The sequence below is a fragment of the Pseudomonas sp. genome, from assembly GCF_051660785.1.
Taxonomy (GTDB): Bacteria; Pseudomonadota; Gammaproteobacteria; order Pseudomonadales; family Pseudomonadaceae; genus Aquipseudomonas.
On record NZ_JBOFQE010000090.1, the window covers coordinates 1 to 53,080 of the forward strand.

57 protein-coding genes and 2 tRNA genes are annotated in these 53,080 nt (G+C 58.7%); 42 read left to right on the plus strand and 17 right to left on the minus strand.

What is annotated here, in order from left to right:
- Positions 1–129 precede the first annotated feature (129 nt).
- Complete coding sequence (locus ACRC4F_RS26075) at positions 130–1,026, minus strand: LysR substrate-binding domain-containing protein (protein ID WP_438661940.1); 897 nt, start codon at positions 1,024–1,026, stop codon at positions 130–132.
- A 107-nt stretch (positions 1,027–1,133) separates the two neighbouring features.
- On the opposite strand from ACRC4F_RS26075, the gene ACRC4F_RS26080 reads away from it, so the two are divergent.
- The 8 genes from ACRC4F_RS26080 (at position 1,134) to rpoS (ending at position 8,275) form a co-directional block, all read left to right on the plus strand.
- Positions 1,134–2,246 (plus strand): S-(hydroxymethyl)glutathione dehydrogenase/class III alcohol dehydrogenase, encoded by a 1,113-nt coding sequence (locus ACRC4F_RS26080; RefSeq protein WP_150630797.1) that lies wholly within the window; start codon positions 1,134–1,136, stop codon positions 2,244–2,246.
- An 8-nt stretch (positions 2,247–2,254) separates the two neighbouring features.
- On the plus strand, positions 2,255–3,100 hold the full coding sequence (gene fghA, locus ACRC4F_RS26085; RefSeq protein WP_438661941.1) for an S-formylglutathione hydrolase: 846 nt from the start codon (positions 2,255–2,257) through the stop codon (positions 3,098–3,100).
- Between the two features lie 53 nt (positions 3,101–3,153).
- Complete coding sequence (gene ispF / locus ACRC4F_RS26090) at positions 3,154–3,627, plus strand: 2-C-methyl-D-erythritol 2,4-cyclodiphosphate synthase (protein WP_438661942.1); 474 nt, start codon at positions 3,154–3,156, stop codon at positions 3,625–3,627.
- Complete coding sequence (truD, locus tag ACRC4F_RS26095) at positions 3,624–4,682, plus strand: tRNA pseudouridine(13) synthase TruD (protein ID WP_438661943.1); 1,059 nt, start codon at positions 3,624–3,626, stop codon at positions 4,680–4,682. The genes ispF and truD overlap by 4 nt, the downstream gene beginning before the upstream one ends.
- Positions 4,670–5,419 (plus strand): 5'/3'-nucleotidase SurE, encoded by a 750-nt coding sequence (surE, locus tag ACRC4F_RS26100; protein ID WP_438661944.1) that lies wholly within the window; start codon positions 4,670–4,672, stop codon positions 5,417–5,419. The genes truD and surE overlap by 13 nt, the downstream gene beginning before the upstream one ends.
- A gap of 38 nt (positions 5,420–5,457) precedes the next feature.
- A complete protein-coding gene (locus tag ACRC4F_RS26105; protein ID WP_438661986.1) occupies positions 5,458–6,093 on the plus strand; it encodes a protein-L-isoaspartate(D-aspartate) O-methyltransferase in 636 nt (211 codons plus the stop codon).
- A gap of 211 nt (positions 6,094–6,304) precedes the next feature.
- The gene (locus ACRC4F_RS26110) at positions 6,305–7,162 is read left to right on the plus strand and encodes a peptidoglycan DD-metalloendopeptidase family protein (RefSeq protein WP_438661945.1); all 858 of its coding nucleotides are present in this window, start codon (positions 6,305–6,307) and stop codon (positions 7,160–7,162) included.
- 105 nt (positions 7,163–7,267) lie between these two features.
- On the plus strand, positions 7,268–8,275 hold the full coding sequence (gene rpoS / locus ACRC4F_RS26115) for an RNA polymerase sigma factor RpoS (RefSeq protein WP_056856224.1): 1,008 nt from the start codon (positions 7,268–7,270) through the stop codon (positions 8,273–8,275).
- A gap of 473 nt (positions 8,276–8,748) precedes the next feature.
- Here the strand turns inward: rpoS and fdxA are convergent, their stop codons facing one another.
- Together fdxA and mutS are read right to left on the minus strand one after the other, a co-directional pair.
- A complete protein-coding gene (fdxA, locus tag ACRC4F_RS26120) occupies positions 8,749–9,072 on the minus strand; it encodes a ferredoxin FdxA (protein WP_438661946.1) in 324 nt (107 codons plus the stop codon).
- A gap of 142 nt (positions 9,073–9,214) precedes the next feature.
- Complete coding sequence (gene mutS / locus ACRC4F_RS26125) at positions 9,215–11,782, minus strand: DNA mismatch repair protein MutS (protein ID WP_438661987.1); 2,568 nt, start codon at positions 11,780–11,782, stop codon at positions 9,215–9,217.
- Between the two features lie 211 nt (positions 11,783–11,993).
- Between mutS and ACRC4F_RS26130 the strand changes: the two genes are divergently transcribed.
- The 24 genes from ACRC4F_RS26130 (at position 11,994) to recX (ending at position 29,852) form a co-directional block, all read left to right on the plus strand.
- Positions 11,994–12,728 carry an XRE family transcriptional regulator gene (locus tag ACRC4F_RS26130; protein WP_438661947.1) on the plus strand — a complete coding sequence of 245 codons (735 nt, stop codon included), beginning with the start codon at positions 11,994–11,996 and terminating at the stop codon, positions 12,726–12,728.
- A 536-nt stretch (positions 12,729–13,264) separates the two neighbouring features.
- Positions 13,265–13,675, plus strand: coding sequence for a tail fiber assembly protein (locus ACRC4F_RS26135; protein ID WP_438661948.1), 411 nt, complete (start codon positions 13,265–13,267; stop codon positions 13,673–13,675).
- Positions 13,676–13,829: 154 nt separating this feature from the next.
- Positions 13,830–14,177, plus strand: a complete 348-nt coding sequence (locus tag ACRC4F_RS26140; RefSeq protein ID WP_438661949.1) for a phage holin family protein — start codon at positions 13,830–13,832, stop codon at positions 14,175–14,177.
- 132 nt (positions 14,178–14,309) lie between these two features.
- On the plus strand, positions 14,310–14,894 hold the full coding sequence (locus ACRC4F_RS26145) for a phage tail terminator protein (RefSeq protein WP_438661950.1): 585 nt from the start codon (positions 14,310–14,312) through the stop codon (positions 14,892–14,894).
- The gene (locus ACRC4F_RS26150) at positions 14,891–15,073 is read left to right on the plus strand and encodes a DUF2635 domain-containing protein (protein WP_438661951.1); all 183 of its coding nucleotides are present in this window, start codon (positions 14,891–14,893) and stop codon (positions 15,071–15,073) included. The genes ACRC4F_RS26145 and ACRC4F_RS26150 overlap by 4 nt, the downstream gene beginning before the upstream one ends.
- Positions 15,073–16,569, plus strand: coding sequence for a phage tail sheath subtilisin-like domain-containing protein (locus tag ACRC4F_RS26155; protein ID WP_438661952.1), 1,497 nt, complete (start codon positions 15,073–15,075; stop codon positions 16,567–16,569). The genes ACRC4F_RS26150 and ACRC4F_RS26155 overlap by 1 nt, the downstream gene beginning before the upstream one ends.
- A gap of 80 nt (positions 16,570–16,649) precedes the next feature.
- Positions 16,650–16,997 (plus strand): phage tail tube protein, encoded by a 348-nt coding sequence (locus tag ACRC4F_RS26160; RefSeq protein ID WP_109628232.1) that lies wholly within the window; start codon positions 16,650–16,652, stop codon positions 16,995–16,997.
- Positions 16,994–17,290 carry a phage tail assembly protein gene (locus ACRC4F_RS26165; protein WP_054047093.1) on the plus strand — a complete coding sequence of 99 codons (297 nt, stop codon included), beginning with the start codon at positions 16,994–16,996 and terminating at the stop codon, positions 17,288–17,290. Before ACRC4F_RS26160 ends, ACRC4F_RS26165 begins: the two co-directional genes overlap by 4 nt.
- A gap of 130 nt (positions 17,291–17,420) precedes the next feature.
- Positions 17,421–19,106, plus strand: coding sequence for a phage tail protein (locus ACRC4F_RS26170; protein ID WP_438661953.1), 1,686 nt, complete (start codon positions 17,421–17,423; stop codon positions 19,104–19,106).
- Complete coding sequence (locus ACRC4F_RS26175) at positions 19,093–20,328, plus strand: DNA circularization protein (protein WP_438661954.1); 1,236 nt, start codon at positions 19,093–19,095, stop codon at positions 20,326–20,328. Before ACRC4F_RS26170 ends, ACRC4F_RS26175 begins: the two co-directional genes overlap by 14 nt.
- Before the next feature lie 2 nt (positions 20,329–20,330).
- Positions 20,331–21,374 (plus strand): phage baseplate assembly protein, encoded by a 1,044-nt coding sequence (locus ACRC4F_RS26180; RefSeq protein ID WP_438661955.1) that lies wholly within the window; start codon positions 20,331–20,333, stop codon positions 21,372–21,374.
- A gap of 181 nt (positions 21,375–21,555) precedes the next feature.
- On the plus strand, positions 21,556–22,065 hold the full coding sequence (locus ACRC4F_RS26185; RefSeq protein WP_010462745.1) for a phage baseplate assembly protein V: 510 nt from the start codon (positions 21,556–21,558) through the stop codon (positions 22,063–22,065).
- A complete protein-coding gene (locus ACRC4F_RS26190; RefSeq protein WP_438661956.1) occupies positions 22,065–22,463 on the plus strand; it encodes a phage GP46 family protein in 399 nt (132 codons plus the stop codon). Before ACRC4F_RS26185 ends, ACRC4F_RS26190 begins: the two co-directional genes overlap by 1 nt.
- Positions 22,453–23,493 (plus strand): baseplate J/gp47 family protein, encoded by a 1,041-nt coding sequence (locus ACRC4F_RS26195; RefSeq protein ID WP_438661957.1) that lies wholly within the window; start codon positions 22,453–22,455, stop codon positions 23,491–23,493. Before ACRC4F_RS26190 ends, ACRC4F_RS26195 begins: the two co-directional genes overlap by 11 nt.
- Positions 23,484–24,083: a YmfQ family protein gene (locus ACRC4F_RS26200; protein ID WP_438661958.1), complete on the plus strand. Its 600-nt coding sequence runs from the start codon at positions 23,484–23,486 to the stop codon at positions 24,081–24,083. The genes ACRC4F_RS26195 and ACRC4F_RS26200 overlap by 10 nt, the downstream gene beginning before the upstream one ends.
- Positions 24,084–24,094: 11 nt before the next feature.
- Positions 24,095–25,060 (plus strand): hypothetical protein, encoded by a 966-nt coding sequence (locus ACRC4F_RS26205; RefSeq protein WP_438661959.1) that lies wholly within the window; start codon positions 24,095–24,097, stop codon positions 25,058–25,060.
- Between the two features lie 13 nt (positions 25,061–25,073).
- Positions 25,074–25,286, plus strand: a complete 213-nt coding sequence (locus ACRC4F_RS26210; RefSeq protein WP_438661960.1) for a hypothetical protein — start codon at positions 25,074–25,076, stop codon at positions 25,284–25,286.
- Positions 25,287–25,333: 47 nt separating this feature from the next.
- A complete protein-coding gene (locus tag ACRC4F_RS26215; RefSeq protein ID WP_438661961.1) occupies positions 25,334–25,960 on the plus strand; it encodes a gp53-like domain-containing protein in 627 nt (208 codons plus the stop codon).
- Between the two features lie 6 nt (positions 25,961–25,966).
- Positions 25,967–26,449, plus strand: a complete 483-nt coding sequence (locus ACRC4F_RS26220; RefSeq protein ID WP_438661962.1) for a phage tail assembly chaperone — start codon at positions 25,967–25,969, stop codon at positions 26,447–26,449.
- 128 nt (positions 26,450–26,577) lie between these two features.
- Positions 26,578–27,141, plus strand: coding sequence for a glycoside hydrolase family 19 protein (locus ACRC4F_RS26225; protein WP_438661963.1), 564 nt, complete (start codon positions 26,578–26,580; stop codon positions 27,139–27,141).
- Positions 27,123–27,659 (plus strand): lysis protein, encoded by a 537-nt coding sequence (locus ACRC4F_RS26230; RefSeq protein WP_438661964.1) that lies wholly within the window; start codon positions 27,123–27,125, stop codon positions 27,657–27,659. Before ACRC4F_RS26225 ends, ACRC4F_RS26230 begins: the two co-directional genes overlap by 19 nt.
- An 80-nt stretch (positions 27,660–27,739) precedes the next feature.
- Positions 27,740–28,240 carry a CinA family protein gene (locus ACRC4F_RS26235; protein ID WP_438661965.1) on the plus strand — a complete coding sequence of 167 codons (501 nt, stop codon included), beginning with the start codon at positions 27,740–27,742 and terminating at the stop codon, positions 28,238–28,240.
- Between the two features lie 83 nt (positions 28,241–28,323).
- Complete coding sequence (gene recA / locus ACRC4F_RS26240) at positions 28,324–29,376, plus strand: recombinase RecA (RefSeq protein ID WP_007907270.1); 1,053 nt, start codon at positions 28,324–28,326, stop codon at positions 29,374–29,376.
- Between the two features lie 8 nt (positions 29,377–29,384).
- The gene (gene recX / locus ACRC4F_RS26245) at positions 29,385–29,852 is read left to right on the plus strand and encodes a recombination regulator RecX (protein WP_438661966.1); all 468 of its coding nucleotides are present in this window, start codon (positions 29,385–29,387) and stop codon (positions 29,850–29,852) included.
- Positions 29,853–29,908: 56 nt separating this feature from the next.
- Here the strand turns inward: recX and ACRC4F_RS26250 are convergent, their stop codons facing one another.
- The gene (locus tag ACRC4F_RS26250; protein ID WP_438661967.1) at positions 29,909–31,027 is read right to left on the minus strand and encodes a TIGR00730 family Rossman fold protein; all 1,119 of its coding nucleotides are present in this window, start codon (positions 31,025–31,027) and stop codon (positions 29,909–29,911) included.
- Positions 31,028–31,508: 481 nt separating this feature from the next.
- On the opposite strand from ACRC4F_RS26250, the gene ACRC4F_RS26255 reads away from it, so the two are divergent.
- Positions 31,509–31,703: a hypothetical protein gene (locus ACRC4F_RS26255; protein WP_438661968.1), complete on the plus strand. Its 195-nt coding sequence runs from the start codon at positions 31,509–31,511 to the stop codon at positions 31,701–31,703.
- Here ACRC4F_RS26255 and ACRC4F_RS26260 read toward each other — a convergent pair whose 3' ends face one another.
- Complete coding sequence (locus ACRC4F_RS26260) at positions 31,704–32,129, minus strand: PA3611 family quorum-sensing-regulated virulence factor (protein ID WP_347803989.1); 426 nt, start codon at positions 32,127–32,129, stop codon at positions 31,704–31,706.
- Between the two features lie 189 nt (positions 32,130–32,318).
- Between ACRC4F_RS26260 and ACRC4F_RS26265 the strand changes: the two genes are divergently transcribed.
- The 3 genes from ACRC4F_RS26265 to ACRC4F_RS26275 all read left to right on the plus strand — a co-directional run bounded on the left by ACRC4F_RS26265 (position 32,319) and on the right by ACRC4F_RS26275 (position 34,376).
- Positions 32,319–33,077: a tRNA-uridine aminocarboxypropyltransferase gene (locus ACRC4F_RS26265; RefSeq protein ID WP_438661969.1), complete on the plus strand. Its 759-nt coding sequence runs from the start codon at positions 32,319–32,321 to the stop codon at positions 33,075–33,077.
- A 210-nt stretch (positions 33,078–33,287) separates the two neighbouring features.
- Positions 33,288–33,938, plus strand: coding sequence for a response regulator transcription factor ErdR (erdR, locus tag ACRC4F_RS26270; RefSeq protein ID WP_438661970.1), 651 nt, complete (start codon positions 33,288–33,290; stop codon positions 33,936–33,938).
- 75 nt (positions 33,939–34,013) lie between these two features.
- Entirely contained in the window at positions 34,014–34,376 is a 363-nt protein-coding gene (locus ACRC4F_RS26275; protein ID WP_438661971.1) for a diacylglycerol kinase, read from the plus strand.
- Here ACRC4F_RS26275 and ACRC4F_RS26280 read toward each other — a convergent pair.
- Positions 34,373–35,299 carry a LysR family transcriptional regulator gene (locus ACRC4F_RS26280; protein ID WP_438661972.1) on the minus strand — a complete coding sequence of 309 codons (927 nt, stop codon included), beginning with the start codon at positions 35,297–35,299 and terminating at the stop codon, positions 34,373–34,375. The genes ACRC4F_RS26275 and ACRC4F_RS26280 overlap by 4 nt on opposite strands.
- A gap of 123 nt (positions 35,300–35,422) precedes the next feature.
- Here ACRC4F_RS26280 and fpr point away from each other — a divergent pair, with 123 nt between their 5' ends.
- Positions 35,423–36,202, plus strand: a complete 780-nt coding sequence (fpr, locus tag ACRC4F_RS26285) for a ferredoxin-NADP reductase (protein ID WP_003443014.1) — start codon at positions 35,423–35,425, stop codon at positions 36,200–36,202.
- A 132-nt stretch (positions 36,203–36,334) separates the two neighbouring features.
- Here fpr and tsaA read toward each other — a convergent pair whose 3' ends face one another.
- The 6 genes from tsaA to rimO form a co-directional block, all read right to left on the minus strand.
- Positions 36,335–37,033 (minus strand): tRNA (N6-threonylcarbamoyladenosine(37)-N6)-methyltransferase TrmO, encoded by a 699-nt coding sequence (gene tsaA / locus ACRC4F_RS26290; RefSeq protein ID WP_438661973.1) that lies wholly within the window; start codon positions 37,031–37,033, stop codon positions 36,335–36,337.
- A 160-nt stretch (positions 37,034–37,193) separates the two neighbouring features.
- Positions 37,194–37,964, minus strand: a complete 771-nt coding sequence (locus ACRC4F_RS26295) for an SDR family oxidoreductase (RefSeq protein ID WP_438661974.1) — start codon at positions 37,962–37,964, stop codon at positions 37,194–37,196.
- Positions 37,965–38,155: 191 nt separating this feature from the next.
- Complete coding sequence (locus tag ACRC4F_RS26300) at positions 38,156–38,626, minus strand: DUF1456 family protein (RefSeq protein WP_438661975.1); 471 nt, start codon at positions 38,624–38,626, stop codon at positions 38,156–38,158.
- A gap of 75 nt (positions 38,627–38,701) precedes the next feature.
- Positions 38,702–39,412 carry an rRNA pseudouridine synthase gene (locus tag ACRC4F_RS26305; RefSeq protein ID WP_010462687.1) on the minus strand — a complete coding sequence of 237 codons (711 nt, stop codon included), beginning with the start codon at positions 39,410–39,412 and terminating at the stop codon, positions 38,702–38,704.
- Between the two features lie 187 nt (positions 39,413–39,599).
- Entirely contained in the window at positions 39,600–40,073 is a 474-nt protein-coding gene (locus ACRC4F_RS26310; protein ID WP_438661976.1) for an acetyltransferase, read from the minus strand.
- 113 nt (positions 40,074–40,186) lie between these two features.
- A complete protein-coding gene (gene rimO, locus ACRC4F_RS26315; RefSeq protein WP_438661977.1) occupies positions 40,187–41,524 on the minus strand; it encodes a 30S ribosomal protein S12 methylthiotransferase RimO in 1,338 nt (445 codons plus the stop codon).
- Between the two features lie 288 nt (positions 41,525–41,812).
- Between rimO and ACRC4F_RS26320 the strand changes: the two genes are divergently transcribed.
- Complete coding sequence (locus tag ACRC4F_RS26320; RefSeq protein WP_438661978.1) at positions 41,813–43,714, plus strand: potassium transporter Kup; 1,902 nt, start codon at positions 41,813–41,815, stop codon at positions 43,712–43,714.
- 188 nt (positions 43,715–43,902) lie between these two features.
- On the opposite strand, the gene ACRC4F_RS26325 is transcribed toward ACRC4F_RS26320, so the two are convergent.
- Positions 43,903–44,226 (minus strand): DUF3077 domain-containing protein, encoded by a 324-nt coding sequence (locus tag ACRC4F_RS26325; RefSeq protein ID WP_438661979.1) that lies wholly within the window; start codon positions 44,224–44,226, stop codon positions 43,903–43,905.
- A gap of 490 nt (positions 44,227–44,716) precedes the next feature.
- Here ACRC4F_RS26325 and ACRC4F_RS26330 point away from each other — a divergent pair, with 490 nt between their 5' ends.
- The 3 genes from ACRC4F_RS26330 to ACRC4F_RS26340 are packed head-to-tail and all read left to right on the plus strand — an operon-like array spanning position 44,717 to position 46,852.
- On the plus strand, positions 44,717–45,484 hold the full coding sequence (locus ACRC4F_RS26330; RefSeq protein WP_438661980.1) for a MarR family transcriptional regulator: 768 nt from the start codon (positions 44,717–44,719) through the stop codon (positions 45,482–45,484).
- A gap of 1 nt (position 45,485) precedes the next feature.
- A complete protein-coding gene (locus tag ACRC4F_RS26335) occupies positions 45,486–46,184 on the plus strand; it encodes a hypothetical protein (RefSeq protein ID WP_438661981.1) in 699 nt (232 codons plus the stop codon).
- The gene (locus ACRC4F_RS26340; protein ID WP_438661982.1) at positions 46,181–46,852 is read left to right on the plus strand and encodes a PP2C family protein-serine/threonine phosphatase; all 672 of its coding nucleotides are present in this window, start codon (positions 46,181–46,183) and stop codon (positions 46,850–46,852) included. The genes ACRC4F_RS26335 and ACRC4F_RS26340 overlap by 4 nt, the downstream gene beginning before the upstream one ends.
- Before the next feature lie 118 nt (positions 46,853–46,970).
- Here the strand turns inward: ACRC4F_RS26340 and ACRC4F_RS26345 are convergent, their stop codons facing one another.
- The 4 genes from ACRC4F_RS26345 to ACRC4F_RS26360 form a co-directional block, all read right to left on the minus strand.
- A complete protein-coding gene (locus ACRC4F_RS26345) occupies positions 46,971–48,266 on the minus strand; it encodes an AcvB/VirJ family lysyl-phosphatidylglycerol hydrolase (protein WP_438661983.1) in 1,296 nt (431 codons plus the stop codon).
- Positions 48,266–50,908 (minus strand): bifunctional lysylphosphatidylglycerol flippase/synthetase MprF, encoded by a 2,643-nt coding sequence (gene mprF / locus ACRC4F_RS26350; RefSeq protein ID WP_438661984.1) that lies wholly within the window; start codon positions 50,906–50,908, stop codon positions 48,266–48,268. Before mprF ends, ACRC4F_RS26345 begins: the two co-directional genes overlap by 1 nt.
- A gap of 278 nt (positions 50,909–51,186) precedes the next feature.
- Positions 51,187–51,263 (minus strand) — tRNA-Met (locus ACRC4F_RS26355).
- Positions 51,264–51,468: 205 nt separating this feature from the next.
- Positions 51,469–51,545: transfer RNA gene (locus ACRC4F_RS26360), tRNA-Met, on the minus strand.
- Positions 51,546–51,846: 301 nt separating this feature from the next.
- Here ACRC4F_RS26360 and dinB point away from each other — a divergent pair.
- On the plus strand, positions 51,847–52,908 hold the full coding sequence (gene dinB, locus ACRC4F_RS26365; RefSeq protein WP_438661985.1) for a DNA polymerase IV: 1,062 nt from the start codon (positions 51,847–51,849) through the stop codon (positions 52,906–52,908).
- Positions 52,909–53,080 lie beyond the last annotated feature (172 nt).

Sequence of the window (53,080 nt, forward strand, 5' to 3'; positions counted from 1 at the left end):
AGCAGGCTCGCTCCCACAGTTGACTGCGTTTTTTCTGAAGGAACTCGATTAACTGTGGGAGCGAGCCTGCTCCGGGCGGCGTTCCGACGATAGCGGTGGTTGAGACAACAAATCCGCCACTGATACGCATCAGCTCCGATACTCCGGCCGTTCGGCCAATCCTTCCTTCAAATAATCCACCAACTTGCGCACCTTCGGCGACAAATGCCGTTGCTGCGGATAAAGCGCCCATACGGCGGTGTTCGGCGGTTGGTGGGCTTCAAGAAGTGAAATCAATTCACCGCTTTTCAGATGCTCCAACACGTAATAGTCCGGCAACTGACACAGCCCAACCCCTTGTAGCGCCGCATCCAGCACCGCTTGCCCACTGTTGCAACGCCAGTTTCCCTGCACTCGCTGGGAAAATTCCCGCCCGTTCTGTTCCAGTTGCCACATGTCCGAACTGCCGATCAGGCAATTGTGGCGGCTGAGTTCCGACAGGCTGTGTGGGCGACCATACCGTTCCAGATAGGACGGTGATGCGCACAAGTACATGCGCCGTGGTGCCAGGCGTGTGGCAACCAGCCGTGAATCCTGAAGACGACCGAGGCGGATGGCCAGGTCCAGCCCTTCGTGGACCAGATCGAGCGGGCGGTTGCTCAGCTCAATGTCGACGCGCAGTTGCGGATAGAGCGCTATGAAGCGCGTGACCAATGGCACGATGAACCGTTCGCCGTACGCCACGGCGCAGGTCATGCGCAGCATGCCCTTGGGTTCGCTGGTCAAGTCGCCGACGGCGCGCAAGGCTTCTTCGCGACCGTCCTGCAAGCGCTGGCAATGCTGCAAAAAGGTTTGCCCGGCTTCAGTCAGCGTGACCCGTCGGGTGCTGCGGTAAAGCAGCCGCGTCTGAAGGCGCTCTTCGAGGCGTACGATTTGTCGACTGATGTGAGATGAAGAAACCCCAAGGCGTTCCGCCGCCGCGGTGAATTGACTGCACTCGGCCACGGCGACGAATTCGTCGATCCCTTCCCAGCGATTCTCGGACATCAATGATTATCCCTGTATGGCAATAATGTTTTGCTTTTGTCCGGATTATTCCTCGTCAGGCGCTGTATTACACTACTTGTCTCTTTTTTATTCACTGGAGAATCCACATGATCAAGTCGCGCGCTGCCGTTGCCTTCGAGGCCAAGAAACCCCTCGAGATCGTCGAAGTCGATGTCGCCATGCCCAAGGCCGGCGAAGTCCTGTTGCGAGTGGTTGCCTCCGGTGTTTGCCATACCGATGCCTACACCCTGTCGGGCGCTGACCCGGAAGGCATTTTCCCATCGATCCTCGGTCACGAAGGTGGTGCGGTGGTTGAGGCGATCGGCGAGGGCGTGACCTCCGTCGCTGTCGGCGACCATGTGATCCCGCTGTACACCCCGGAATGCCGTCAGTGCAAATTCTGCCTGTCGGGCAAAACCAACCTGTGCCAGGCGATTCGCGCCACTCAGGGCAAAGGCCTGATGCCGGATGGCACTACGCGTTTTTCCTACAAGGGCCAGCCGATTTTCCACTACATGGGCACCTCGACGTTCTCCGAGTACACCGTGTTGCCGGAAATCTCCGTCGCCAAAATTCCGAAAGAAGCGCCACTGGAAAAAGTCTGCCTGCTGGGCTGCGGTGTCACCACCGGCATCGGCGCGGTGCTCAATACCGCCAAGGTAAAACCAGGTGACACCGTGGCCATTTTTGGTCTCGGCGGCATCGGTCTGTCGGCGGTGATCGGTGCCGTCAAAGCCAAGGCTGCGCGGATCATCGCCATTGACATCAACCCGGCCAAATTCGAGATCGCCAAGCAGCTCGGTGCAACCGATTGCGTGAACCCGAAAGATTTCGACCGTCCGATCCAGGAAGTCATCGTCGACATGACTGACGGCGGCGTCGACTTTTCCTTCGAGTGCATCGGCAATGTCCAACTCATGCGCGCCGCACTGGAGTGCTGCCACAAGGGTTGGGGCGAGTCGGTGATCATCGGCGTGGCCGGTGCTGGCCAGGAAATCTCCACCCGTCCATTCCAGTTGGTGACCGGTCGCGTCTGGCGCGGTTCTGCGTTCGGCGGTGTGCGCGGTCGTACCGAGTTGCCAAGCTACGTCGAAATGGCCGAGACCGGCGAAATCCCGCTTGATACCTTCATCACCCACACCATGGGCCTGGAAGATATCAACAAGGCGTTTGACCTGATGCATGAAGGAAAAAGCATCCGTTCCGTCATCCATTTCTGAGGTCGGTCATGAGCCTGGAAAATATCTCCTGCCAGAAAAGCTTCGGCGGCTGGCACAAACGCTACAGGCACCGTTCCGATGTGCTCGGCTGCGACATGGTGTTCGCCGTGTACCTGCCGCCGCAAGCGGAGCAGGGCGGCAAGTTGCCGGTGCTGTATTGGTTGTCCGGCCTGACCTGCACCGACGAGAATTTCATGCACAAGGCTGGCGCGATGCGCATGGCTGCCGAGCTTGGACTGATCATCGTTGCGCCGGACACCAGCCCGCGCGGCCCTGATGTGCCGGGCGATCCGGACGGCGCCTGGGACTTCGGTCTCGGCGCCGGGTTTTATCTGAATGCAACTCAGGAACCGTGGTCGCGGCACTATCGGATGCATGACTATGTCGTGCAGGAATTGCCGGCATTGGTCGAAGCCCATTTCCCCGCTTCGGACAAGCGCGGCATCAGTGGCCACTCCATGGGTGGCCATGGTGCGCTGGTCTGTGCCTTGCGCAATCCGGGACGATATCAATCGGTGTCGGCATTCTCGCCGATCAACAATCCGATGGATTGCCCGTGGGGCCAGAAAGCCTTTTCCCGTTACCTGGGTGAAGACCGCTCGAAGTGGCGCGAATGGGATGCCTGTGCGTTGATCGCCGAGGCGGACGAGAAGTTGCCGTTGCTGGTCGACCAAGGTGATCGCGATGATTTTCTCGCTACCCAGCTCAAGCCTGAAGCCTTGCAACAGGCGGCCAAACTGGCCGGTCATCCGCTGACGCTGCGCTTGCAGCCGGGCTACGACCACAGCTATTTCTTCATCGCCAGCTTCATCGACGACCACTTGCAACATCACGCGCGTGCTCTAAGCGCCTAATGTCCGACAAAGCAGGTAGAATCACGCCCTGACAAAAATCGGGGCGTTTTTTTATGCGTATTGGCCACGGCTATGATGTGCACCGTTTCGCTGAAGGCGATTTCATTACTCTGGGCGGCGTGCGCATTGCACACGGCTTCGGGCTGCTCGCTCACTCCGACGGTGACGTCCTGCTGCACGCCTTGAGCGATGCCTTGCTCGGCGCCGCTGCGCTGGGTGATATCGGCAAGCACTTCCCGGACACCGACCCGACATTCAAGGGCGCCGACAGCCGCGTTCTGTTGCATCACGTCGTCGCACTGATCCACGCCAAGGGCTGGAAAGTCGGCAACGTCGATAACACCATCGTCGCCCAGGCGCCGAAAATGGCCCCGCATATCGAATCGATGCGCGCGCTGATTGCCGCGGATCTTCAAGTTGAGTTGGATCAAGTGAACGTGAAAGCTACCACCACCGAAAAGCTCGGCTTTGTCGGTCGCGAAGAAGGCATTGCCGTGCATTCCGTTGCCTTGTTGCTGCGCGCATGAACGAAGCGCAATTGCTTGGCCCGCGGGCCTATGGTGAAGCCCTGGGCACCGCGGTGTTGAAAGCCACAGCGGAAGATTTCCAGGTCGATGAAGTGCTCAATATCCCCCTCAGTGGCGATGGCGAACACTTGTGGATCTGGGTAGAAAAACGCGGTCTGAATACTGAAGAAGCGGCACGGCGGATCGCCAAGGCAGCAGGCGTGCCATTGCGCACCGTGAGTTATGCGGGGCTGAAGGATCGTCAGGCGCTGACTCGCCAGTGGTTCAGCGTGCAACTGCCGGGCAAGGCGGATCCTGATTTGTCGGCGGCGGAAAACGACACGCTGAAAATCCTCAAGACCGGTCGGCACAAGCGCAAGCTGCAACGCGGTGCCCACTCGGCCAATGGCTTCACGTTGCGACTGACGCAATTCGCTGGCGACAAAGCCGCGATCGAAGAACGTCTGCAACTGATCGCCAGGCAAGGTATTCCCAATTATTTTGGCGCCCAGCGCTTCGGCTTTGACGGCGGCAACGTGGTCGACGCCCGAGGTTGGGCTGCGCGCAAGGCATTGCCGGAGCAGCGCAACGTGCGTTCGCGCCTGCTTTCCACGGCCCGCAGTTTTCTGTTTAACCAAGTGTTGGCGGCGCGTGTCGCTGATGGCACCTGGCAGCAGGCGCAGGTCGGTGATCTGCTGGCGTTCACCGACAGCCGCAGCTTTTTCCCGGCAGGAGAAGCCGAGTGCAGCGACCCGCGCCTGGCGATTCTCGACCTGCACCCGACCGGTCCTCAGTGGGGCGAGGGTGACTCGCCGGCGACCGGCGCTGTCCATGTACTGGAGCAGGCAATCGCCGCGCGCGAAGCGGATCTGCGCGATTGGTTGATTAACGCCGGAATGAGCCACGAACGTCGCATCCTGCGGCTGCCCATTGGTGGGTTGACGTGGCATTATCCCGAGCCTGACATTCTGCAACTGGAATTCGTCCTCCCGGCCGGATGCTTTGCCACCGTATTGGTGCGCGAGCTTGTTAATCTGGTGCCGGTGGGGCAGACGGACAGCCCATGCGTATTCTGATTTCTAACGACGATGGGGTAACCGCACCCGGTCTCGCCGCGCTTTATGCTGCGCTGGCGGATTACACCGAGTGCGTGGTTATCGCCCCGGACCAGGACAAAAGCGGCGCCAGCAGCTCGCTGACGCTCGACCGTCCGTTGCACCCGCAAACCCTGGCAAACGGCTTTATCAGCCTGAACGGCACACCCACCGATTGCGTGCACCTGGGCCTTAACGGCTTGCTTGAGCGCGAACCGGACATGGTGGTTTCCGGCATCAACCTGGGTGCCAACCTGGGCGACGATGTGTTGTATTCCGGCACCGTGGCCGCGGCTCTTGAAGGGCGTTTCCTGGAGCGTCCTTCGTTTGCCTTTTCGTTGGTCTCACGGCAAGTCGAGAACCTTCCCACAGCCGCTTACTACGCGCGCAAATTGGTGGAAGCTCACGCTGACCTCGACCTGCCACCGCGCACGGTACTGAACGTGAACATTCCCAATTTGCCGCTGGACCACATTCGCGGAATTCAGCTGACTCGCCTCGGTCATCGCGCCCGCGCGGCGGCACCGATGAAAGTGGTCGACCCGCGTGGCAAATCTGGTTACTGGATCGCTGCGGCGGGCGATGCCGAAGACGGCGGTCCGGGCACTGATTTCCATGCGGTGATGCAAGGCTATGTGTCCATCACGCCACTGCAACTGGATCGCACCTTCAATGATGCCTTCCGAAGCCTAGATGGCTGGCTGGAGGGATTGCGCTAATGGCTCGTGAACAAGACCCGATGCATCGTGGCATCGGGATGACCTCGCAACGTACCCGCGAGCGGCTGATCCAGCGGTTGTATGAGGAGGGTATTTCCAACGCCAAGGTGCTGGAAGTGATCCGCCGTACGCCGCGTCACCTGTTCGTCGACGAGGCGCTGGCGCACCGTGCCTATGAAGACACGGCGTTGCCGATCGGCAATAACCAGACGATCTCCCAGCCGTACATGGTAGCCCGCATGAGCGAGCTGCTGCTGGAAGCTGGCCCGCTGGACAAGGTGATGGAAATCGGCACAGGGTCGGGTTATCAGACCGCGATCCTGTCCCAACTGGTCGAGCGGGTTTTTTCCGTCGAGCGTATCAAGGTGTTGCAGGATCGGGCCAAGGAACGCCTGGTCGACCTCAACTTGCGCAACGTGGTCTTCCGATGGGGCGATGGTTGGGAAGGCTGGCCGGCACTGGCGCCGTACAACGGCATTATCGTGACGGCGGTGGCCACCGATGTCCCTCAGGCATTGCTCGATCAGTTGGCTCCGGGCGGTCGACTGGTGATCCCTGTCGGCTCCGGTGAGGTGCAGCAATTGATGCTGATCATCCGCGAAGAGCACGGCTTTTCCCGGCGGGTTCTGGGGTCGGTGCGCTTCGTGCCACTGCTCAACGGGCCACTCGCCTGAGCATTTGTTCAGGCGCGCTGAATTCTCTTCGATCGCTCTGGTCTTACAGCGGCATCGATGGGTTAAACGGTATTCATCGGCGGGCAGCAAACGTGTGCGCGAAGCGATTTCGCTTCATTAAAGGTAAAGCCTGTCCGGCCCGTTATACTTGCGACATTTCGTGCCGGAACACGGCAATCCACAATTTCAGCCACCACAAAGGGAGCGGCGGGTGAGTCTCACAGTCATTGCGCAGCGTATGGGTACAAAGAGCTTTCAGCGCCTGGTGACTGGCCTCGTCTTGAGCACCTTGCTGGTCGGTTGCTCCAGTTCCAAGACGAGTGACGTGCGTGTCGTCGACCGCAACAAAACCGTCGCCCAACGTCCGGCGGTGACCACGGGTCAATACGTCGTTCGACCAAAAGATACGTTGTTCTCGATCGCTTTTCGCTACGGCTGGGACTACAAAGCCCTCGCTGCACGGAACAACATTCCTACGCCGTACACGATCCATCCGGGTCAGACAATTCGCTTCGATGGTCGCTCTGGTTCAACCCCGGCACCGGTGGCGAGTACAACCGATTCAACACCTTCTTCGTCGCTGAAAACCACGGTAATCCGACGCCAGCCGAATGGCGCAACTACGAGCACCGCGGTGGTTGTACCGTCCGTCGCCAGCAAGCCGACCCCCGCTCCGATGCCTCCTGCCGGCCCGGCCCCGACCGGCTGGGGATGGCCATCTAATGGCATTCTTATTGGAAAGTTCTCCTCAAACGGTAGTTTGAATAAAGGAATTGATATCGCCGGGGATTTGGGACAGCCTGTTTTAGCTGCGTCTGATGGGACGGTGGTATACGCCGGGAGTGGCTTAAGGGGCTACGGCGAATTAGTCATCATCAAACACAGCGACACCTACGTCAGTGCCTACGGACATAACCGCAGGCTGTTGGTTCGGGAGGGGCAGCAGGTCAAGGTCGGACAGACAATTGCCGAAATGGGGTCAACGGGTACAGACCGGGTGAAGCTGCATTTTGAGATTCGCCGACAAGGTAAACCTGTAGATCCGCTGCAGTTCCTGCCACGTCGTTGATTTGTTACCAGCCTGTTCCGTCGCGTAGAGGGGACAGGCTCCAGCGTTGCCAGGGATAAAGGCGCCGCTTGAGCTTGAGGTCGAACTCACCAAAGGACTATAACAATGGCTCTCAGTAAAGAAGTGCCGGAGTTTGACATCGACGATGAGGTTCTCCTGATGGAGACCGGCATCGGTACGGATTCGATGTCGAATGATGAAGGGGCTGCTCCACCTTCCGTTCGTGCCAAATCCAAACACTCCGCTTCGTTAAAGCAGCACAAGTACATCGATTACACGCGGGCACTCGATGCCACGCAGTTGTACCTCAATGAAATCGGCTTTTCCCCATTGCTCTCCCCGGAAGAAGAAGTTCATTTTGCGCGCTTGTCGCAAAGTGGCGATCCGGCCGGGCGCAAGCGCATGATTGAAAGCAACCTGCGGCTGGTGGTGAAAATCGCCCGACGTTACGTCAATCGTGGCCTGTCGCTGCTCGACCTGATCGAAGAGGGCAACCTCGGACTGATCCGGGCAGTGGAGAAGTTCGACCCTGAACGCGGCTTCCGCTTTTCAACCTACGCTACCTGGTGGATTCGTCAGACCATCGAGCGCGCGATCATGAATCAGACCCGGACCATCCGGTTACCGATCCATGTGGTCAAAGAGCTTAACGTGTACCTGCGGGCTGCACGGGAGCTGACTCAAAAACTCGATCACGAACCCTCACCCGAAGAAATCGCCAACCTGCTGGAAAAACCGGTAGCAGAGGTCAAGCGCATGCTCGGCTTGAACGAGCGGGTTTCTTCGGTCGACGTCTCGCTGGGTCCGGATTCGGATAAAACCCTGCTGGACACCCTTACGGATGACCGCCCAACCGATCCATGTGAACTGTTGCAGGACGACGACCTGTCCCAGAGCATTGATCAATGGCTTTCGGAGCTGACCGACAAGCAACGCGAAGTGGTGGTACGCCGCTTCGGGCTACGCGGCCACGAGAGCAGCACGCTTGAAGATGTGGGCCTTGAAATCGGCCTGACCCGGGAACGGGTCAGACAGATTCAGGTTGAAGGCCTGAAGCGTCTTCGGGAAATTCTCGAGAAGAACGGCCTGTCGAGCGAGTCGCTGTTTCAATAGGCGATGAGCTTGTGCGTCATTAAAAACCCCCGACTGGTTCGGGGTTTTTTAATGCCTGGAATATGGGTTGGCCACCGACTCGGGTTTGTAGTCTTGCGTTGTAAGTCTTGGCTTACTCTTTCGTAAGTGTTCGTTATTTTTACAGTGTGGCAGTCATCCATATTCTTGCCATGGCTAAGGCAACTATATGATTTATAAGAATATTATTTAACATTAAAAGCATATGACAAACAGCTTCGATGATTTTGGTCGATTGCTCTCGGTGGGGAATTCTCTAGTATTTGAACTGTGTCGACGGACAGACACGCCCTTCAAGGATGAGGGGAATGGACATCGCAGGAAGCGATTCATCAGGACGATGAAAAGGAACACAGGGAATAGGGAAAAAATGTGGGCGGGTCAAACCGCCCCTTTTTTTTGCCTGCAGAAAAGCAAAAAGGCCCGCTAGGGGCCTTTTCGAGAGCGCGAGATAATCAGCGTTCGAGGTGTTCGATCTTGCCTGGTTTGCCATCCCACTCTTCAGCGTCCGGCAGCGATTCTTTCTTCTCGGTGATGTTTGGCCAGATTTCGGCCAGCTCAACGTTCAGCTGAATGAAGTTCTCCATGCCAGCCGGTATTTCATCTTCGGAGAAGATGGCCACGGCAGGGCATTCTGGTTCGCACAGTGCGCAGTCGATGCACTCATCCGGGTGAATCACCAGGAAGTTGGGGCCTTCGTAAAAGCAGTCCACCGGACAGACTTCTACGCAGTCGGTGTACTTGCACTTGATGCAGTTGTCGGTGACGACGAAGGTCATTTCTAATTTTCTCCTCAGGCGGCGGCAGCGGAGCCCCTTCACGTTGGGGTCGCCAGGTTCGGGAGCGATAGTCTGCAGGCCAGGCTATTAGCCTGCAGCATCCCAAACCGCGCGAGATTCTAACAGCTTGCAGGCAAGTGCGTTAGATCCGTGTCTTTAGTGTATAGAGCATTTCTAGCGCACGACGCGGTGTCATGTCATCCAGATCAAGTTTGGCCAGTTCGTCCAGCACCGGATGCGGCAGGCTGGCGAACATATCGCTCTGCTGCGGCGCGGCCGGTTTGCCTTTGGCTGGCTTCGGGACTTCATGAGGCAGTGCCGTCGCTTCCAGTCGGCCCAGGTGCTCGCGAGCACGCACAATCACTTCGCTTGGCACACCGGCCAGTTGCGCAACCGCCAGGCCGTAGCTCTGGCTGGCAGGCCCGGGCAGCACGTGGTGCAGGAACACGATGCGCTCGTTGTGCTCGGTGGCATTCAGGTGAACGTTGGCCACCAGCGGTTGCGCCTCCGGTAGCACCGTCAGCTCGAAATAGTGGGTGGCGAACAGCGTGTAAGCCCGCAGGTGAGCCAGGCGTTCGGCGGCGGCCCAGGCCAGAGACAGACCGTCGAAGGTGCTGGTGCCGCGACCGACTTCGTCCATCAGCACCAGACTGCGTTCAGTTGCGTTGTGCAGAATGTTCGCGGTTTCGCTCATTTCGACCATAAAGGTCGAACGCCCGCCCGCCAGGTCATCGCTGGAGCCGATCCGGGTGAAGATCCGGTCCACCAGCGACAATTCGCAACGGGCTGCCGGCACGAAGCTGCCTATATGCGCCAGCAGCACGATCAACGCGGTCTGACGCATGTAGGTGGATTTACCGCCCATGTTCGGGCCGGTGATCACCAGCATGCGCGTGTTGTCGTCGAGGCTCAGGTCGTTGGCCACGAACGGCGTGGTCAGCACTTGCTCGACCACCGGGTGGCGACCCTGGGTGATGCGCATGCACGGCTCATCGACGAAGCGCGGGCAGTTCAGGTCGAGGTTCAGTGCGCGCTCGGCCAGGTTGCTCAGCACGTCCAGTTCGGCCAGTGCGGCGGCGGTGTCTTGCAGCGGCGGCAACTGGGCGATCAAGTCTTCGAGCAGCGCTTCGTACAGCATTTTCTCGCGGGCGAGGGCACGGCTCTTGGCCGACAGTGCCTTGTCCTCGAACGCTTTGAGTTCCGGCGTGATGAAACGCTCGGCACCTTTGAGCGTCTGGCGGCGGATGTAGTCGGCCGGCGCCGACTCGGCCTGCTTGCTCGGCAACTCGATGAAGTAACCATGAATGCGGTTGTAGCCGACCTTCAGGTGCGAGAGTCCGGTACGGGCCTTTTCGCGTGCTTCCAGATCGATCAGGAATTGTCCGGCGTTTTCGCTGAGCGATTGCAGATCGTCGAGTTCGCTGTCGTAACCGGTCTTCAACACGCCGCCGTCACGGATCACCGCCGGCGGGTTGTCGATGATGGCTTTTTCCAGCAGTGCCGCGAGTTCCGGGTAAGTGCTGGTGGTCTTCGCCAATTGAATGATGTGCGGCGCTTCAAGCTCAGTCATCGCCACTTGCAGCTCAGGCAGCGCACCGAGCGCATCGCGCAGACGAGCCAGGTCACGAGGACGGGCATTGCGCAGGCCGATCCGCGCGAGAATCCGCTCGATATCGCCGATTTCCTTGAGCTGCGGTTGCAGTTTTTCGAAACGGTAGCCGTCGAGCAGGCAGGTGATCGAGCTCTGGCGCGCCAGCAATACGGTGAGATCGCGCAGCGGACGGTTCAGCCAGCGCGTAAGCAGACGGCTGCCCATGGCCGTCTGACAACGATCGACCACCGATTGCAGCGTGTTGTCGCGACCGCCCGCCAGGTTGGTGTCCAGTTCCAGGTTGCGACGGCTTGCACCATCCAGCACCACAGTGTCGTCCAGGCGTTCATGACGCAAGCTGCGCAAATGCGGCAGGGCGGTGCGCTGGGTTTCCTTGGCATAGCTGAGCAGGCAACCGGCAGCGCCAATAGCCAGGGTCAGGTTTTCACAGCCGAAGCCTTTCAGGTCCTGGGTGGAAAACTGCTGGCAGAGACTTTTCAGCGCCGAGTCACGCTCGAAATCCCACGGCGCACGGCGACGAACCCCACGACGTTTTTCTGCCGGCAGGTCCTTTGGCCAGTCATCCGGGATCATCAGCTCCACCGGATTGACCCGCTCCAGTTCCGCCAGCAGGTTTTCCCAGCCTTTGATTTCCAGAACCGTGAAGTTGCCACTGGTGATGTCCAGCACGGCCAGGCCGAACAGACGCTCGTCACCCAGCACTGCCGCGATCAGGTTGTCCCGACGCTCATCCAGCAGCGCCTCATCGCTGACCGTGCCCGGCGTGATGATCCGCACCACCTGACGATCCACCGGCCCTTTGCTGGTAGCCGGATCGCCGACCTGCTCACAAATCACCACCGATTCGCCGAGCTTGACCAGTTTCGCCAGATAACCTTCGGCGGCGTGGTAAGGAATCCCGCACATCGGAATCGCCTGACCGGCAGACTGCCCACGGGCCGTCAGGGTGATGTCCAGCAACTTGGCGGCCTTCTTCGCGTCTTCATAGAAGATCTCGTAGAAGTCGCCCATGCGATAGAACATCAGCTGGTCGGGGTGCTGGTTCTTCAATCGCCAGTACTGCTGCATCATTGGCGTGTGGGAGGACAGATCGGACAGTGCTTTATTCATCGGATATCAGGCAAATTCGTTGAAAGGTGTAGGGCAAAGGAGGGACATCGGCCCGGCTTTTCCGCGATGGGCGCAAGGTTAACATGAGCGGTCTGCCGGACGCAGGCATGAAAGCCCTGCTGCACATTTCTGCCGTTTATGCGTGTTTTATGCAAATCAGCATTTGTCTTCCGAAAAAAGATCAAGCACTATCCCCGTTATGCAAAAACGCAATGTTTCTACCGTCTTAAGAGCGCTGCTCGATCAGCACGGGATCTCCCCCACGGAGCTTCACCGTCGCACCGGCGTGCCTCAATCCACTCTCTCGCGGATCCTCAGCGGGAAGATCGTCGATCCTTCGGATAAACACATTTCGAAGATTGCCGAGTACTTCGCCGTGAGCACCGACCAGTTGCGCGGGCGCGCGGATGTCGCTGCCACCGCCACTACCGGGCGCGATGAATTGCATTCCGAACTCAAGGACATAAGTCTGTGGGACGACGATACGCCGGTCGATGATGACGAGGTGTCGGTCCCCTTTCTTCGCGAGGTTGAATTGGCTGCTGGATCAGGAAGATTCGTCATCGAAGAGAGCGAACGCTCTAGCCTGCGCTTCGGCAAGCGCAGCTTGCGCCACAACGGTGTGCAGTTCGATCAGGCCAAATGCGTGACGGTGCGCGGCAACAGCATGTTGCCGGTGCTGCGCGATGGCGCCACCGTTGGGGTGAATGCGGGCAAATGCGGGATTGGCGACATCATTGATGGCGACCTGTATGCCATCAACCACAACGGCCAGTTGCGAGTGAAACAGCTTTATCGCTTGCCCACCGGCATTCGCTTGCGCAGCTTCAATCGCGATGAACACCCGGACGAGGACTACACCTTCCAGGAAGTCCAGGAGGAGCAAATCGTGATCCTTGGTCACGTTTTCTGGTGGGGCATGTACGCCCGTTAACCTCGTCGCTGTCCGCTAAAACCCGCCCGAGAGCGGGTTTTTTTTCGCCTGCCAATAACCTCAACGCCTTTGTTTTCGGGGCTTTAATGCGTCAATGCATTTCTAGTGCATAAATAAATGCATTTATGCATTGACTGTATATGCATCCATGCATATTCTTTGTCTCAAGCCGCTCAACAAAGCAGCTCGAAACGAAGCTCTTTAGTTCCACCACAAAGGCAGCGATGAACCGGCCTCAACGGTTCAGAGGGTTGGCAACTGACCCGGGTGTGCAGCGTAAAGCACCAGAAGCAGTTATCCGGCGGGCAGGGACCGCGGTCGGAAAAACAATTTGAATAGATCCGTACCGCGCCAGTAGCGCCGAAAGATCAACGCGAAGGGCCGCATTACTGAAAAGCCCGGCAAGCGCCGGGCTTTTTGGAATGCCTGCCTGACATCGCCACACTGGGCGAGCGCGTGAAGCGGCTGTCTTTACGCAACCAGGGATGCAGGAGCGAATCAGCGCTTGCTGAACATGAAAATCAAGGAGTTTGAATATGTCCCTATACGCAAAAATCGAAATCCCAGCAGTTGTTACCCAACTACTGGAGACCGATCAAGGTAAGCCTGCCGACTCTCAGCCATGGTTTCAATGGGTGGACGTCACAGGTGTCGCTGACATCGGGTTGGGGTATCGCGCTACGTATATGTACCCGGGTTGGACTTTTACCAAGCCAACAGAACAAGACCTGCGCAACGATGCAGATGGTAAAAAAATCCAGCTGCTGAACGCAGCGGTCACTTGGCTGCAGAACAACCCAGTGCATTACAAGGTTGATATCGGCCTCGCCACTCCCGCTGAAGAAGCATTGGCCCTGGCATACAAACAGTACTTCGTTGCAGTGAGTGAAGTGGCAAAGCAATCCAACTTTCCGTTCACCATCAATTGGCCCGTAGCGCCTTTCTGATGCAAGTCCACGGTCAAGTCTGAATCCTTGGGCCGCATTACTGAAAAGCTCGGCCAACGCCGGGCTTTTTGGAATGCCTACCTACCGTCAGGCCATTCAAGAGATACCGTTTGAAGGACACACATCACTCATCAATCACCCCAGGAGGCGTGACATGACAAACGAGCAACAAGCGTTGCTGGACATGCCGATCTGGCTGGTCATCGTGCTCGCCCTGGTGGGCGGGGTGTCCGGCGAAATGTGGCGCGCCGACAAGGACGGAGCCCGCGGCTGGTCACTGCTGCGGCGTCTGGCCCTGCGCTCCGGTGCCTGCGTGATCTGCGGGGTCTCGGCCATCATGCTGCTGTATGCCGCCGGCGTGTCCATATGGGCCGCTTGCGCATTTGGCTGCTTGACGGCGATGGCCGGGGCGGACGTCGCGATCGGTCTTTACGAGCGCTGGGCGGCCAAGCGGATTGGCGTTTGCGAAGTGCCGCCGCGCGATACCCGCCAGGATCACTGAAACCCAAGACCAATGGATTGGCGAACAGCGGTGCCGACCGGCATCCGACCCGCAAGGATGCGGGTTTTCCATGGCCAGTACCTTTGAATCAAACCCGCCCTCAGAGGGTTTTTTAATGCCCGGTGAAAATCCATGAAGATCACTCCACTGATTTCGCAACTGCGTGATCACTGCCCAACCCTCGCCAATCGCGTGGCCGCCGGCATCGACCTCGCCACGCTGCAAGCCAGCAATCCGCTGCAAACACCTTGCGCCTACGTTGTTCCGATCGCCGATCTGGCGAACAAAAGCGTGGCGCAAAACCTGAACCTGCAACCGATCCGCGACCGCTTCGAAGTGACCTTGGTGCTCGACACCACGGACGCTACAAAAGCGCTGGATCTCATGCACGACCTGCGGGCCGAACTGTGGCGCGCGCTGGTGGGTTTCAAGCCCGGCAGCGACTACGACGCCATCGCCTACGACGGCGGCGAACTGGTTTCTATCAACAGCAGCCGTGCGCTGTATCGCCTGCGTTTTTTTACCGAGTTCCAGCTCGGCCGCAATCTGCCTGGTCAGCCTGCGGAGAGCTGGCACGAACGTGAACTGGACGGTTTGTCGTCCTTTACCGGGGTCACAGTGCGGGTCGATGCGATCGACCCGGCGGACCCCAATCTGAAACGCCCGGGGCCCGACGGGCGCCTGGAACTGACTTTCTCTGGAGACGTAACCCCATGAGCAAACGCATCACCGTGCTGCCGGCCCCAGGCCGTGCCGTGCCCGACCCGGAAGCGGGCGATCTGTTGCCCCTCGAGGGCCGAGAAGTGCCGGACAACGCCTGGTGGCGTCGACGTCTGGCCGATGGCGATATCACTACCAAAGCCGTGAATGCGGCAAAACCACAGGGAGCCAAATAATGGCGATCGGATTCAGCAACATCCCCGCGGACATTCGTGTTCCGCTGTTCTACGCAGAGATGGATAACTCGGCGGCCAATAGCGCATCGTCGGCCATGCGCCGTTTGATCGTCGCTCAGGTCAACGACGACATAGCGCCTGCCGACGTCGGGAAGCTGGTGCTGGTGTCCAGCGTGGCGCTGGCCAAAAGCATCGGTGGCCAAGGCTCGATGCTGGCCTCGATGTACGAGACGTTTCGCAAGACCGATCCGGTCGGCGAGATCTGGTGCCTGCCGCTGCACAACACTGAAGGCAGCATTGCCAAAGGCGTGCTGACCCTGACTGGCGCTGCCACCCAAAGCGGTGTGCTCAACCTTTATGTGGGCGGCGTGCGCGTTCAAGCGGCCATCGTCAACGGCGCGACGGCGACTCAAGCGGCAACGGCGCTGGCGCTGAAAATCAATGCCGCCACCGATCTTCCGGTCACCGCCGCTGCGGTCGAGGGTGTCGTAACCCTGAGTGCCAAATGGACCGGCGACAGCGGCAACGACATCAGCCTGCAATTCAATCGCCTGGGCAAGAGCAATGGCGAAGAAACGCCTGCCGGCCTGACCTCGGCAATCACCGCCATGACCGGCGGCGCCGGTGTCCCGGATCAGGTTGGCGCCGTGGCGGCGCTGGGCGATGAGCCGTTCGAGTTCATCTGCATGCCGTGGTCGGATCTGTCGACCCTCAACACCTGGCAAGCTGTCATGGATGACAGCACCGGTCGTTGGTCCTGGGCCAAGCAATTGTTCGGTCACGTCTACAGCGCCAAGCGCGGTACCATCGGAACACTGGTTGCCGCTGGCCAGGCGCGTAACGATCAGCACATGACCCTTCAGGCGCTGGAACCGGGCGTTCCGCAACCGTTCTGGGTTCAGGCTGCTGCACTGGCTGCACGCACGTCGGTCTTCATCTCCGCCGATGCCAGTCGTCCGACTCAAAGCGGTAGCCTGCCAGGTGTCGACCCGGCCCCGGCGAGCGAACGTTTTACCCTGACTGAACGTCAGTCGCTGCTCAATTACGGCATTGCCACCGCCTACTACGAAGGCGGCTACGTGCGCATCCAGCGCTCGATCACTACCTACCAGAAGAATGCCTACGGCCAGGCCGACAACTCCTACCTGGACAGCGAAACCATGCACCAGTCGGCGTTCATCGTGCGTCGCCTGCAAAGCGTGATCACCAGCAAGTACGGTCGTCACAAACTGGCCTCCGACGGCACCCGTTTCGGCGCCGGCCAGCCGATCGTGACCCCGAGCACTATTCGCGGAGAGCTGATCGCCCAGTACGCCAAGCTCGAACTGGAAGGCCACGTCGAAAACGCCGAGCTGTTCGCCCAGCACCTGATTGTCGAGCGCGACGTGCAGGACCCGAGCCGGGTCAACGTGCTGTTCCCGCCGGACTACATCAACGGCCTGCGCGTGTTCGCGCTGCTCAACCAATTCCGTCTGCAGTACGACGACGCGGCGTGATCGTTGCCGTTCTCTGACTGCAATGACTGTGTGAATTCAGCCCACCGCGCGTGGGCTTTTTATTTGAAGGGAGAAACACCATGGGTCAACTGATTGCGGGCACCTGCTACGTCAAAGTGGACGGCGCTCAACTGACCATCAACGGCGGCTGCGAAGCGCCACTGATGGCGGTGAAACGGGAAACCGTCGTACCCGGCTTCTACAAGGAAACCGACATCGCACCGTCGTTCAAAGTCACCGCTTTGCACACCGCGGACTTCCCGCTAAAGCAGCTGGTGGCCGGTTCCGACATGACGGTCACCTGCGAATTCAGCAACGGCAAAGTCTACGTGCTGGCCGGTGCCTATCTGGTTGAAGAGCCAGCCTCCAAGGGCGATGACGCCACCATCGAATTGAAATTCGAAGGCATCAAAGGGACTTGGCAATGAGCGGCGCCGTGAAGCTTCAAGTTGCGATCGAAGCTCACGGCGAGCCCTTGACCGAACTCAACCTGCGCCGTCCGACGGTGCAGGAAGTTCGAGCGATCAAGGCGCTGCCGTACAAGATCGACAAGAGCGAAGAGGTGAGCCTGGACATGGACGTTGCGGCCAAATACATCGCGGTCTGCGCCGGCATCCCGCCGTCGTCAGTCAACCAGCTGGACCTGGCTGACCTCAACGCGCTGAGCTGGGCCGTCGCGAGTTTTTTCATGAGTGCGGCGTCGGAGCCATCACCGACCTGATCGCAGTCGCCTATGACCTGGCCTGGTTCTGGAAGGTTGACCCCGAACAGATGATGGCCAGGCCACTGGATGTGCTCCGCGAATCGCTGGAGCACGCGCAACGGATCAATGCGATGCAGCAGGTGCAGTGATGGCGGAAAAAGATGAGAAAGAAACGAAGTCGGTCCTCCTGACGGGCATCGATGAACTGTCACCCAAGCTCAAAAGCCTTCGCACGAAAGTCGAGGGCTTCAGACAAAATCTAGAACAGGCCGGCCTCGGCAAGCTCGATATCAGCGGTCTGTTCAAGGGCGGTAGTGTGATCACGCCTTTCGTGGAGGCCATCAAGGCGTCTGACGCGTTCAAGGGTAAATTGACTGAGGTCAGCGAGTCAGCCGAAGGCATTGAATTGCCGAAAGCGCCGGCGAGCGCGACGCAAACCCTGAATGTGTTCAGTCGGTCGATGGAGCAAGTATCGGTCGCCGCCAACAGCGCTTTGCAGCCCGCAGTCGCTACGGTCACGGCAGGTCTGCAACCGTTGTTGAACGGATTCGGCAACCTGCTTGCAGATAACCCGAAGCTGGTCGAGGGACTGGCGGCGGGCGCCATCGCGTTTTCGGCGATGCAGACCGCTGTGACTGGCGCGACCCAGGTGTTCGATCTGATGAACATGGTGCTCAAGACCAACCCGGTCATGCTGATCGCCACGGGCATTGCTTTGGCAGCCGGTTTGATCATCGCCAACTGGAAGCCGATATCGACGTTCTTCGCCGGGCTCTGGCAGAAAATTTCGCCGGTGGTGATGCCCATGGTCGAGTTCTTCAAGACGATGTTCGCTTTCACTCCAATTGGGCAAATCATCAGTCATTGGGGGCCGATTACCACAGTATTCGCGGCGATCTGGGACGTCATCAAGGCAACGGTGTCAATTCTGTTCGTGGCATTCGAAAGGGCTTTCAGATGGAGCCCGATTGGGCTGGTGATCACTCACTGGACGCCGATCAGTGAGGTGCTTGTCGCCGTCTTTGGACGGATAAAGGAAGTGGTGGCTTCAGGGTTCGCCTTCGTTGAGGCGTGTTTTGCCTGGACACCGCAGGGCATGATCCTGAACAACTGGGGGCCAATTACCGGAATGTTTGTGGCCATCTGGGACTTGCTGGTGGCGCTGGTCGTGCCAGTAAAAGAGGTGCTGCGCGGCGTGTTCGACTACTTGCCGCTGGAGGCAATTGCCGAAATCTGGGGCAAGGTTCCGGAGTTCTTTTCCGGGATTGTGGAAAACATTCGCAACGTGATGCTGATTCTGTCTGCCATCTTCAGCAGCCAGTTCGGCTGGTCACCCCTGGACGAATTTACCCGGCAGTGGGACCCGCTGACGAAAGGGATCAGCGAATGGGTGGACAAGGTTCAAGCCATCATGGCGCCGGTCAAGGAAATGCTGGGTGGCAGTTTCGGTGGTTTCATCACCAAGGTCACCGGCAAGATCGAGAGCCTGACCGAAGCACAAAATAAAACCAACGCTGAAGGCAAGGGGGAGCTGGCACCGGCGTTTTTCGGCGCCGATTCCAAGACTCCGTCCAGCGACCTTTCGGTGCCCGACAATCAGTCGCGGCAACCTTCGATACAGTCTGGCTCCCTGACCCAGCATTCCAGCGCCCTGATCCAGCAAAGCGCCGCCAACAGCCGCACACAACTCGAAGGCGGCCTGACCGTGCGCTTCGAAAATGCGCCGGCCGGCATGCGCACCGATCAGCCGCAAACCAATCAGCCGGCGCTGGCGCTCACTTCGCGCATCGGCTACCGCACATTGTCCCTTGGAGGTTCCAATGAGCTGGCGTGACCGTTTGATGCCGGCGTCCTTTCGAGGTGTCGGATTCTGGGTTGACCAGGCGAAATCCCCGGTCGGCCAAAAAGGCCAGTTGCACGAGTATCCGCAGCGAGACCTGCCGTATTTCGAAGGCCTTGGCCAACAGGCGAAGGTCCACGATCTGACGGCGTTCATCGTCGGCCCCGATTGCCTGGAGCAGCGCGACAAGTTGCTCAAGGCGCTGGAGCAGGGCAGTGGCGAACTGGTCCATCCGTGGCTTGGACGTCTTCAGGTCAAGGTCGGCGAATGCGACATGACCCACTCTCGCCAGGACGGCGGGCTGGTGACGTTTGCCCTGAAGTTCTACCCGGATGTGCCGGTGCCGTTTCCGGTCGCGGCGGTCAGTACACAGAAACTGTTGCTGGCGTCCGCGGACACTTTCCTGGGCTCTGCGGTGGCGCGCTTCGAAGATGCCATGAGCCTGATCCAGGCGGCGCGGATCGGCATTGCCGACCTGCGCAACAGCATCAAGGACATCTACGGGGTGATCCAGCAACAGCTGCAACCGTTGATCGACCAGTATCGGCAGATCAGCGACCTGGTCAAAGCCGTGAAGGAATTGCCCAAGGAAGTAGCGGCGGAGTTCAAGGCTTTGCTCGGCGACATCAAGGAGCTCAAGGACTTCGCCCGTGAGGGATATCGTGGCGTGATTGCCAACGTCTCCCAGCAGGTCGAAGCGATCCGCAAGGCCGATGCGCCGAAGCTGACCACCGGCAAAGACACCATGGCTGCGGCTCAGGCACTGACCAATCTGGTGCAGGACGCCTTGGTGGTGCAGGCCGCCAAATGGGTGGCCTTGTTGCCGATTGCGACGTTGCCGGTGAAGGTTTCTCCGTCACCGCTGGATCTGCAGGTGGAGCAGCCGGTCACCCGCCCGGAAGTGCCGGTGATTGATGATGTGCAAAGGGCGCTCAAAGAAATTGAAGAGGCGATCAAACTGGTCGAGGACAAGGCCAATCCTGCGCACTATCAGGCCGCCGCCGATCTGCGCCAGAAGTTGAAAGCGCACCTCAAGGCCGTTGCATCGTCTGGCATCAGGCTGGTGAGCAAGTCATTTCAGGACAGCCTGCCGGCGCTGGTTGCGATCTACAGACAGGTGGCTGACGCCACGCGGGTCCTGGAAGTGACTCAGCGCAACGGCATTGTCCACCCGGGCTTTCTCCCGCCGCGCGAACTCAAAATTTCCGGGGAGTAGCGATGAACGAGCAGGATAACCGCGTCACTCTGACCGTCGACAATCTGGAATACGGCGGGTGGAAAAGCGTAGAAATCACGGCGGACCTGGAGCGTCAGTTCCGCACCTTCAAACTCGACATCACCTGGCAATGGCCGGGTCAGACCGAGGTACGCCGGATTCAACCCGGCGCGCCCTGCGAAGTGCGCATAGGCAGTGATCTGGTGCTCACCGGATATGTGTTCAAGGCGCCGATCAGCTATGACGGGCAACGCATCAGCCTGAGCATTGAAGGCAGTTCAAAAACTCAGGATCTGGTGGATTGTGCCGCGACCAACAGACCCAACCAGTGGCACCAGCAATCGCTGCTGCGGATCGTGCAAGACCTGGTCTCGTCCTACGGCGGTTACGTCGTCAGTGAAATCCCGGAAACGGCTCGGCGAGACAGTCACACCCTTGTGCCCGGCGAGACGGTTTTCCAGTCCATCGACCGGTTGCTGTCATTGTTCCGAGTGTTTTCCACCGACGATGCGCAAGGCCGGGTGGTGCTCGCACGGCCGGGCAGCGGTGGGCGTGCCAGTGAAGCGCTGGAGTTGGGCAAGAACATTCTGTCGGCCAATGCGCCAATGGACTACAGCCAGGTGTTCTCCGAGTATCGGGTGATTGGCCAGCAGAAGGGCAACGACAAAAAAAGCGGGGCGACGGTCAGCGAGGTCGAGGCGGTATCCACCGACCTGGGTTTCAAGCGACGGCGGACCACCGTGATCAATGAAGGCATGCAGCTCACGCCCGAACTGGCCCTGCAAAGAGCCAACTGGGAAAGTGCAACCCGTATGGGCAAGGCCCTGACCACGACTTATCAAGTGCAGGGTTGGCGGCAAGCCAATGGCGATCTGTGGCGACATAACACACTGGTTCGGGTCAAGGACCCGGTGCTGGAAGTGGATGGCGACATGCTGATCTCCAAGGTCACTTATTCGCTTTCGCAGCAGGGCTCGATCACGACCCTGCAAGTCGCGCCACCTCACACGTTCGACGCCAACCCTACGCCGCCGGAGAAAACCTGAACTCGGTGCCGGATCTCCCGTGCGCCTCCATTCTGTGAATGATCGCGGTCCAATGTAGGAGCGAGCCTGCTCGCGATTGCGCACTGATATTCACCGTTGATATTGACTGACAGACCGCTATCGCGAGCAGGCTCGCTCCCACCATTGATCGCGTTCGGGCCGATTATCCGAAGGAAACCCAATGAGCCTACTGACACGCCTCCTGGCGCGCGGCACTGTCGTGCTCGCCAACTCGGCTACCAAGCTTCAATCGCTGCAAATGCGCCTCACCGCCGGCGAAGTGAACGACGACATGGAGCACTTCGAACCCTACGGTTTCACCAGCAATCCGCTGGCTGGCGCCGAAGGCATCGCCACGTTTCTGGGCGGTGACCGTTCCCACGCCATCGTGCTGGTGGTTGCCGACCGTCGCTATCGCCTCAAAGCCCTGGCGCAGGGCGAAGTGGCGATCTACACCGACGAGGGCGACAAGATCCACTTCAAGCGCGGGCGGGTCATCGATATTGAAACCGCGACCCTGAATATCCGCGCCAGTACCGCTGTAAATATCGACACGCCGGTGATCAATCAGACGGGCAAGGTCGTCTCCACCGGCGATCAGATTGCCGGCGGCATCAGCCAGATCAAACACGTGCACGTTGGCGTGCAGGCGGGCAACGGCCAGACCGGTGTACCGGCAGGGGGCCAGTGATGTTCATCAGCCAGAACCTCCACGCCGCGCTGACCCGTTCAGTGCTGATCAGTCTGTTCACCTGGCGCCGAGCTGCCGATGACGATGCCCTCGATGACGAAGAGCGTTTCGGCTGGTGGGGAGACACATTTCCTACCGTGGCGGACGACCGGATCGGCTCGCGGCTGTGGCTGCTGCGCCGGGTCAAGTTGACCCGTCAGACCCAGATGGACGCCGAGTTCTATGCCCGTGAAGCCTTGCAATGGTTGCTCGATGACGGTCATTGCAGCGCCATCGACATCATCAGCGAACGCCTCGACGCCCAGCGCCTGAACCTGCACACGGTCCTGACCCTGGCCGACGGCGAGCGCCTGGACATCAACCCTGATAACAGTTGGCAGGTGATCTATGCCGTTTGAAACTCCTTCGCTGCCGGTGCTGATCAAACGCGCCCAAAGCGACCTGGCCAGCGATTCGCTGCGCCAGTCCGATGCGCAAGTGCTGGCCCGAACCCTCGGTGGCGCGGCTTATGGTCTGTATGGCTATCTTGACTGGATCGCCGAGCAGATTCTGCCGGACAAGGCCGATGAGTCGACGCTGGAACGGATCGCCGCACTGCGCCTGAACCAGCCGCGTAAAGCAGCGCAAGCGGCGACGGGCAGTGTCAGTTTTACCGCCAGCGCCGGTGCCGTGCTGGACGTCGACTCGTTGCTGCAATCGAGCGACGGTCGCACGTATAAAGTCACCGCTTCACGCACCACCAGCAATGGCCTCAACAGCACGACCATCGCGGCGCTCGACGCAGGCAGCCTGGGTAATGCCGATGCCGGCCTGATGCTGATTCCGGTGCAGCCGATTCTGGGTATTGTCGGCAGCAGCTTTACTGTTCAGGCACCGGGATTGATTGGTGGTGTCGCTCGGGAAAGTCTCGAATCCCTGCGGTCCCGAGTGATCAGTTCCTACCGCATCATCCCCCATGGTGGCTCCGCGCAAGATTACGAAACCTGGGCGCTGGAATGTCCCGGGGTGACCCGTGCCTGGTGCCGCGGCAGTTATCTGGGGCCTGGCACCGTTGGCCTGTTCATCATGCGCGACGACGATCCACAACCGTTGCCAACCCCCGCGCAACTGGCTGAAGTCCAGGCCTACATCGAACCGCTGCGCCCGGTTACCGCCGAGTTGCACGTGTTGCCACCGGTACAAAAGCCAGTCACCTATCAACTGAGTCTGACGCCCGATACCAGCGCTGTCCGCGCCGCTGTCGAGGCGCAACTGCGCGATCTGCACAACCGCGAAGCCGGGCTGGGCGACACCTTGCTGATCAGCCACATCCGAGAAGCGATCAGCAGCGCCACGGGTGAAAGCGATCACGTACTGGCCAGTCCGACGGCCAATGTACCGGCTGCGATCAACCAGTTACTGACCTTCGGAGGTTGCGTATGGCAGTGATCAGAACCGCCGCGCAATACCAGGCGCAGCTGCGCAGTTTACTGCCCAGCGGCCCGGCCTGGGATCCCGAGCGAGTGCCGGAACTCGAGGAGGTCCTCAAAGGCGTCGCCCAGGAACTGGCGCGCCTCGACGCTCGTGCCGCCGACCTGCTCAACGAAATGGACCCCGCGGGCGTCAGCGAATTGGTGCCGGACTGGGAGCGAGTGATGAACCTGCCCGACCCATGCCTGGGCGCCACGCCCCTGTTCGATGACCGTCGATTGGCCGTGCGCCGCCGACTGCTCGCGGTCGGCAGTCAGGCCGTCAGTTACTACGTAGAAATCGCCCGTACCCAAGGCTACCCGAATGCCACCATCACCGAACACGAAGCCCCCCGTATGGGCCGCGCGCGATTCGGCGCGGCGCATTTCGGCACCTGGCAGGCGCAGTTCATGTGGACACTGAACACTGGCGGGCGATTGCTGCTGGGCCGACGTTTTGGTGCGAGTTACTGGGGAGAACGCTTCGGCGTCAATCCAGGCTCGGCGCTGGAATGCCTGATACACCGCAGTGCACCGGCGCACACCAAGGTGCGCATCAATTATGACTAAGGAGTAGTGGGATGGATTATCCGAACAGTGTGCCCAGCGCCGGGTTGGTGAATGGAAAGTTTGTCGATGAAGACCCGTTGGCCGGGACGCCGGGGTCGTTGATTCCGGCGAGTTGGGGGAATGGGGTTACTGAGGAAATATTGGGGGTTATTGGTGCTGCAAATCTTCCGGCGACGGAAGGTAATAATAAACAGTTGTTAGAAGCTATTAAAAAACTGCTGGATGACGCTTCGAAGCGCTCTGGAATCCTTTCCGGATTGCTGTTGAATGCGAGTTTCTCAATTCCCGTTGCCTCATTGACTGGAACCTTCAAGGCCGATGAATTGAGCGTTAAATCGACACTGACTGGCATGGGCTATCGGTTGCAGAACTTCAGCAAGGTTATCAATCTCGCTATAACCGGTGCGGGTGGGATGGATGCAGGGACGGCACCTGTTAATGGTTATGTTGCGCTGTACGCTATCTATAACTCCGTCACCGGTGAGCAGAATATTCTTGCTGTTAACAGTACGTCGACGATTGCACCTGGTGTATATGGCGGCGGCAAAATGCCGAATGGCTATGATGCTTCGGCGTTGATCAGTGTTTGGAGCACTGATGCGACAGGGAAGTTGAAAGTTGGTGCGCAGCGGGGGCGGAAAGTTTTCATACCGCTTTTCCAAGCCTTCAGAGGAACTGTTCTACTCAATGCGTCACCCTTGTCAATCGCGGGTGTTGTCCCTCCCAACGCATTTGAAATCAATGGTGAAATGATATTGCTTAACAGTACTAACGTCTTGTCATTCTTCAATATGGTTTTGAGCACTAATAGCGGACTGGGACAGCAAATCGCATCTATAAAGCTAGATTCGGGTGGGTCGTTGGGTAGCAATTACTCAATGCCTGTCGTTGCACCCCAAACAATCAATATCACTTGCCAGAGTGATTGTGCGGCGCCCGTTTTCGAAGTGTATATCGGTAGTTACTCATTCAGCTGAGCAGGAGTGCATTATGGAAGTGATAAATGTTCAATTCGACAGTGAAGAACGAAAGGTCATTGTTGCGGAATTTTCATCGGTGCAAGATGCAAGCTTCTGGGGGAACCTGGGTGTGGTGTCGAGAGATGATGACAGGTACACGCAGTTCCAGCTAAAGACGGGAACTACCACGAGCGCTTCTACAACGCCCGCCCTCAAGCGGGCGTTTTCTTTTCTGCGTTCTTGATATCGGCGTTGTTCTCGCATGTTTCACAATAGTCAATGGAGTAACTAATGGATTATCCGAATAGTATTCCCAGCGCAGGCCTGGTGAATGGAAAGTTTGTCGACGAAAACCCCCTGACCGGGACGCCGGGATCGTTGATTCCGGCGAGTTGGGGCAATTCGGTGACTGAAGAGATTTTGACAGTCATTAGGGCCGGAGCGTTAACACCATCGGAGGGTGATGACAGTCAGTTGAAGCAAGCTATCTCAAAATTGATAACCGATAAGGTCCCAGGCTCTGCTTCGGAGTTGATCTCGGGTGTCTTGAAGTTAGCGACTCAGGCACAAGTCAATACCGGAACTGATGACGCTACTGCGATAACGCCGAAGAAACTTAAGTCGGGTTTTATTCTGTCTACCAATTACAATGGGCTTATCGGATATTTGGCATTTCCATCATGGTTGGGAGGGTTTGTCATTCAGTGGGGATTTGTCAATAGCTTGGCGACTGATGTGATTACTACATTGCCGGTAAGTTTTAACAGCGCTTTTATGTCGGTCGTTGTTTGCAACGGTTACACCGCGGGTTCTGGTTCTATTGGCTATGTGGCGGCTTCGCCTTATACCCAAGGATCGTTTGTGTCCCGAGGCTCCAGTCCGTCGTTAGGCGGCAATTTTATTGCGTTGGGGAGGTAAACAATCATGAAAATTTATTGGAGCAGCTCAGCAAGAAGTTTCTTTGATTCACGAATCAACACTGTATTGCCACAAGATGCTGTTGAAATCTCCAGCGAGCATCGCGACCAGTTGCTGGCAGGAGAGCAACGAAACTGCCGGATCGGGGCAGACGTTGATGGCCGACCGATGCTTGAGGAGTGCCCTGATCGAGTATCTGAATTCGCGGCAGCCGTTGAACGGACATGGCGTGATGCCCGGCTCCTTGAGACCGATGCAATCGTCGCGCGCCACCGGGATCAGTTAGAGGCCGGGATTGAAACAACGTTGTCGAAGTCGAGGTATGAAACATTGCAGGCCTATCGCTTCGATTTGCGAAACTGGCCGACATCCAGAGGCTTTCCCGCGATTGCCAAACGACCGGTTTTGATCGACGAAGAACAACTTGGCCCAGTCAGGAAAAAGCGGGTCAGGAAGCCTGTCCAGTCTCAAGCCCCCACCAGCATTTGAGTCGGTCGCGTTGATCAGTTTCCCCGCGAGATGGATTGGCCGGGATTGGAGTTTTCTGAACCCAAGGAGCCGACCAAATCACCGCCCTCACTTTTTTGCGCTAAATAAAAGTAAGTCGAGGATTTCTTATGCTTCTTACTGAAGGGCAACTGCTGAAGATCATGCCCAACGCCCGCCACCAGGCGGGCGTTTTCATTTCTGTCCTCAACAGCGCCATGTCTGACTACAGCATCGATACGCCGAGACGCACTGCCGCCTTCCTCGCGCAAGTCGGCCATGAGTCCGGGCAGCTGCTTTACGTGCGTGAACTCGGCAACGATCAGTATTTGAGCAAGTACGACACTGGCACGTTGGCCACCCGTTTGGGCAACACCCCGGAACCCGACGGTGACGGCCAAAAATACCGCGGCCGAGGCCTGATCCAGATCACCGGTCGCGACAATTACCGTCAGTGCAGTATTGGGCTGTTCGGCGATGATCGTTTGTTGTTTTTACCTGAGCTGCTGGAAAAGCCTCAATGGGCTGCCGAATCAGCCGCCTGGTTTTGGCAGCAGAACGGTCTCAACGAACTGGCCGACCGCGATCAGTTCAACAGCATCACCCGTCGCATCAACGGTGGGCTTAACGGCCTGCAAGATCGACTGCAACTGTGGGCGCGGGCGAGGGCGGTGCTATGCCAGCCTTCGGTTTGATGACGACGCCTTACCGGGCAATCGGCCTTTTTTTGTTTCTGGCGATGTTGGCTGGTGGTTCGGCGGCGCTGGCCTGGCACTTTCAGGATTGGCGCTATGGCCGGCAACTCTCGGAACAGGCCAGGTTACACGCCGAAGCACTCAATCAGCTGACGTTGGCCGCCGCAATGCAGCAACAGGCCGAGCACGACAAGCGCCTGGCGCTGGAGCAGCGTCTGTCGGCCAGTGAACACATCCATTACCGAGCGCTTAGCGATGCCCAACGTGATCAAGGTCGCCTGCGCGATCGTCTTGCCACTGCTGATCTGCGCCTGTCAGTCCTCCTCGATGCCGGCGACGCTGCCCCGGGCAATTCAGTGCCAGCCTCCGCCAGCTCCCGCAGCCTGGATAATGGCGCCTCGCGAGCCCGACTTGACCCGGCGCATGCTCAACGAATTATCGCCATCACCGATGCCGGCGACAGCGGACTGATTGCCTTGCAGGCCTGTCAGGACTATGTCAGAGCCGTCGCCCGCTAACATTTTGAGCGATCCTGTGCCTTGCAAGCGCAATCCGCTCGTGTACGGTAGTGCTCATTCCGCTCGCTCAGGAGATGACCGTGAAAGAAATCACTCAACTGGCCGCTGAACTTGGCAGGCGCTTGCAGGTTCTGAATGCCCACGTCACTGCGGCCGAGTCTTGTACCGGCGGCGGGATCTCGGAGGCGATCACTCGCATTCCGGGGAGTTCAGCGTGGTTCGAGGCCGGTTATGTGACGTATTCCAACCGGCAGAAAACCGAGCAGTTGAACGTTTCCCCCGAATTGTTTCCTGCGGTGGGCGCGGTCAGTCGCGAGGTGGTCGAGGCGATGGTTCGCGGCGCGCAGGAAAAAAGCCAGGCGCATTTTGCCGTGGCGGTCAGCGGTGTGGCCGGGCCGGATGGCGGTTCTCCGAACAAGCCGGTCGGAACGGTCTGGCTGGCCTGGGGCGTTGGCGAGCAGGTGTTCAGCGAGGTGCAGCACTTCGCCGGTAACCGCGATGAGGTCCGCCGACAAACGGTTAAGGCCGCGCTAGAGGGGCTGCTGCGTCATGCCGCTGGAGAAATCTCAAATCAGGGGTAGGCGATCCTGAAACGCTGTGGAATAATACTGGCTACTTATACAGGTGTTGGCCGTCAGGCCTTATTGATTACGTGAGGACTTTAATGGACGACAACAAGAAGAAAGCCTTGGCTGCGGCCCTGGGTCAGATCGAACGTCAATTCGGCAAGGGTGCCGTAATGCGTATGGGCGATCAGGACCGTCAGGCGATCCCGGCTATCTCCACTGGCTCTCTGGGTCTGGACATCGCGCTCGGCATTGGCGGTCTGCCAAAAGGCCGTATCGTTGAAATCTACGGTCCTGAATCCTCCGGTAAAACCACGCTGACACTGTCGGTGATCGCCCAGGCTCAAAAAGCCGGCGCGACCTGCGCATTCGTCGACGCCGAACACGCCCTCGACCCTGAATACGCCGGCAAACTGGGCGTCAACGTCGACGACCTGCTGGTTTCCCAGCCGGACACCGGCGAGCAAGCCCTGGAAATCACCGACATGCTGGTGCGTTCCAACGCGGTTGACGTGATCATCGTCGACTCCGTGGCCGCGCTGGTTCCGAAGGCTGAAATCGAAGGCGAAATGGGTGACATGCACGTGGGCCTGCAAGCCCGTCTGATGTCCCAGGCACTGCGTAAAATCACCGGTAACATCAAGAACGCCAACTGCCTGGTGATCTTCATCAACCAGATCCGCATGAAAATCGGCGTGATGTTCGGCAGCCCGGAAACCACCACCGGTGGTAATGCGCTGAAGTTCTACGCTTCGGTTCGTCTGGACATCCGTCGTACTGGCGCGGTGAAAGAAGGTGATGAAGTCGTCGGTAGCGAAACCCGCGTCAAAGTCGTCAAGAACAAAGTGGCTTCGCCGTTCCGTCAGGCTGAGTTCCAGATTCTTTACGGCAAGGGCATCTACCTCAATGGCGAGATGATCGACCTGGGTGTTCTGCACGGTTTCGTTGAGAAGTCTGGCGCGTGGTATGCCTATGAAGGCACCAAGATCGGTCAGGGCAAGGCTAACTCGGCCAAGTTCCTGGCAGACAATCCGGAAATCGCCGCCAAGCTCGAGAAGCAACTGCGTGACAAGTTGCTGACCCCGGCGCCGGACGTCAAAGCATCGCCAGTCAAAGAGACGGCTGATGACCTGGCTGACGCTGATATCTGATTGATCCGATGACCGCCGTACTCGATACACTCGTCGCGGTGCGGCGAACCGCCATGGACCTGCTCGCACGACGCGAGCACGGTCGAGTCGAGCTGACGCGTAAACTGCGTCAGCGCGGCGCCCTCCCTGAAATGATCGACACAGCACTCGACCGCTTGACGGACGAGGGACTGCTGTCCGAATCCCGTTACCTCGAAAGCTTCGTTTCCTACCGTGCTCGCTCCGGTTACGGCCCTTTGCGTATTCGCGAAGAACTGAGCCAGCGCGGCCTGCAACGTAACGACATCGAACTCGCCTTGCGCGAGAGCGGTATCAACTGGCAGGAGCACCTGGAAGAGACCTGGCGGCGTAAATTTGCCGGGCACCTGCCGATAGACGTCCGGGAACGCGCCAAGCAAGGACGGTTCCTGAGTTATCGGGGATATTCCATGGAAATGATCGGCCGCTTGTTCAGCGGTCGGGGAATGGATGATTAATAAAAAACGGCCCGTTATTTCGATAGCGGGCCGTTTTTTTTTGCCTCGATTTTGCCTCACGTCACCTTGGACGGCTCTCGCGTGCGCTGTTGCGCCTGGGGTTTGGTATCGGCCCAGTTTTCCGGCAAGTTGATGTAGTCCACCAGTTCCCGCAGACGGCCATGATCCCTGGCATTGAAGTTGAAGGCCAGTCGCGCCAGATGACTGAACTGCGCGTCATCGTGCTCCTCGCCGCTGTAGGCATGCTGATGAAAGTGATCGCTCAGGCACAGGTCGGCAAACGCTTCCTGCATGTCTTCGAGCGCCTGATCGCTGAGTTTGTGGTTCATGCGGATCACGAACTGATGCTTGAGCCAGCGACTGGAGTGGAAGTTGCCATAGAACTGATTGATCTGCTCTACCGCTTCTTCGGCGCTGTAGACCAGGCTCACCAGCTTCATGTCGGTCGGCAGGATGTAGCGGTTTTCCTCCAGTTGGTGGTGAATGAAGTCCAGCGCGCCCTGCCAGAACGTGCCACCCGGCGCATCCAGCAGCACCACCGGTACCAATGGGCTTTTGCCGGTCTGAATCAACGTCAACACTTCGAGTGCTTCATCCAGGGTGCCGAAACCACCGGGACAGAGGACCAGCGCATCGGCCTCTTTGACGAAGAACAGCTTGCGGGTAAAGAAGAAATGGAAGGGCAGCAGGTTGGCGGAGCCCTGGACGGTGGGGTTGGCGTGCTGCTCGAAGGGCAGGGTGATATTGAACCCCAGACTGTGTTCCAGGCCGGCACCTTCATGGGCCGCCGCCATGATGCCGCCACCGGCGCCGGTGATGACCATCAAGTCCGAGCGTGCCAGCGCGGCGCCGAGTTCACGGGCCAGGCCATACAGCGGATGTTCGATCGGTGTGCGCGCCGAACCAAAAACAGTGACCTTGCGTCGCCCCCTGAACTGTTCGAGCACGCGGAAGGCATGCTCCAGTTCGCGCAGGGCTTGAAGGGTGATCTTGGCATTCCAGCGGTTGTGATCTTCCTGTGCCATGCGCAGCACGGTCAGGATCATGTCGCGGTAAATCGGGATGTTGGGGCTGTTGGGTGAAACCAGGTTGAGTTGCTCTTCGACCTTGCTGACGAGGTCGTGGCCGCTTTCTTCGAAATGACGGCTCAGGAGGTCATTCGGTTGGTAAGGCATTCAACTTCTCCTTCTGCACAGAACCCTTGGCACCGACAATGCAGTCGCCAGCGCCGCGACACCTCATGTGTCGCTGTCTGCCCAAGCCCATGCCTGGGCGATCCACCGACCCGGTTGTCATCGAGTCGTCCATACAGGCTCTGTTTTTCCCTTGGATGAAAGAAACGTTCGCACAACAAGACACGCGACGGGCAGCCCCTTTCCTGCCCAGAAAAGTGATCGTGAATACTCTGAATCTAGACCCTTGCAGAGATTCTCGCTGACTTGATCATTGCGCCGTAAAGTCTTTCCTGGCAACCGCTTATTGACGATTTGCAAGGTGAATTCACCGTTCGTCTGAACGCAACCCGCACGCCCAGCGCTCTGATTTACTAAGTTACAGGCGTGACACGACAACTTTGCGTCAAAGGCAGGGCGCACGGTACAAGCGGTTCAAGGATTTTTCGCTCACACAGGGCGAGGCGCAGGGAGGCTTTAAGCCATGGCCAGAGTCATTCTGGAAATCGATACGCAACTGTATCGATTACTCAAGTCATCCGCCGAGACCAATCATTTGAGTCTCGAAGAGGAGTGCTGCCGGCGTCTGGAGGGTGCAGAGCGACGTTCGCGTTATTTGCAGGCGTTGTTGGCAGAACTGCGCGCCGAGGATGAACAGCGGCGCGCCAATTCCCGATGATTACTTCTTCTTGGCCGGGCCCGCTTTCGGGCAATCCGATTCCTGATAGCTGGCGGAACCGACCGAGCGATTGGTCTTCACTTCAGTGAAGTCGTAACGCATGACCGCGCCCTTGGCCATCAGTTTGCGGAACGATGGGTTGTTGCACACAGAGGCGCCCAACTGGAAATACACGGCTTTGGGGTCGGCACGCATCTTGTTGGCGTGGCTGCTCTGTACGCTCAGATGATTGATCAGCGTGTTGCCTTCGACGGTGTAGCCCTGATCAAGAATGTCTTCGTTGATCGCCCGTGGAGTACCGACACTGCTTTGTGTGGCGACGTTTCGCAGTTCTCTGTTGAGATTCTGCTCACTCAAGGACGCGGCCTGAGCGCTGAAGGACGACGCCAGCAAAATGGCAGCGGTGGGAACGATAAGGCGCAGCATGAAACTCTCCTGGTTCAGTGACTGGTGGTTCGACCTGTCACATGACTGTGCGTTCAGTGGCGGCGAATTATAGGGGACGAGGCCTGGACGGTACAGGCTTGCGCCGGCTGCTCTGATAAACTGCCGCGTCTTTGTGCCCTGTCGAGTGTTTTACGTGTCGATTTTCTGTCCCCTCCGGTGCTGCCTGCGATGAGCCCAGTAACCCCACCCTTTGCTGCAAACGCCGTTGCCCGCTTGCGCGACCAGCGGGAGGAGGAGGGCATCAAGCCGATTCAGGCACGTGGCTGGAGAGCGCCGCGTTGCCGTGCCTGCCGCGTGATCGAGAGCCACTGCCTGTGCGCCTGGCGCCCGCAGGTCGAGGCCCGCTCGGGCGTGTGCCTGATCATGACCAATAAAGAAGTGTTCAAACCGAGCAATACCGGTTGGCTGATCGCCGACGTGGTGCGCGACAACCACGCCTTTATCTGGTCACGCACGGAAACTGATCCGCAGTTGCTGGCGTTGCTGGCCGATCCGCAATGGCAACCGTATCTAGTCTTTCCAGGTGAATACGTTGAGCCTGAGCGCGTGACGAACACCGTCGAAGCCGATAGCACCAAGCGACCACTGTTCATTCTGCTCGACGCGACCTGGACCGAAGCCCGGAAGATTTTCCGCAAAAGCCCCTACTTTGATCGGCTGCCGATCCTGAGCCTGCTTCCCGAGAAACTCTCGCGGTACCGGTTGCGCAGGTCGACCCGCAGCGAGCACTTGTGCACAGCCGAAGTGGCAGCACTGTGCCTCGATCTTGCGGGCGATACCGAGGCTGCATCGGCGCTTGACGCGTACTTCGACGTTTTCAGCCAGCATTACCTGGATGCGAAACATCAGCTGGACATGAACGTTGCAACGCCGGCCCACACCGAACTGATGCCTTTTGTGCAGAACACGGCCCCGGTCAACTGCTGATTGTCGCCCATACTGCAAAGATCTGTACCGGTCAGGCACCTTGACCACCCCGGTTTCGCTGGGCATGCTTGGCGCCGATTAGGGCGCGGCCGCAGTTTGATACGTCGCATTCTTTACGTGGATAGCCACGTGATTGGCGTTGAACGCGCCCTGTTGGTGCAGCTCCGTGGCTGTGCCTTGAGTTGTTTGAAAAACAGGATCATTTGAAAAATGGCCACATACGAAATCCTGATTGCCGATGACCACCCTCTTTTTCGTAGCGCCCTGCATCAAGCGTTGACCCTGGGACTTGGCCCGGATGTCCGTCTGGTGGAAGTGGCGAGCATTGCCGAGCTGGAAATCCGACTGGACGAAAAGGCCGACTGGGATCTGGTGCTGCTGGACCTCAACATGCCCGGGGCCTACGGTTTTTCAGGTCTGGTCCTGCTGCGCGGTCAGTACCCGCAGATTCCGGTGGTCATGGTGTCGGCCCAGGAAGAAGCCTCGATCATGGTGAAGTCCCGTGAGTTCGGGGCCAGCGGCTTCATTCCCAAGTCCAGTGACCTGAGTGTCATCCAGAAAGCCGTCCGTGCAGTGCTCGATGGCGATGTGTTCTGGCCGCCCCAGGCGTTCGAAGCCGTGAGCGTTTCCGCTGAAGCCAAGGCGGCCAGTGAAGGCCTTGCCAGCCTCACACCTCAGCAGTTTCGGGTGTTGACCATGGTCTGCGAAGGGTTGCTGAATAAGCAGATCGCTTACGAGCTGAGCGTTTCCGAAGCAACCATCAAGGCCCATGTCACGGCTATATTCCGTAAGCTGAATGTGCGCACGCGCACCCAGGCTGCGTTGCTCTTGCAACAACTTGAGTCAATTTCGAGCCACTAAGAGTTGGCCTGTTCACGCTTTTTTGACTTTGGTTGATCTAGCTTTCCCACTCCTTTTTGGTCAGTTGCCTACTCTATGTCTCCATTCAAAGGCCAAACCGGCCTCAAACGCATCCTCAACGCTTCCGGCTACTCATTGGACGGTCTGCGTGCAGCCTTTACCGGCGAAGCGGCTTTTCGGCAACTGGTGTTGCTCAACGTCATCCTGATCCCGCTTTCGTTCTTTCTGAACGTCAGCCGTGTCGAGCAGGCGTTGCTGATCGCGGTCTGCCTGTTGGCGTTGATCGTCGAGTTGTTGAATTCGGCGGTGGAAGCGGCCATCGACCGCATTTCCCTTGAGTTACACCCGCTTTCCAAAAACGCCAAGGACATGGGCAGCGCCGCGCAGCTGGTAGCGCTGACCATGATCGGTCTGGTGTGGGCAATCATTCTGCTTTAAGCAATGGTGGGCAGTACGATCTCGTCGCTGCGCTGAACCCCGGCGGTGAAAGCGCGGCACAGGTCGAGGAATTCGCGCATGGCTGACGTCTGATATTTCTGTTTGTGCCAGATGAAATAGAACTGGCGCGCCAGGTCCAGGTCTGGTGTTTCCAACGGCACCAGGCTGCCCCGACGGAACGCATCACGCAGCGCCAGCCGCGAAATACAGCCAATGCCCAGGCCTGACTCCACCGCGCGCTTGATCGCTTCGGTGTGTTCCAGTTCCAGACGGATATTCAATGCGCTGCGATGATGACGCATGGCCTGGTCAAAAGTCAGCCGCGTGCCAGAGCCTTGCTCCCGCAGAATCCAGGCCTCATGGGTCAATTCTTCCATGGTCGCGCTGCCACGCTTGGCCAGTGGATGCTGAGGTGCGCAGAACACCACCAGTTCATCCTCGACCCAGCTCTGCACTTCGATGTCCGGATGACTGCAGTCGCCTTCGATCAGACCCAGATCAATTTCATAGTGCGCGACTTGCTGCACAATGTTGGCCGTGTTCTGCACGTGCAGCTTCACCTGGCTTTCCGGATGGCGCTGCATGAAGCTGCCGATCAGCAAGGTGGCCAGGTAATTGCCGATGGTCAGGGTCGCGCCGACCGCCAGAGAGCCGAAACCGGACTTGCCGTTGAGCAAGTCTTCGATTTCCTTGGCCTGGTCGAGCAGCGCCACCGCTTGCGGCAATAACTGTTTGCCGAGGGCGTTGAGGCTCAGCCGTTTGCCGGCGCGGTCGAACAGCTGGCAGCTGCACTGACGCTCTAGCTCGGTGATCGAGGTGCTCGCCGCCGATTGCGAGAGGTTGAGCAGACCCGCAGCACGGGATACGCTTTCCTGCTGGGCGACGGCGACGAATACTTGAAGTTGACGGAGAGTAAATCGCATATCTATATAACCGATAACCCTTATCTTAATAATCCATTTAACAGATATTGTCGCTGCCATTAGAATGCGATGCAATTGCGCACATCAGCGGCGCAGGCAAAATCTCCCAGGAGTCCCACGTACATGAGCAACATGAACCACGAGCGTGTCCTCAGTGTTCATCACTGGAACGACACTCTGTTCAGCTTCAAGTGCACCCGCGATCCGGGCCTGCGCTTCGAGAACGGTCAGTTCGTGATGATCGGCCTGCAACAGCCCAACGGCCGGCCGCTCATGCGCGCTTACTCGATTGCCAGCCCGAACTGGGAAGAGCATCTCGAGTTCTTCAGCATCAAAGTGCCTGATGGCCCGCTGACTTCCCAGCTGCAGCATCTGAAGGAAGGCGACGAGATCATCATCAGCAAAAAGCCTACCGGCACGCTGGTGCTGGATGACTTGAAGCCTGGCAAACATTTGTACCTGCTCAGCACCGGTACCGGTCTGGCGCCGTTCATGAGCGTCATCCAGGACCCGGAAACCTACGAGCGTTTCGAAAAAGTGATCCTGTGCCACGGCGTACGCTACGTCAACGAAGTCGCTTACCGCGAGTTCATCACCGAGCACCTGCCGCAGAACGAGTTCTTCGGCGAGGCGCTGCGTGACAAGTTGATCTACTACCCGACCGTGACCCGCGAGCCGTTCGAGAACGAAGGTCGCCTGACCGACCTGATGCGCAGCGGCAAGCTGTTCAGCGACATCGGTCTGCCACCGATCAACCCGCAGGACGACCGCGCCATGCTCTGCGGCAGCCCGAGCATGCTCGACGAGACCAGCGAAGTGTTGAACAGCTTCGGCCTGAAAGTGTCGCCACGGATGCGCGAGCCGGGTGACTACCTGATCGAGCGAGCGTTCGTCGAGAAGTAAGCACAACGCCTGGCGGCTATGCTTTCCCTGTGGGAGCGAGCCTGCTCGCGATAGCGGTGTACCAGTCAGCATTACTGTCGACTGACACACCGCTATCGCGTGCAGGCTCGCTCCCACAGTGGTTTCTGGGGTTCAGGTTTTTGCGGGAATGACTTCCAGGACGCGGATCACACCCGCCTCGGGATAATGCCAGCGCACATCCACATCCCAGAACTGCGCGCCATATTCCCGTTCGGGTGTAGGAGTTTGATACGCCGGGCGTGGGTCTTGTGCCAGGCATTGCTCGATCAACGCCACCAACGGCTCGTCAAGGCGCTGAGCATGGCCGTGAGCCTGTTGCAGCGCTGAGTCCGTCCACTGCACGGGAATCAGCTGCGGCGCGGCGCTGGCGATGCTATTGGAAGCCGTGTCGATGACGTCGGCGTAAGGCACGTAGGGTTTGATGTCGAGAATCGGCGTTCCGTCGAGCAGGTCGATTCCCGATATCCACAGGCGATTGGCTTCAACCTTGTCCAGCTTCACCACCGATTGGCCGATGCCATTGGGCCGGTGCGTCGCGCGGGTGGCGAACACGCCCATGGATTTGTTGCCGCCCAGGCGAGGAGGGCGGACTTTCAGGCGGGGCTTTTCTTCCAGTGCCTGATGAAACAGGAACAACAGCCAGACGTGGCTCACCTGCTCCAGTCCCTGCACCGCATCACCCTGATCGAACGGCGCCACCAGTTCCAGCACGCCACGAGCGGCCGGGGCCAGTTGCGGTTGGCGCGGGATGGCGAACTTCTCCTTGAAGCAGGAGCGCACGAAGCCGATGGGGGAAACGGTGTAGGTCATGGTTTGGGGTCGAGGCGGTAAGAGGGTGGGCATGATAACCCGGGCCGCCCCAGAATCGGTGGTGCCTGTCAGTCCGTCATCGCGAGCAGGCTCACTCCCACATTTTGGAATGCAATCCCCTGTGGGAGTGAGCCTGCTCGCGATGGCCGCACCGCGAATCTCAGAGACTAAACCCACCATCCAACGGAATAATATTCCCGGTCATATAAGCCCCGGCCGTACTCGCCAGGCTGATCGCCAGCGCCGCCATCTCTTCCTCCCGTCCCCAGCGTTTCATCGGAATCAACGCCGTGTCTTCGGCCAGCGCCTGTTCATCATTACCAATATGCTGGGTCATCTTGCTCGGGAAACGCCCCGGCGCAATCACGTTGACGTTGATGTGCTGGCTCACCAGCTCCCGCGCCAGAATTCGCGACAGTTGATGCAGGGCAGCCTTGCTCGGCCCGTAGGCATAAGCCTGTTCGCCAAAGGAAGAAATCCCCGCCACCGAGCCGATATTGATGATTCGCGCCGGACTGGCTTCTGAGCCGGCCTTTCGCAGCAGGGGCAAAAACTGCTGGATGCAGTTGAACACCGAGGTCACGTTGAGCTGCATGACCTTCTCCCAGCCCTTGACCGGGTAGCTTTCCAGCGGCGCGCCCCAGGTGGTGCCGGCGTTGTTCACCAGAATGTCCAGATGAGGAATCTGTTCGCCCAGTCGCGTGGCCAGTTGCAACACGCCTTCTTCATTGGCCAGGTTGGCCGCTACACCGTGGCAAGTCCCGAAAGCGCTCAGCTCATCAGCCGTTTGCTGACACGCTTCGGCATCCCGGGCGCAGACGTACACGGTGGCGCCGGCCTCGACGTAAGCCTTGGCGATCATTTTGCCGATACCACGGGTGCCGCCGGTCACCAGAGCGGTGCGGCCTTGCAGGGAAAAGTACGGGTGCATGGCGAATCCTGAGAGCTGAGGGTCAATACACCCTAGTCGCCAGCCGCCGGAAGCGGAGCCACTATTTTTGCGAGGAATGAAGGTCTATAGAGCCTTCGGCTGATGCCACTCCCTGTAGGAGCCGGCTTGCTGGCGATGGCGAATTCAAAAACGCCATCGCCAGCAAGCCGGCTTCTACAGGTGATGTGTGCTTACTGCGGGCGAACGCGCAGGGTCAGGCCCTTGAGGAAGTTGCGCAGCAGCTGGTCGCCGCACGGGCGATAGTTGGTGTGGCCGAACTTGCGGAACAGCGCGCTCAGCTCAGGCTTGGACACCGGGAACTCGGACGCCTTGAGGATCGCGTGCATGTCGTCTTCTTTCAGTTCGAAGGCCACACGCAGTTTCTTCAGGATGATGTTGTTGGTCACCGGCACTTCGATCGGCTGCGGCGGACGGCTTTCGTCCTTGCCGCGCTTGAAGATCACCAGGCCGTCGAGGAAATGCGCCATGACTTCGTCCGGGCAGCGTACGAAGCCTTCCTCGTCTTCCTCTTTCTTGTCGAGCCAGGTCAGCAGGTCTTCCAGGGACACGTCCATGCCGCCGATCTTGATGATCTCGATGACTTTCTTGTCGCTGATGTCGAGCATGTAGCGCACGCTGCGCAGTACGTCGTTATGAATCATGGTGTGCAATCCTGATATTCAGCAGTGGGCGCCGCATAAACAGCGGCGCCAAAATGTGTGGCGGCGTGAAAAGTCTTAGAACTTCTCTTTGCCGGACAGGTAGCGCCATTGCCCCAACGGCACTTTGCCGATGGACACGCCGCCGATGCGGATGCGGCGGATGGCGACGACCTTCAGGCCGACGGCCTGGCAAAACAGGGCGATCACGCCCGGTTGCGGGTTCTTCATCGCAAAACGCAGGCGGTTTTCGTTCTGCCAGCTGGCCTTGACCGGCGGCAGTTCCTTGCCTTTGTAGGTGAGGCCGTGGTTCAGGCGGTTGAGGCCGTGAGCCACCATGTCGCCCTCGACTTCGACGACATACTCTTGCTCGATCTTGGCGGAGTCAGCGGTCAGCTTGCGCAAGATCTTCCAGTCCTGGGTGAACACCAGCAGACCGCTGGCATTGGCCTGCAAATCGGTACTGGCGGTCAGGCGCAGGAAGTGGCCCTTGAGCGGACGTTTGCTGAAGCGGTGTTCTTCGCTCAGAGTTTCGGCGCTGATGGTCGCCATCGCCGTTTCCGCGTCCATGCCCACGGGCACGTTCAGCAAGATGGTCACCGGCTCCGGTGCAGTGGCCTTGGCCTCTGGATCGAGCTCGACTTTCTGGGTGTCGACCTTGAATTGCGGCTCGTCGATGACCTCGCCGTCCACGGTGACCCAGCCGCCCTCGATGAACAGCTCAGCCTCCCGACGGGAACAGCCGACGAGTTCGATGAGGCGTTTGGAGAGACGAATCGGGTCAGTCATGACAGGGCCGTAACAAAAAAGGGGTGGGCATTGTACCTGCGTGGCGCCGGTTAATCCCGGCTCCATTTGCCGCAGGTGCTTTTAATGTGGGAGCTGGCCTGCCAGCGATGCAGACGACGCGGTCTTTCTGTTGGACCGAGTTGATACTATCGCAGGCAAGCCAGCTCCCACATTGTTCGATGTTGTGTCAGCCATTTCGCGTCAGTTGATGCGCCTGACGAAGGCGCATGTGCAGCAACGGATACGGCTGCCCCATGCCATCGACCTCCGAACGGCCAATCACCTCGAACCCCTGCTTGAAGTAAAACCCCAGCGCCTGCGGGTTCTGCTCGTTGACGTCCAGCTCATCAGCGTTCAGGTGTTCCATGGCATAACGCAGCAACTGCTTACCCAAACCCTGGCCCCGGTGAGCCGGGTCAATAAAGAGCATTTCGATCTTGCCCGCCGCCACCCCGGCAAACCCGGTGATGCGCTGGCGCGAGTCTTTGGTGCAGATCAGCATCACCGCGTCGAGGTAGCGGGTCAGCACCAGGTTCTTCAGCAATTCAATGTAGCTGTCCGGCAGAAAGTCGTGGGTGGCGCGCACCGAAGCTTCCCAGACCTGCGTGAGTTCTTCGTAGTCGCTCTGTTTCGGCGTGTGGATGACCGAATGTTGGCGCATGGCCGGATGCCCCTTTTACCGTGGAATGTGCGAGTCCTTTCTCCCACAAAACGATAGACGTAAAAAAGCCCCGCATCTCGTCAAGAGAGCAGGGCTTTTCGTATTTTTTGCGTTTAGATCTGTTCAGCCCACAGGTCGTATTCGTCGGCGTCGGTCACTTTGCACCAGACTTTGTCGCCTGGCTTCAAGTTGCTGCCGTTGTCGATGAACACGTTGCCGTCGATTTCCGGGGCATCGAAGAAGCAGCGGCCTACGGCGCCTTGCTCGTCGACTTCATCGACCAGCACTTCGATTTCACGGCCGACGCGCATTTGCAGGCGCGCCGAGCTGATGGCCTGCTGGTGCGCCATGAAGCGGTCCCAACGGTCCTGTTTGACGTCGTCCGGCACGATGGCCGCGTCCAGCAGGTTGGCCGGTGCGCCTTCGACTGGCGAGTACTGGAAGCAGCCGACGCGGTCGAGTTGCGCTTCGGTCAGCCAGTTCAGCAGGTACTGGAAGTCTTCTTCGGTTTCGCCCGGGAAGCCGACGATGAAGGTCGAACGGATGATCAGGTCCGGGCAGATTTCGCGCCAGTTCTTGATCCGCGCCAGAGTCTTGTCTTCGAAGGCCGGGCGTTTCATCGCTTTCAGGACTTTCGGGCTGGCGTGCTGGAACGGGATGTCCAGGTACGGCAGGATTTTCCCGGCGGCCATCAGCGGGATCAGCTCGTCGACGTGCGGGTACGGGTAAACGTAGTGCAAGCGGACCCAGACACCGAGGGTGCTCAGGGCTTCGCAGAGTTCGGTCATGCGGGTTTTCACCGGCGCGCCGTTCCAGAAGCCGGTGCGGTATTTCACGTCGACGCCATAGGCGCTGGTGTCTTGCGAGATCACCAACAGCTCTTTGACGCCGGCCTTGACCAGGCGCTGGGCTTCGTCGAGCACGTCACCGACCGGACGGCTGACCAGTTTGCCGCGCATCGACGGGATGATGCAGAAGCTGCAGCTGTGGTTGCAGCCTTCGGAAATCTTCAGGTAGGCGTAGTGGCGCGGGGTCAGCTTGATGCCTTGCGGCGGCACCAGGTCGATCAGCGGGTTGTGATCCTGACGCGGCGGCACAGCGTCGTGCACGGCGTTGACCACTTGCTCGTACTGCTGCGGACCGGTCACGGCCAGCACGCTCGGGTGCACGTTGCGGATGTTGCCTTCTTCGACGCCCATGCAGCCGGTCACGATGACCTTGCCGTTTTCCTTGATGGCTTCGCCAATCACTTCCAGGGATTCAGCCTTGGCCGAGTCGATGAAACCGCAGGTGTTGACCACCACGACGTCGGCGTCCTGGTAGGTGGACACAACGTCATAACCTTCCATGCGCAGCTGGGTAAGGATGCGCTCGGAGTCGACCAGTGCTTTGGGGCAACCCAGGGATACGAAGCCAACCTTTGGATTGGCCGACGCAGGAGTGGTGGACATGTCTAACCTCGGTATTTGTGACGCCTCATACCGAAGTCGGCAAGGCGGCTGACGGGCACTTGGTGTGCCTCTGATCAAAAAGTGCGCAATTCTAGCGATGAGAGGCGCACTTGACCAGCTTTATGCAGGGAAATGCGACGAGTGCTGCGCTATGCTTCGCGCCTTTACGCTTTACCAATTTTTTACAGTCAACAAAACGTCTGTAACGTCATGTAAAACAGCGCATGCTGCGTGGCAAAGCATAGTGCTTCTTTCAAAGAAGTCCGGTCTGGGTAGTAGGAGTGGTGGATGGGTCAGGCAAGTAGTCAGGCGGCGGGTGCCGAGCATTCGGCGGCAAAGCCGATCGGCATGCTGGTCGCAGCGGTCGGGGTGGTTTATGGCGATATCGGCACGAGCCCGCTGTACACCCTTAAAGAAGTGTTTTCCGGCGGCTATGGCGTACCGGTCAACCATGACGGCGTGCTGGGCATCCTGGCGTTGATCTTCTGGTCGCTGATCTGGGTCGTCTCGATCAAATACATGATGTTCGTGCTGCGCGCCGACAACCAGGGCGAAGGCGGGATCATGGCCTTGACCGCACTGGCGCGTCGGGCGGCGGCGGGGCATCGCAAATTGCGAGGGTTGCTGGTGGTCTGCGGGCTGATCGGCGCGGCGCTGTTCTACGGCGACAGCATGATCACCCCGGCGATTTCCGTACTCTCGGCGATTGAAGGCCTGGGACTGGCATTCGATGGCATCGACCATTGGGTGGTGCCGTTGTCGCTGGTGGTGCTGGTGGCGCTGTTTCTGATTCAGCGGCACGGTACTGCGCGGATCGGCATCCTGTTCGGGCCGATCATGGTCACCTGGTTTGTGGTGCTGGGCGCGCTCGGTGTCTACGGCATCCTGCAGCACCCGGAAGTGTTGCAAGCGATGAACCCGGTCTGGGGCGTGCGCTTCTTCATCGTTCACCCGGGCATGGGCGTGGCGATTCTCGGTGCGGTGGTGCTGGCACTGACCGGTGCCGAAGCGCTGTACGCCGACATGGGCCACTTCGGTCGCAAGCCGATTGCCCGCGCGTGGTTCATTCTTGTGCTGCCGGCACTGGTGCTGAACTATTTCGGTCAGGGCGCCTTGCTGCTCGGTGATCCGGAAGCCGCTCGCAACCCGTTCTATCTGTTGGCGCCGAGCTGGGCACTGATCCCGTTGGTCGGTTTGTCGACCCTGGCCACGGTGATCGCTTCGCAAGCGGTGATTTCCGGCGCGTTCTCCCTGACCCGTCAGGCGATCCAGCTCGGTTACATCCCGCGCATGCACATCCAGCACACCTCCAGCGCCGAACAGGGCCAGATCTACATCGGCGCGGTGAACTGGTCGCTGATGGTCGGCGTGATTCTGCTGGTGATCGGCTTCGAATCCTCCGGCGCCCTGGCCTCGGCCTACGGTGTGGCAGTGACCGGAACCATGCTGATGACCACCATCCTGGTGTCGGCGGTGATCTTGCTGCTGTGGAAATGGCCTCCGATCCTCGCCGTCCCGCTGTTGCTCGGTTTCCTGTTGGTGGACGGTCTGTACTTCGCGGCCAACGTGCCGAAAATCATTCAGGGCGGGGCGTTCCCGGTGATCGCCGGTATCGCGCTGTTTGTACTGATGACCACCTGGAAGCGCGGCAAACAGCTGCTGGTGGAACGCATGGACGAGGGCGGGCTTCCGCTGCCGATTTTCATCAGCAGTATCGCGGTGCAACCACCGCATCGCGTCCAGGGCACCGCGGTGTTCCTGACTGCGCGCCCGGACGCCGTGCCCCACGCGTTGTTGCACAACCTGCTGCATAACCAGGTGCTGCATGAGCAAGTGGTGCTGCTGACCGTGGTCTACGAAGACATCCCGCGAGTGCCGCCAACACGGCGCTTCGAGGTTGAATCCCACGGAGAAGGGTTCTTCCGCGTGATCCTGCACTTTGGCTTCGTCGACGAACCGGACGTGCCGCAAGCGCTGAAGCTGTGTCATCTCGATGATCTCGACTTCAGCCCGATGCGCACCACCTACTTCCTCAGCCGCGAGACGGTGATCGCCTCCAAACTTGAAGGCATGGCCCGCTGGCGTGAGGCGCTGTTCGCCTTCATGTTGAAGAATGCCAATGGCAATTTGCGGTTCTTTAATTTGCCGTTGAACCGGGTGATTGAGTTGGGTACTCAGGTGGAGATGTAAGCCCCATCAAAAAGCCCCCGTTGCCATGAAAGCAGCGGGGGCTTTTTTGTGTCCGATGACTTGAATCAACTGACTATCCCCTGTGGGAGCTAGCCTGCTGGCGATAGCGGTCTGTCAGTCGACAACAATGGTGGATATCAGTCCGCCATCGCGAGCAGGCTCGCTCCCACAGGGGATCTGCGGTGTTACTAGCTTTCGGGCAGGTCTTCTTCTGATTCGGTCTTTGTCCGGGCTGGTCGCGGCGTCAGCACCTTCACCACATCATCAATCACCGCCTTACCCATCGCAGTCAGATAGTGAGCAGCCCACGCGTGGCGGTCGGTGTCTCTTGCGTAGGCGGCATCCTCGGAAAATGATTTGGCGAGGAACAGCAGATCGGATGCTTGGGACAATGCTTGAACGATGGGGACACCGGCGCGGACGTTGAACAACGCCTGATCCGGGCAGTAGATGAGCGGGGTGAAGCCTATGGTTTTTAATTCTGAAATTGCGGAAGCATCATTTTTAGTCATAGTCAAAAAATCCTAGTTGAGGAGCTGACTCATTCGTTTCCAAGCGAATGGGTGACAGCTGTACGCAGGTTGGAAACCGGGAACTAGGAAACCGGCACGCCCGAGGGCGTCCCACGCACAGCTGCCATAACTCATGATTACAAAATACGCATGCAATCATGAAGGGGCGCTGTTGCGGCCAGTATCCGACGGGTTTCCAAGCCCGATCGCTGAAAGGTCAGCGACGTCCGGAGAGTATCCCGTCGAAGAAAAACGCAACAAGGCGGCAAAGTGCCCAAACGCGAGATTCGGAGTTTGCCTACAAGGTCTGCGGGCGTCATCCGATATTGCGACACGTTAAGTTAAACGAAACTAAACACGGTGAGGGATTTGATAAGTCGCGGGAGTTTTTGCGTTGTTGCAAATATCGAAAGGTCTTGACGGTTCAATATTTCCAATGAGACAAGTGTCCACGTTTTATGGAATGTGGACACTTGGAGTTCCTGGCTTCATGAAGAGTCAAGACATTTTGCTTTTGTTCAAGATGGTCAGCCTGCACGCCCAGGAAGAAAATCTCTTTGGGAGGATGGAGTCTGAGTCGAATTCGAACACAGTTGAGGAGTTATTGAAGCCCCAGCAGATAAAGCGAATGACCGCGGGGAGCCCAGTGGGGCAGCCGCGAGTCACCTACCCCGCTGATAGTGAAGAAACTGTATTCCACCGCCAGGAGTTCGACTCACCGTTGAGCGACGAGGATGGATGGGAGGGGTGGTCGGAGCCTGTGCCTTCTACTCCGCTGGCGAGCTGGAGTGAAGGTTACTCGTTGCGTGCGTTATCTGCGTCTCTTGGGCTAAGCAAAAGCGAGGTTTCAAACGCTATAGCCAGGTGTCGTGAGTCCGGATTGCTCACCAATGACTACGACACCGGGCTCCCGAAAGTTAATCGGCGAGAACTGCTGAAAATTACCGAGCACGCTCTGAAATACTTTTTCCCCGTGAAGCCGGGCGCGATGGTTCGCGGTATTCCGACAGGCTTCGCAGCGCCAGCGCTGTCCAAAAGCATCAAGAGCGCTGGCGGGTTGATTCCGGTCTGGCCTGATGCACTCGGAACTGAGCGGGGTCAGGCGATAGAGCCGCTCTACAAGACAGTGCCGGAAGCGGTGAAGAGAGACAGAACCCTTTATCACTATCTTGCGCTGGCCGATGCGATCCGTCTTGGTGGTCCGCGAGAGTGTGGCGTGGCGATCAACATTTTAAAAGCTGGGATGGGCCTGAAATAACATGTCGTCAAACGCTGATCACAACTACGAGCTCATAGAATTTGTTGCAGAAGGTTTGGGGGCGGCGTTTCTCACTGAGGTTGCTTTTGTTGGTGGTTGCACCACCGCCATGCTGGTTACTGATACTGCTGTGCTGGACGACATTCGTTTCACCGATGATGTTGACTTGGTGATCGAGCTTGCAGGCATTAGCGCCTGGCAACACCTCATAGAGCGGCTGGCGGCCAAGAACTTCAAGATCACCGGTGAGGATGAAGTCAACTGTCGTTTCCGTTTCAACGACGTCGTCGTTGATGTGATGCCTTCTGATCCCGCAGTTCTCGGATATGCCAACCGTTGGTTCGTGGAGGGACTGGCGAGGGCCGATAAATTTACGTTGCCCAGTGGGACCGTCATCCAGATATTTAAACCGACCTACTTTCTTGCGACGAAACTAGAGGCTTTTAGTGGTCGCGGTGAGGGCGACCCTTACCACAAAGACGTCGAAGATATCCTCATCTTGATTGATGGTCGTCCAGAGCTTTTAGAGGAAGTTCGCCAAGCTGAGCCTGAGCTCAAGAAATTCATCACGACTGGAATTCGAGAACTCACGGTGCTCAATGGTATCGACTACGTGATTGAAAGCTCGGGCTCGGTGCAGGCCAATCCGGGTAGAGGGCGAATTATTCACATGCGCATGAAAGACCTGAGCAACGCATGAGATACATCACCAGATCGGTGATAGGACGGACCAGGAAAGCCAATCATGACTATGCTGGCGCTCTCTGCATCGGGGGCAGAGGGCTGTGCGTCATTACGGATGGTACGTCGAAGCCCGGCAGTGGCCAACTGGCTGAATGCTTCGTAAAAGGTGTTTTAGCGGCCTACCCGAAACACATGGATCGATGGGGCGATATCACCGAGCACGAAGAAGTTGAGCAGTTGCTTTGTTCAGTGCTGGCCGAGCTTCACCCCACTTTGTTTGCGGACCAGACTGGGACCATGTGTTACCTGATCGGTTTCGTTGCTCATGGGAAGCTCACGCTTGCGTATGAGGGCGACTGTTCGTGCGGCGTCGTGACATCGGGTGGCACGATCGAGTGGATTACGCCGCCCCACTGCAAGGCCAATTGGAAGCGCGACCGTTCGCATCGTGAGTTGGCGCAAGATCCGGCACGAAACTGGGTCACCCGATGCCTGAAGGCTAATCGTGCCCCGGACCCTGACTTTGTTTTTCACCCCTTGGCCGTTGGTGAGCGACTGGTGTTCGTAACCGATGGCTTCTGGGCGGAGTTAACGGAGGCGCAGCAAAGCAGCTTACTGGCAGCACCAGATAGCGACTTTATCGCTGTTGAAGATGACGTAACGTGGATAGATGTTCAGTTTTAGTCTTGGGAGCAAAGAGCATCGACATGAAGTCCGGCTAGCTGGTAGCGCTTGATGTTTGTACATGTAAAAAAGCCCCCGGAGCCTTATGGCAGAGGGGGCTTTCTGTAGACTGTTCAGATCACTCCTGAGCCGTCTCACCCTTGCCCTGACGCTTCTCGATGATGTCCACCAAGCGCTTTGCCAGCGCCGGGTAGTTCTCGTCGAAGTGATGGCCGCCAGGCAGTTTCATCGCTTCGCCCACGGCGCTCTTGTCGGTGCAGCCGCTTTCGTCGACTTCTTCTTCGCCGTAGATGCACACCACTTTTTCCGGTGGCAGCTTGGACATTTCCGGGCCGGTGGCGGCTTCTTTGCCGGCGTTGCCGAGCCAGCCTTCGACTTCGATTTCGAAGCTGCCAGTGCGGGCGAAGGCCAGCAAGATGATTGCGTCGACGCGTTGCTGCTCCGCGGGCTCCAGGCGGTTGTAGATCGCCGGCAGGACGTCGGCGCCGAACGAGTAACCGGTCAGGATGAAGCGCTTGGTGCCCCATTTCTGCCGGTAGTGTTGCATCAGTTCGGCGAGGTCCAGGGCGCTTTGCTCCGGGCTCTTGTGCTGCCAGTAGTAGCGCAGGGTGTCGATGCCGACCACCGGGTAGCCGATCTTCGCCATCTCGCCCGCGACGTCGCGATCCAGGTCACGCCAGCCGCCGTCACCCGACAGGAACAGGGTCACGGTGTCCTTGGCCTGGCCGGCCGGGACTTCAACCACGGGGATTTGCAGGCCACCGGCGGCTTTATCGCCACCGACAAGAATCTTGCGCAGTTCGTTGTTCAGCACTTGCGGCAGGTTGATGTCGTAGTCGCTGATGCTGGTTTCGGCGTTGGCCTGGTCGCGCACGAAGCCGGCGCTGGTGTCGTCCGGGTTGTCGTTCCAGGCCACCAGCCAGTGGCCGTGAGTCGCGCTTTTCGGCAGCAGGTGGGTGCAGCCGGGTTTTTCCAGCGCCAGGTCTACCGAGACGGCCTGAGCCTTGTCGTCCTTTTGCTCGGACAACCAGCGCCACGCCAGCACGGCGCCAGGGCCGATGCCGCTGACCAGGGTCGCCGGGCCTTTGAGCTCTCTCAAGCCCGATTGCAGGGCGCGGCTCTGCAGCAGGCAGTCCTTGGGCAGGATCACCTGGACAATCTGCGCCGAGCCGGTGCGGCTGAGGGTCATCAATTGTTTGTCGCTGAGTTTCTGGTCTTCATTGACCGCCACCAGCACCTGGGCGCGTGGCGTGTTGCCGGGGATGACGCGGGTCATCGCCGCGCCATCGGCCGGGGTCAGCTGTTCGAGGGTCGGTTCGGGGGCCGGGCGTTTCAGGTACCAGTAACCGCCGCCGAGAATCAGGGCCAGCACGACCAGCGTGCCCAGTACATACCGCAAGGAGCGTTGAATCATCAGCGTTTCACCAATCCAGTCAAGCCGCCCGCAATCAGGGCAGCAGTGTCGGCCAGGGCAACCAGCGGATCGAGTCCGGCAGGTACGGCCATATAACGGGGTTCCCAGTCAGGCTGGAACTTGTCTTTGAAGCGGCGCAAGCCTTGGAAGTTGTAGAGCTGCTCACCACGGCGGAAAACCATCGAGCCCAGACGCTGGGTCAGCGGTGCGCCACGCCGGGGTTGCAACCCCGACAACGGCACCATGCCCAGGCTGAAACGCGCGTATCCGTGACTCTTATAATGTTGAATCAGACCGACCATCATGAATTCCATGGTCAGCTTCGGCGCCTCGGGGTGCGCGCGCATGAGATCAAGGCTGGCCAGATCGTGGCCGTAAGTCTCGAGCAGGTTGGCAAACGCCACCGGGCGCCCTTCGAAACGAATCACCGCCACGCGAAAATGCTTGATGTAGTCGTCGCTGAATCGGCCGAGGGAGAAGCCTTTCTCGCGCACGTTCTTGCCGGTCAGCCAGGCATCGGAAATGACTTTGAGCTCATCCATCGGCGCATGGCCCGGCTCATGGATTTCCAGCGACAGGCCATCGCGGGTGCCGCGGTTCCAGGTGTAGCGCAGGTCTTTCATCTCTTTGCCCTTGGCTTCGAGATCAAAGCGCTGCAGATCGACCCGGGCTTCTTCGCCGAGCTTGATCGCGGTCAGGCCGATGTCCATGTAGTACGGCAGGTTCTCGGCGCGCACTTGATAGAACACGGGGCGGGCGTGGTGGATGTCGCAGAGGTCGCGGAACTGCCAGATCATTTCCGCCCGTTGCTGGGTCGGGCCGATCGGGTCGTACAAGGCCACCAGGCTGCGGCCACGGCGGGCGTACATCAGGAACGCTTCGTCGTTGGGGTGAAACAGCAGCGCCTTGTCACCGGTCAGGGCCAGGCCTCCGTCCGGTTGCGAGGAGGCCATGAGAATCTTTACCGCGCGATCCAGTTCATCAGGCGTCGGCAAGTGAATCACCGGGCGTGCGGTGCGCAGCAGCCAGGTCAGGGAGACGACCACCAGCAGAACGGCGGCGCCGAGCAGCGAGCGCAAGCCACGCGGAGCATCGGCGTCGAGGGTGAACTGCCACCAGAGTTGATGGCTGTACGGAACGTCTTGATAGGCAAACAGCAGAAGCCAGATCGACGCGCCGAGCACGCATAGGCTGGACACCAGATACAACGGCGAGAACGGCAGTTCGGTCAGGCGGCTCGGGCGATAGAACGAGCGCCGGAAAACTCCCAGCAGGCTCGCCGTCAGGGTCATCAGGCAGGCTTCTTCCCAGTCAAAACCCTTGAGCAGAGAGAGCAGGGCGCCGACCAGCAATAGAATGGTGGTCAGCATCCACGCGGCGGACAGCCGACGACGCAGCCCTTGCGCCAGCAGCAGGCACAGCACGCCGACCAGGCTGGCACCGAAGTGCGACGCGTCGACCAGGCGATGGGGAATCAGAAAGCCGATGTGTTCCAGGCGGGTGTCGATTTCCGGGGTCACGCCGGAGAACAGCAGCACCACGCCGGACAGGAACACCAGCACCGCCAGAATTGGTGCCGCAAGACCGGAAGCGGCTCGCAGGGACTGGCGCGACTGAAACAGGCGCTGGCCTTCGTTGATCAGCAGGAATACACACGCCACCAGCAGCGGCAGCACGACATAGATCAGGCGATAGAGCAGCAGCGCGGCGGCCAGTGGAGCGGCGCCGAGTGTGTCGGCGAAGGCGGCCAGGAGAATGGCTTCAAATACGCCAACACCGCCGGGCACATGGCTGAGCACGCCAGCGGCCAGGGCCAGCAGGTACACCAACAGGAATGCGCCGAAGGGCGGCGCTTCCGGCAGCAACAAATAGAGCACGGTCGCGGCGGCGGCCACGTCCAGGGCGGTGATGATCAGTTGCAGGAAGGTCAGGCGGCGACCGGGGAGGCGCAAGGTGCGGCGCCCGACCTTGACGAGCAAGTTGTCCTTGGAAGGCTGTTCCGGAAGGCGACGGCGGTAGATGCCGATGGCCAATACGCTGAAGAGCAGCAAAACGGCTGCGGCAACGGCGCCCAGCAACCCTTCGGACAATCCCAGGGCCGCCGAGGCAGCAGGCAGGTTGCTGAGGGTCGCCAGGGCGGCCAGCGGTGGCAGGGCGCAACCAAGTGAAAGGCTGGCGAACAGTGTCATGTGAGCGACTTCTGAAGCCCCCAAGCCATGACGTGCATATAAACGGTAGCGGACCGAGCCCCCCGAGAGCATCGAAAGACCAATGGCGTTGCCGATGGCAAATGCGGTGAAGCCGCCCAGCGCCAGGATGCGCGGCGCCAGTGTCACACCCGCGTAGCGGCTGGCCGACCATTCGTACCCCAGCAGAATGATGAAGCCGACCACAGTCGCGCCCAATGCGCCGAGCAATGCCGGTTTCGGTATTTCGAGGATCGAGTCATGCAAAGCGTACAGATCGAGTTCGCTGAGCAGGTGACGACAGGCAATCAGCGCGATAGCGAACAGCAGCAGAGTGACCGCCAGGCCGATGGGTTGACGGTACTTGCTGACCAGATCCAGCAAGCGCAGACGCTCGGCCTTGATCGGTTGGGTCGCTGTGACGGTGTCTTGTGGATCAGACGAGTTGGCGCGCATCAATCACCTCTTGGATTGTGCGCGACAGGATGGAGGTATCCAGCCAAGTTACCAATCCCTGTAGAAAAAAATAATCACAAATATTAACGCCTCTCACCGGTTGGCGGCGATGGCATGTCATTGGACGTAGAGGGTTCTGTCTGCGATTCAGCATAGTCTGAACTCACAGCCTGGGTGATCCCGAACGCTTCGGTACACAGTGACAGGTCATTGTTGCGAAAGGACTTTTTCAACAGATACAAAAAAGGCCACTCTTTCGAGTAGCCTTTTTTGATGTTTGGTTGCGGGAGCCGGATTTGAACCGACGACCTTCGGGTTATGAGCCCGACGAGCTACCAGACTGCTCCATCCCGCGTCTGTGTGGCGGCATTCTATAGAGATACGCCTGAGTGTCAACCGTTAATCTTGAACCGGGTCGAATAAGCGTGAATGAGCGGCGAACGGTCGCAGGGTAGGCTTAAGTTTCGGAATCAGAACGATTTCTCCCTTTTGGGGAAAGAGCGGCACAAAACAGACGCGCACAAAAAAGGCCACTCTTTCGAGTAGCCTTTTTTGATGTTTGGTTGCGGGAGCCGGATTTGAACCGACGACCTTCGGGTTATGAGCCCGACGAGCTACCAGACTGCTCCATCCCGCGTCTGTGTGTCGGCATTCTACAGAGGATCGCGAGGCTGTCAACCTTGAATCCGGATAAAACCTGTTCCGGTTCAATCGCTTAGGTGGAAAGTGGGGCAGGGAGATCGTCTGCAAGGCAGGTGTGGCAAGGCTTGCAGCTCTATCGAACGGCGCGTTTCGATTGAGAAATTAAATTCATTGGGTACTTTTCCTACGAGAGGGGAAGAAGATTCAGACTACTGGTGCTATATACAGGTGTCAGTGAGATACTGCCGATCCGACACGCCAAAACACCATTTCTTCACCATGAACACCGCTTCTATATGAACCAGCGAAAGATCATCCACGTCGATTGTGACTGCTTTTACGCCGCCATCGAGATGCGTGACGACCCGCGCCTGGCAGGTAAACCCCTTGCGGTGGGCGGTTCTGCGGATCGGCGCGGGGTGATTGCCACCTGCAACTATGAAGCGCGGGCCTATGGCGTGCGCTCGGCGATGTCTTCCGGGCATGCCTTGAAGCTGTGCCCGGACCTGACCATCGTCAAGCCGCGCATGGACGCCTATAGAGAAGCGTCGAAGGAAATTCACACGATCTTTCGCGATTACACCGACCTGATCGAGCCGCTTTCCCTCGACGAGGCTTACCTCGACGTGTCGGACTGTGCCCATTTCGGGGGCAGCGCCACGCGCATCGCCCAGGACATTCGCCGCCGAGTCTCCAATCAGTTGCACATCACCGTTTCGGCCGGCGTCGCGCCGAACAAGTTTCTGGCCAAGATCGCCAGTGACTGGAAGAAGCCCAACGGTTTGTTTGTGATCACGCCGGATCAAGTAGAAGACTTTGTCAGCGGTTTGCCCGTGAGCAAGCTGCACGGCGTGGGCAAAGTCACCGCTGACAAACTGGGGAAACTTGGCATCGTCGATTGTTCGCATCTGCGCGAGTGGGACAAGTTGGCGCTGGTACGTGAATTCGGCAGTTTTGGCGAACGACTCTGGAGCCTGGCTCGTGGGATTGACGAGCGTCTGGTGCATAACGACAGCCGCCGGCAGTCGATCAGTGTCGAAAACACTTACGACGTGGACCTGCCGGATCTGGTGAGCTGCCTGGATAAATTACCCGAGCTCCTGGAAACCCTGGCTGGCCGCATGGCGCGGATCGACAGCAGCTATCGGCCGGGCAAGCCGTTCGTCAAAGTGAAATTCCATGACTTTACCCAGACAACGCTGGAGCAGGCCGGGGCAGGGCGGGATCTTCAGAGTTATGAGCTGTTGCTGACCCAGGCGTTCAATCGCGGCGGGAAGCCGGTGCGGTTGTTGGGGGTTGGGGTCAGGCTGGAGGATTTGCGGGGTGGGTTTGAGCAGATGGAGTTGTTTGAACGGTAGTGGCAGGGTTTTGATGCGGCGGTGAATGTCAGACCGTCATCGCTAGCAGGCTAGCTGTGATCTCTCTGTAGGTTGTTCACTCGGGGCTTTTCCGGGAAATTGGAGGTGCGAACCAAACCAAGTACCTGGAGGCCCCGAGTGAACACTCATAAAAATGCCCGATTAACCGTTT

What these genes read in the sequence shown, in the direction of transcription:
- ACRC4F_RS26210 (WP_438661960.1), top strand. Translation starts at nt 25,074, where the DNA reads ATGGAAGTGATAAATGTTCAATTCGACAGTGAAGAACGAAAGGTCATT.
- ACRC4F_RS26135 (WP_438661948.1), top strand. Translation starts at nt 13,265, where the DNA reads ATGTCCCTATACGCAAAAATCGAAATCCCAGCAGTTGTTACCCAACTA.
- surE (WP_438661944.1), top strand. Translation starts at nt 4,670, where the DNA reads ATGCGTATTCTGATTTCTAACGACGATGGGGTAACCGCACCCGGTCTC.
- ACRC4F_RS26220 (WP_438661962.1), top strand. Translation starts at nt 25,967, where the DNA reads ATGAAAATTTATTGGAGCAGCTCAGCAAGAAGTTTCTTTGATTCACGA.
- ACRC4F_RS26255 (WP_438661968.1), top strand. Translation starts at nt 31,509, where the DNA reads ATGGCCAGAGTCATTCTGGAAATCGATACGCAACTGTATCGATTACTC.
- ACRC4F_RS26340 (WP_438661982.1), top strand. Translation starts at nt 46,181, where the DNA reads ATGAGATACATCACCAGATCGGTGATAGGACGGACCAGGAAAGCCAAT.
- mprF (WP_438661984.1), bottom strand. Translation starts at nt 50,908, where the DNA reads ATGCGCGCCAACTCGTCTGATCCACAAGACACCGTCACAGCGACCCAA.
- ACRC4F_RS26145 (WP_438661950.1), top strand. Translation starts at nt 14,310, where the DNA reads ATGAAGATCACTCCACTGATTTCGCAACTGCGTGATCACTGCCCAACC.
- ACRC4F_RS26140 (WP_438661949.1), top strand. Translation starts at nt 13,830, where the DNA reads ATGACAAACGAGCAACAAGCGTTGCTGGACATGCCGATCTGGCTGGTC.
- ACRC4F_RS26175 (WP_438661954.1), top strand. Translation starts at nt 19,093, where the DNA reads ATGAGCTGGCGTGACCGTTTGATGCCGGCGTCCTTTCGAGGTGTCGGA.
- rimO (WP_438661977.1), bottom strand. Translation starts at nt 41,524, where the DNA reads ATGTCCACCACTCCTGCGTCGGCCAATCCAAAGGTTGGCTTCGTATCC.
- ACRC4F_RS26310 (WP_438661976.1), bottom strand. Translation starts at nt 40,073, where the DNA reads ATGCGCCAACATTCGGTCATCCACACGCCGAAACAGAGCGACTACGAA.
- ACRC4F_RS26075 (WP_438661940.1), bottom strand. Translation starts at nt 1,026, where the DNA reads ATGTCCGAGAATCGCTGGGAAGGGATCGACGAATTCGTCGCCGTGGCC.
- ACRC4F_RS26130 (WP_438661947.1), top strand. Translation starts at nt 11,994, where the DNA reads ATGCAAAAACGCAATGTTTCTACCGTCTTAAGAGCGCTGCTCGATCAG.
- ACRC4F_RS26205 (WP_438661959.1), top strand. Translation starts at nt 24,095, where the DNA reads ATGGATTATCCGAACAGTGTGCCCAGCGCCGGGTTGGTGAATGGAAAG.
- ACRC4F_RS26345 (WP_438661983.1), bottom strand. Translation starts at nt 48,266, where the DNA reads ATGATTCAACGCTCCTTGCGGTATGTACTGGGCACGCTGGTCGTGCTG.
- ACRC4F_RS26260 (WP_347803989.1), bottom strand. Translation starts at nt 32,129, where the DNA reads ATGCTGCGCCTTATCGTTCCCACCGCTGCCATTTTGCTGGCGTCGTCC.
- ACRC4F_RS26320 (WP_438661978.1), top strand. Translation starts at nt 41,813, where the DNA reads ATGGGTCAGGCAAGTAGTCAGGCGGCGGGTGCCGAGCATTCGGCGGCA.
- ACRC4F_RS26230 (WP_438661964.1), top strand. Translation starts at nt 27,123, where the DNA reads ATGCCAGCCTTCGGTTTGATGACGACGCCTTACCGGGCAATCGGCCTT.
- truD (WP_438661943.1), top strand. Translation starts at nt 3,624, where the DNA reads ATGAACGAAGCGCAATTGCTTGGCCCGCGGGCCTATGGTGAAGCCCTG.
- rpoS (WP_056856224.1), top strand. Translation starts at nt 7,268, where the DNA reads ATGGCTCTCAGTAAAGAAGTGCCGGAGTTTGACATCGACGATGAGGTT.
- ACRC4F_RS26250 (WP_438661967.1), bottom strand. Translation starts at nt 31,027, where the DNA reads ATGCCTTACCAACCGAATGACCTCCTGAGCCGTCATTTCGAAGAAAGC.
- recA (WP_007907270.1), top strand. Translation starts at nt 28,324, where the DNA reads ATGGACGACAACAAGAAGAAAGCCTTGGCTGCGGCCCTGGGTCAGATC.
- ACRC4F_RS26190 (WP_438661956.1), top strand. Translation starts at nt 22,065, where the DNA reads ATGTTCATCAGCCAGAACCTCCACGCCGCGCTGACCCGTTCAGTGCTG.
- ACRC4F_RS26325 (WP_438661979.1), bottom strand. Translation starts at nt 44,226, where the DNA reads ATGACTAAAAATGATGCTTCCGCAATTTCAGAATTAAAAACCATAGGC.
- ACRC4F_RS26105 (WP_438661986.1), top strand. Translation starts at nt 5,458, where the DNA reads ATGACCTCGCAACGTACCCGCGAGCGGCTGATCCAGCGGTTGTATGAG.
- ACRC4F_RS26160 (WP_109628232.1), top strand. Translation starts at nt 16,650, where the DNA reads ATGGGTCAACTGATTGCGGGCACCTGCTACGTCAAAGTGGACGGCGCT.
- erdR (WP_438661970.1), top strand. Translation starts at nt 33,288, where the DNA reads ATGGCCACATACGAAATCCTGATTGCCGATGACCACCCTCTTTTTCGT.
- ACRC4F_RS26225 (WP_438661963.1), top strand. Translation starts at nt 26,578, where the DNA reads ATGCTTCTTACTGAAGGGCAACTGCTGAAGATCATGCCCAACGCCCGC.
- fdxA (WP_438661946.1), bottom strand. Translation starts at nt 9,072, where the DNA reads ATGACCTTCGTCGTCACCGACAACTGCATCAAGTGCAAGTACACCGAC.
- ACRC4F_RS26305 (WP_010462687.1), bottom strand. Translation starts at nt 39,412, where the DNA reads ATGACTGACCCGATTCGTCTCTCCAAACGCCTCATCGAACTCGTCGGC.
- ACRC4F_RS26280 (WP_438661972.1), bottom strand. Translation starts at nt 35,299, where the DNA reads ATGCGATTTACTCTCCGTCAACTTCAAGTATTCGTCGCCGTCGCCCAG.
- ACRC4F_RS26185 (WP_010462745.1), top strand. Translation starts at nt 21,556, where the DNA reads ATGAGCCTACTGACACGCCTCCTGGCGCGCGGCACTGTCGTGCTCGCC.
- ACRC4F_RS26300 (WP_438661975.1), bottom strand. Translation starts at nt 38,626, where the DNA reads ATGATTCATAACGACGTACTGCGCAGCGTGCGCTACATGCTCGACATC.
- ACRC4F_RS26080 (WP_150630797.1), top strand. Translation starts at nt 1,134, where the DNA reads ATGATCAAGTCGCGCGCTGCCGTTGCCTTCGAGGCCAAGAAACCCCTC.
- ispF (WP_438661942.1), top strand. Translation starts at nt 3,154, where the DNA reads ATGCGTATTGGCCACGGCTATGATGTGCACCGTTTCGCTGAAGGCGAT.
- ACRC4F_RS26150 (WP_438661951.1), top strand. Translation starts at nt 14,891, where the DNA reads ATGAGCAAACGCATCACCGTGCTGCCGGCCCCAGGCCGTGCCGTGCCC.
- ACRC4F_RS26265 (WP_438661969.1), top strand. Translation starts at nt 32,319, where the DNA reads ATGAGCCCAGTAACCCCACCCTTTGCTGCAAACGCCGTTGCCCGCTTG.
- ACRC4F_RS26155 (WP_438661952.1), top strand. Translation starts at nt 15,073, where the DNA reads ATGGCGATCGGATTCAGCAACATCCCCGCGGACATTCGTGTTCCGCTG.
- ACRC4F_RS26215 (WP_438661961.1), top strand. Translation starts at nt 25,334, where the DNA reads ATGGATTATCCGAATAGTATTCCCAGCGCAGGCCTGGTGAATGGAAAG.
- ACRC4F_RS26195 (WP_438661957.1), top strand. Translation starts at nt 22,453, where the DNA reads ATGCCGTTTGAAACTCCTTCGCTGCCGGTGCTGATCAAACGCGCCCAA.
- ACRC4F_RS26330 (WP_438661980.1), top strand. Translation starts at nt 44,717, where the DNA reads ATGAAGAGTCAAGACATTTTGCTTTTGTTCAAGATGGTCAGCCTGCAC.
- ACRC4F_RS26295 (WP_438661974.1), bottom strand. Translation starts at nt 37,964, where the DNA reads ATGCACCCGTACTTTTCCCTGCAAGGCCGCACCGCTCTGGTGACCGGC.
- ACRC4F_RS26170 (WP_438661953.1), top strand. Translation starts at nt 17,421, where the DNA reads ATGGCGGAAAAAGATGAGAAAGAAACGAAGTCGGTCCTCCTGACGGGC.
- tsaA (WP_438661973.1), bottom strand. Translation starts at nt 37,033, where the DNA reads ATGACCTACACCGTTTCCCCCATCGGCTTCGTGCGCTCCTGCTTCAAG.
- ACRC4F_RS26165 (WP_054047093.1), top strand. Translation starts at nt 16,994, where the DNA reads ATGAGCGGCGCCGTGAAGCTTCAAGTTGCGATCGAAGCTCACGGCGAG.
- dinB (WP_438661985.1), top strand. Translation starts at nt 51,847, where the DNA reads ATGAACCAGCGAAAGATCATCCACGTCGATTGTGACTGCTTTTACGCC.
- ACRC4F_RS26275 (WP_438661971.1), top strand. Translation starts at nt 34,014, where the DNA reads ATGTCTCCATTCAAAGGCCAAACCGGCCTCAAACGCATCCTCAACGCT.
- fpr (WP_003443014.1), top strand. Translation starts at nt 35,423, where the DNA reads ATGAGCAACATGAACCACGAGCGTGTCCTCAGTGTTCATCACTGGAAC.
- ACRC4F_RS26200 (WP_438661958.1), top strand. Translation starts at nt 23,484, where the DNA reads ATGGCAGTGATCAGAACCGCCGCGCAATACCAGGCGCAGCTGCGCAGT.
- ACRC4F_RS26335 (WP_438661981.1), top strand. Translation starts at nt 45,486, where the DNA reads ATGTCGTCAAACGCTGATCACAACTACGAGCTCATAGAATTTGTTGCA.
- recX (WP_438661966.1), top strand. Translation starts at nt 29,385, where the DNA reads ATGACCGCCGTACTCGATACACTCGTCGCGGTGCGGCGAACCGCCATG.
- fghA (WP_438661941.1), top strand. Translation starts at nt 2,255, where the DNA reads ATGAGCCTGGAAAATATCTCCTGCCAGAAAAGCTTCGGCGGCTGGCAC.
- ACRC4F_RS26180 (WP_438661955.1), top strand. Translation starts at nt 20,331, where the DNA reads ATGAACGAGCAGGATAACCGCGTCACTCTGACCGTCGACAATCTGGAA.